The 56,134-nt window shown below is 70.8% G+C and carries 54 protein-coding genes (1 of these 54 cut by a window edge); 18 read left to right on the top strand and 36 right to left on the bottom strand.

The genetic code is table 11. The annotated features are described in order from the left end of the window. A protein-coding gene (locus XM48_RS17040) for a cell wall-binding repeat-containing protein (RefSeq protein WP_052961464.1) crosses the window boundary here: on the bottom strand, positions 1-1,991 show its 5' portion. 1,630 nt of this gene lie to the left of the window's left edge; the window shows 1,991 of its 3,621 coding nt (coding positions 1-1,991); its start codon is at positions 1,989-1,991; the stop codon falls past the left edge of the window. A 5-nt stretch (positions 1,992-1,996) separates the two neighbouring features. Then, positions 1,997-4,540 carry a S8/S53 family peptidase gene (locus tag XM48_RS11145; protein ID WP_156175043.1) on the bottom strand — a complete coding sequence of 848 codons (2,544 nt, stop codon included), beginning with the start codon at positions 4,538-4,540 and terminating at the stop codon, positions 1,997-1,999. An 8-nt stretch (positions 4,541-4,548) separates the two neighbouring features. Between XM48_RS11145 and XM48_RS11140 the strand changes: the two genes are divergently transcribed. The 6 genes from XM48_RS11140 to XM48_RS11115 are packed head-to-tail and all read left to right on the top strand — an operon-like array spanning position 4,549 to position 10,707. Further along, a complete protein-coding gene (locus XM48_RS11140; RefSeq protein ID WP_052961463.1) occupies positions 4,549-5,667 on the top strand; it encodes a PLP-dependent cysteine synthase family protein in 1,119 nt (372 codons plus the stop codon). Between the two features lie 41 nt (positions 5,668-5,708). Then, on the top strand, positions 5,709-7,124 hold the full coding sequence (locus XM48_RS11135) for an NtaA/DmoA family FMN-dependent monooxygenase (protein WP_052961462.1): 1,416 nt from the start codon (positions 5,709-5,711) through the stop codon (positions 7,122-7,124). Then, positions 7,121-8,011, top strand: a complete 891-nt coding sequence (locus tag XM48_RS11130; protein WP_046455886.1) for an alpha/beta hydrolase — start codon at positions 7,121-7,123, stop codon at positions 8,009-8,011. The genes XM48_RS11135 and XM48_RS11130 overlap by 4 nt, the downstream gene beginning before the upstream one ends. Before the next feature lie 59 nt (positions 8,012-8,070). Beyond that, positions 8,071-9,111 carry an ABC transporter substrate-binding protein gene (locus tag XM48_RS11125; protein WP_052961461.1) on the top strand — a complete coding sequence of 347 codons (1,041 nt, stop codon included), beginning with the start codon at positions 8,071-8,073 and terminating at the stop codon, positions 9,109-9,111. Then, positions 9,086-9,982: an ABC transporter permease gene (locus XM48_RS11120; RefSeq protein WP_084821132.1), complete on the top strand. Its 897-nt coding sequence runs from the start codon at positions 9,086-9,088 to the stop codon at positions 9,980-9,982. Before XM48_RS11125 ends, XM48_RS11120 begins: the two co-directional genes overlap by 26 nt. After that, positions 9,979-10,707 (top strand): ABC transporter ATP-binding protein, encoded by a 729-nt coding sequence (locus XM48_RS11115; RefSeq protein ID WP_046455920.1) that lies wholly within the window; start codon positions 9,979-9,981, stop codon positions 10,705-10,707. Before XM48_RS11120 ends, XM48_RS11115 begins: the two co-directional genes overlap by 4 nt. A 70-nt stretch (positions 10,708-10,777) precedes the next feature. Here the strand turns inward: XM48_RS11115 and XM48_RS11110 are convergent, their stop codons facing one another. From XM48_RS11110 to infC, 4 genes are all read right to left on the bottom strand, one after another. Next, the gene (locus tag XM48_RS11110) at positions 10,778-11,620 is read right to left on the bottom strand and encodes an RNA methyltransferase (RefSeq protein ID WP_046455919.1); all 843 of its coding nucleotides are present in this window, start codon (positions 11,618-11,620) and stop codon (positions 10,778-10,780) included. 212 nt (positions 11,621-11,832) lie between these two features. Continuing rightward, positions 11,833-12,216, bottom strand: a complete 384-nt coding sequence (gene rplT / locus XM48_RS11105) for a 50S ribosomal protein L20 (protein WP_046455885.1) — start codon at positions 12,214-12,216, stop codon at positions 11,833-11,835. Between the two features lie 42 nt (positions 12,217-12,258). Further along, positions 12,259-12,453 (bottom strand): 50S ribosomal protein L35, encoded by a 195-nt coding sequence (gene rpmI / locus XM48_RS11100; protein WP_024356294.1) that lies wholly within the window; start codon positions 12,451-12,453, stop codon positions 12,259-12,261. 90 nt (positions 12,454-12,543) lie between these two features. After that, a complete protein-coding gene (infC, locus tag XM48_RS11095; RefSeq protein ID WP_084821131.1) occupies positions 12,544-13,149 on the bottom strand; it encodes a translation initiation factor IF-3 in 606 nt (201 codons plus the stop codon). Between the two features lie 259 nt (positions 13,150-13,408). Between infC and XM48_RS11090 the strand changes: the two genes are divergently transcribed. Further along, entirely contained in the window at positions 13,409-13,804 is a 396-nt protein-coding gene (locus tag XM48_RS11090) for a DUF1844 domain-containing protein (RefSeq protein WP_046455884.1), read from the top strand. Between the two features lie 157 nt (positions 13,805-13,961). On the opposite strand, the gene XM48_RS11085 is transcribed toward XM48_RS11090, so the two are convergent. Beyond that, positions 13,962-15,029: an aldo/keto reductase gene (locus XM48_RS11085; protein WP_046455883.1), complete on the bottom strand. Its 1,068-nt coding sequence runs from the start codon at positions 15,027-15,029 to the stop codon at positions 13,962-13,964. A 25-nt stretch (positions 15,030-15,054) separates the two neighbouring features. Continuing rightward, positions 15,055-15,492, bottom strand: coding sequence for an Lrp/AsnC family transcriptional regulator (locus tag XM48_RS11080; protein WP_046455882.1), 438 nt, complete (start codon positions 15,490-15,492; stop codon positions 15,055-15,057). Between the two features lie 79 nt (positions 15,493-15,571). Here XM48_RS11080 and XM48_RS11075 point away from each other — a divergent pair, with 79 nt between their 5' ends. Both XM48_RS11075 and XM48_RS11070 read left to right on the top strand, forming a co-directional pair. After that, positions 15,572-16,354 (top strand): AzlC family ABC transporter permease, encoded by a 783-nt coding sequence (locus XM48_RS11075; protein ID WP_046455881.1) that lies wholly within the window; start codon positions 15,572-15,574, stop codon positions 16,352-16,354. After that, a complete protein-coding gene (locus tag XM48_RS11070) occupies positions 16,351-16,680 on the top strand; it encodes a branched-chain amino acid transporter permease (protein WP_046455880.1) in 330 nt (109 codons plus the stop codon). The genes XM48_RS11075 and XM48_RS11070 overlap by 4 nt, the downstream gene beginning before the upstream one ends. Here XM48_RS11070 and XM48_RS11065 read toward each other — a convergent pair. Beyond that, positions 16,677-17,732 carry a lipase family protein gene (locus tag XM48_RS11065; protein ID WP_197074196.1) on the bottom strand — a complete coding sequence of 352 codons (1,056 nt, stop codon included), beginning with the start codon at positions 17,730-17,732 and terminating at the stop codon, positions 16,677-16,679. The two genes, XM48_RS11070 and XM48_RS11065, sit on opposite strands and share 4 nt — an antisense overlap. Then, positions 17,729-19,183: a M28 family peptidase gene (locus XM48_RS11060; protein ID WP_052961459.1), complete on the bottom strand. Its 1,455-nt coding sequence runs from the start codon at positions 19,181-19,183 to the stop codon at positions 17,729-17,731. The genes XM48_RS11065 and XM48_RS11060 overlap by 4 nt, the downstream gene beginning before the upstream one ends. An 87-nt stretch (positions 19,184-19,270) precedes the next feature. On the opposite strand from XM48_RS11060, the gene XM48_RS11055 reads away from it, so the two are divergent. Further along, positions 19,271-20,293, top strand: coding sequence for an AsnC family transcriptional regulator (locus XM48_RS11055; protein WP_046455878.1), 1,023 nt, complete (start codon positions 19,271-19,273; stop codon positions 20,291-20,293). A gap of 24 nt (positions 20,294-20,317) precedes the next feature. Here the strand turns inward: XM48_RS11055 and XM48_RS11050 are convergent, their stop codons facing one another. From XM48_RS11050 to XM48_RS11045, 3 genes are all read right to left on the bottom strand, one after another. Then, a complete protein-coding gene (locus tag XM48_RS11050) occupies positions 20,318-21,658 on the bottom strand; it encodes an MFS transporter (protein ID WP_046455877.1) in 1,341 nt (446 codons plus the stop codon). A 165-nt stretch (positions 21,659-21,823) separates the two neighbouring features. Further along, entirely contained in the window at positions 21,824-21,973 is a 150-nt protein-coding gene (locus tag XM48_RS17970) for a methionine/alanine import family NSS transporter small subunit (RefSeq protein WP_156175042.1), read from the bottom strand. Next, positions 21,970-23,601, bottom strand: a complete 1,632-nt coding sequence (locus XM48_RS11045; RefSeq protein ID WP_084821129.1) for a sodium-dependent transporter — start codon at positions 23,599-23,601, stop codon at positions 21,970-21,972. Before XM48_RS11045 ends, XM48_RS17970 begins: the two co-directional genes overlap by 4 nt. Before the next feature lie 132 nt (positions 23,602-23,733). Between XM48_RS11045 and XM48_RS11040 the strand changes: the two genes are divergently transcribed. Beyond that, a complete protein-coding gene (locus XM48_RS11040; protein WP_046455876.1) occupies positions 23,734-24,588 on the top strand; it encodes an alpha/beta fold hydrolase in 855 nt (284 codons plus the stop codon). A 27-nt stretch (positions 24,589-24,615) separates the two neighbouring features. On the opposite strand, the gene XM48_RS11035 is transcribed toward XM48_RS11040, so the two are convergent. Genes XM48_RS11035 through XM48_RS11010 form a run of 6 tightly spaced genes read right to left on the bottom strand, consistent with a single transcriptional unit; the run spans position 24,616 to position 29,211 of the window. After that, positions 24,616-25,518: an SseB family protein gene (locus XM48_RS11035; protein ID WP_046455875.1), complete on the bottom strand. Its 903-nt coding sequence runs from the start codon at positions 25,516-25,518 to the stop codon at positions 24,616-24,618. An 11-nt stretch (positions 25,519-25,529) separates the two neighbouring features. Then, positions 25,530-26,282 carry a bifunctional 1-(5-phosphoribosyl)-5-((5-phosphoribosylamino)methylideneamino)imidazole-4-carboxamide isomerase/phosphoribosylanthranilate isomerase PriA gene (priA, locus tag XM48_RS11030; protein WP_046455874.1) on the bottom strand — a complete coding sequence of 251 codons (753 nt, stop codon included), beginning with the start codon at positions 26,280-26,282 and terminating at the stop codon, positions 25,530-25,532. A gap of 26 nt (positions 26,283-26,308) precedes the next feature. Beyond that, entirely contained in the window at positions 26,309-26,941 is a 633-nt protein-coding gene (hisH, locus tag XM48_RS11025) for an imidazole glycerol phosphate synthase subunit HisH (protein ID WP_046455873.1), read from the bottom strand. Next, on the bottom strand, positions 26,938-27,546 hold the full coding sequence (gene hisB / locus XM48_RS11020) for an imidazoleglycerol-phosphate dehydratase HisB (RefSeq protein WP_046455872.1): 609 nt from the start codon (positions 27,544-27,546) through the stop codon (positions 26,938-26,940). The genes hisH and hisB overlap by 4 nt, the downstream gene beginning before the upstream one ends. Positions 27,547-27,556: 10 nt before the next feature. Further along, on the bottom strand, positions 27,557-28,708 hold the full coding sequence (locus XM48_RS11015; RefSeq protein ID WP_231580870.1) for a histidinol-phosphate transaminase: 1,152 nt from the start codon (positions 28,706-28,708) through the stop codon (positions 27,557-27,559). Positions 28,709-28,767: 59 nt separating this feature from the next. Continuing rightward, on the bottom strand, positions 28,768-29,211 hold the full coding sequence (locus tag XM48_RS11010) for a LysM peptidoglycan-binding domain-containing protein (RefSeq protein ID WP_052961458.1): 444 nt from the start codon (positions 29,209-29,211) through the stop codon (positions 28,768-28,770). 266 nt (positions 29,212-29,477) lie between these two features. Here XM48_RS11010 and lexA point away from each other — a divergent pair, with 266 nt between their 5' ends. The 3 genes from lexA to lipA all read left to right on the top strand — a co-directional run bounded on the left by lexA (position 29,478) and on the right by lipA (position 32,007). Continuing rightward, a complete protein-coding gene (lexA, locus tag XM48_RS11005; protein WP_046455871.1) occupies positions 29,478-30,143 on the top strand; it encodes a transcriptional repressor LexA in 666 nt (221 codons plus the stop codon). 101 nt (positions 30,144-30,244) lie between these two features. Then, complete coding sequence (gene lipB / locus XM48_RS11000) at positions 30,245-30,907, top strand: lipoyl(octanoyl) transferase LipB (protein WP_046455870.1); 663 nt, start codon at positions 30,245-30,247, stop codon at positions 30,905-30,907. Positions 30,908-31,044: 137 nt separating this feature from the next. Beyond that, positions 31,045-32,007: a lipoyl synthase gene (gene lipA / locus XM48_RS10995; RefSeq protein WP_046455913.1), complete on the top strand. Its 963-nt coding sequence runs from the start codon at positions 31,045-31,047 to the stop codon at positions 32,005-32,007. Between the two features lie 7 nt (positions 32,008-32,014). Here the strand turns inward: lipA and XM48_RS10990 are convergent, their stop codons facing one another. The 4 genes from XM48_RS10990 to hflX all read right to left on the bottom strand — a co-directional run bounded on the left by XM48_RS10990 (position 32,015) and on the right by hflX (position 38,135). Then, entirely contained in the window at positions 32,015-32,914 is a 900-nt protein-coding gene (locus XM48_RS10990) for a methylenetetrahydrofolate reductase (RefSeq protein ID WP_046455869.1), read from the bottom strand. Then, positions 32,911-34,092: a hypothetical protein gene (locus XM48_RS10985; RefSeq protein ID WP_084821128.1), complete on the bottom strand. Its 1,182-nt coding sequence runs from the start codon at positions 34,090-34,092 to the stop codon at positions 32,911-32,913. The genes XM48_RS10990 and XM48_RS10985 overlap by 4 nt, the downstream gene beginning before the upstream one ends. Beyond that, the gene (metE, locus tag XM48_RS10980; RefSeq protein WP_046455868.1) at positions 34,089-36,443 is read right to left on the bottom strand and encodes a 5-methyltetrahydropteroyltriglutamate--homocysteine S-methyltransferase; all 2,355 of its coding nucleotides are present in this window, start codon (positions 36,441-36,443) and stop codon (positions 34,089-34,091) included. Before metE ends, XM48_RS10985 begins: the two co-directional genes overlap by 4 nt. 135 nt (positions 36,444-36,578) lie before the next feature. Further along, on the bottom strand, positions 36,579-38,135 hold the full coding sequence (gene hflX / locus XM48_RS10975; RefSeq protein ID WP_046455867.1) for a GTPase HflX: 1,557 nt from the start codon (positions 38,133-38,135) through the stop codon (positions 36,579-36,581). Between the two features lie 131 nt (positions 38,136-38,266). Between hflX and XM48_RS10970 the strand changes: the two genes are divergently transcribed. The 3 genes from XM48_RS10970 to XM48_RS17965 all read left to right on the top strand — a co-directional run bounded on the left by XM48_RS10970 (position 38,267) and on the right by XM48_RS17965 (position 40,847). Further along, entirely contained in the window at positions 38,267-38,881 is a 615-nt protein-coding gene (locus tag XM48_RS10970; RefSeq protein WP_046455866.1) for a class I SAM-dependent methyltransferase, read from the top strand. A 108-nt stretch (positions 38,882-38,989) separates the two neighbouring features. Next, positions 38,990-39,691, top strand: coding sequence for a DUF4190 domain-containing protein (locus tag XM48_RS10965; protein ID WP_046455865.1), 702 nt, complete (start codon positions 38,990-38,992; stop codon positions 39,689-39,691). A 238-nt stretch (positions 39,692-39,929) separates the two neighbouring features. After that, a complete protein-coding gene (locus tag XM48_RS17965) occupies positions 39,930-40,847 on the top strand; it encodes a DUF4190 domain-containing protein (RefSeq protein ID WP_052961457.1) in 918 nt (305 codons plus the stop codon). Between the two features lie 107 nt (positions 40,848-40,954). Here the strand turns inward: XM48_RS17965 and dapF are convergent, their stop codons facing one another. Further along, positions 40,955-41,836, bottom strand: coding sequence for a diaminopimelate epimerase (gene dapF, locus XM48_RS10955; RefSeq protein ID WP_046455864.1), 882 nt, complete (start codon positions 41,834-41,836; stop codon positions 40,955-40,957). 62 nt (positions 41,837-41,898) lie between these two features. Here dapF and XM48_RS10950 point away from each other — a divergent pair, with 62 nt between their 5' ends. Further along, on the top strand, positions 41,899-42,402 hold the full coding sequence (locus tag XM48_RS10950) for a nucleoside deaminase (protein WP_046455863.1): 504 nt from the start codon (positions 41,899-41,901) through the stop codon (positions 42,400-42,402). 56 nt (positions 42,403-42,458) lie between these two features. Here the strand turns inward: XM48_RS10950 and XM48_RS10945 are convergent, their stop codons facing one another. The 12 genes from XM48_RS10945 to XM48_RS10890 all read right to left on the bottom strand — a co-directional run. Further along, positions 42,459-42,890, bottom strand: coding sequence for a GNAT family acetyltransferase (locus XM48_RS10945; RefSeq protein WP_046455862.1), 432 nt, complete (start codon positions 42,888-42,890; stop codon positions 42,459-42,461). A gap of 92 nt (positions 42,891-42,982) precedes the next feature. Beyond that, a complete protein-coding gene (gene miaA / locus XM48_RS10940) occupies positions 42,983-43,924 on the bottom strand; it encodes a tRNA (adenosine(37)-N6)-dimethylallyltransferase MiaA (RefSeq protein ID WP_046455861.1) in 942 nt (313 codons plus the stop codon). Further along, positions 43,921-45,459 carry a tRNA (N6-isopentenyl adenosine(37)-C2)-methylthiotransferase MiaB gene (miaB, locus tag XM48_RS10935; protein ID WP_046455860.1) on the bottom strand — a complete coding sequence of 513 codons (1,539 nt, stop codon included), beginning with the start codon at positions 45,457-45,459 and terminating at the stop codon, positions 43,921-43,923. The genes miaA and miaB overlap by 4 nt, the downstream gene beginning before the upstream one ends. A gap of 71 nt (positions 45,460-45,530) precedes the next feature. After that, entirely contained in the window at positions 45,531-46,397 is an 867-nt protein-coding gene (locus XM48_RS17030) for a regulatory protein RecX (protein WP_052961456.1), read from the bottom strand. 5 nt (positions 46,398-46,402) lie between these two features. Next, a complete protein-coding gene (gene recA, locus XM48_RS10925; protein ID WP_046455859.1) occupies positions 46,403-47,464 on the bottom strand; it encodes a recombinase RecA in 1,062 nt (353 codons plus the stop codon). Between the two features lie 258 nt (positions 47,465-47,722). Then, positions 47,723-47,944, bottom strand: a complete 222-nt coding sequence (locus XM48_RS10920) for a DUF3046 domain-containing protein (RefSeq protein WP_046455858.1) — start codon at positions 47,942-47,944, stop codon at positions 47,723-47,725. Between the two features lie 69 nt (positions 47,945-48,013). Then, on the bottom strand, positions 48,014-48,337 hold the full coding sequence (locus XM48_RS10915; protein WP_046455857.1) for a helix-turn-helix domain-containing protein: 324 nt from the start codon (positions 48,335-48,337) through the stop codon (positions 48,014-48,016). A 174-nt stretch (positions 48,338-48,511) separates the two neighbouring features. Next, positions 48,512-49,030 carry a CinA family protein gene (locus XM48_RS10910; protein WP_046455856.1) on the bottom strand — a complete coding sequence of 173 codons (519 nt, stop codon included), beginning with the start codon at positions 49,028-49,030 and terminating at the stop codon, positions 48,512-48,514. After that, positions 49,027-49,635, bottom strand: coding sequence for a CDP-diacylglycerol--glycerol-3-phosphate 3-phosphatidyltransferase (pgsA, locus tag XM48_RS10905; protein WP_046455855.1), 609 nt, complete (start codon positions 49,633-49,635; stop codon positions 49,027-49,029). Before pgsA ends, XM48_RS10910 begins: the two co-directional genes overlap by 4 nt. A gap of 37 nt (positions 49,636-49,672) precedes the next feature. Further along, positions 49,673-51,055, bottom strand: a complete 1,383-nt coding sequence (locus XM48_RS18650; RefSeq protein WP_046455854.1) for a hypothetical protein — start codon at positions 51,053-51,055, stop codon at positions 49,673-49,675. Positions 51,056-51,205: 150 nt separating this feature from the next. Further along, a complete protein-coding gene (locus tag XM48_RS10895) occupies positions 51,206-54,013 on the bottom strand; it encodes a DNA translocase FtsK (RefSeq protein ID WP_046455853.1) in 2,808 nt (935 codons plus the stop codon). 100 nt (positions 54,014-54,113) lie between these two features. After that, positions 54,114-56,134 (bottom strand): ATP-binding protein (locus tag XM48_RS10890; RefSeq protein WP_046455852.1); only part of this gene is annotated, 2,021 nt, incomplete at its 5' end.

Genomic DNA, 56,134 nt, shown 5'->3' with positions numbered 1-56,134 from the left:
GCCCATTCGGTCGTCGCGGAGAATTCGCCGCTGCGAGGAACGAGCGCCCGCACGGTGACGGGCACCGGCGGCTCACCGCGGCCATCGGGGTACGTATTCACTTCGATTTGCGCCCACAGGAGTTCGTCGGTTCCGAGCTCAGGAAGGTCGCTCCCCTGCACGTCTGATTCGTCCCAGGCGTTCACACGCATGGTTCGCGCATCCGTGATCGCGTTCGGCAGGTATGCGTCGGTGGCGAGCTGGTTCAGGAGTCGTGAGTCGCCTTCCATGAGCCAGTGGAAGCCCTGACCTCCCCGCCAGACTCGCATCGATCCGTCGTCTCCGGTTTCGCCGCGCCACCCGGGCGCATCGCTTCCGTCGCGTGCGACATGCGGCCACCGGACGACGCGTGTTTCCTGCTCGGAATCGGCGGCCTCGATCGTGATGAAGTACCGCGATTTCACGCTCCCATAACCGACAGCCAGATCTACTTCTCCCGGCTGCTGATCGTCCGGGACCGTGCAGGTCACTGTGAAGCTCGTCGTGGCTTCAACGGGCACGGTCTCCCGACACAATCCAGCGATCAGCACTTCACCGCCATTGTCGAATCCGGTTCCGGTGATGGTGATGGTCTCGCCGGGTTTCACCGTCGTTGCCGACAGCTTGACGCTCCAGTTGACAATCCAAGGCATGGAACTCTGCACGAATCTGGTGGTTGTTCCGTTGAACACGATCTGCCCGAGATACGCGTAGTCGCCCGTGTCGAGGAACACGCCGTAGCCGGTCACGTCGTGCTCGCCCAGCGCCGCCCGGATCTCATCGAACGAGACCGGGGTATCAGCAGGAACTCCGCCGACGGGGGCGGACAGCATCCACTCGCTCGCCTGCGAGAGGTCGCCATTCTTCGGCACCGCCGCCCGCACGATGACGTCCACCGGCACGTCGCGCACCCCGTCGGGATAGGCACGCACCAGCACCTGCGCCCACAGCGGAGCCGCGGGGTCTTCGTCTTCCGATTGCTCCCAGGGCGACTTCGGCGTCGCCGCGACCCGCATCGACTGCGCTCGATCGATGCCGTTCGTCAGGTACGCGCTCTCTTCGAGACCTTTGATGAGTTGGACTTTGCCAAGCATGTTCAGCCCGCCGGGAACCCACTGCCCGGTCATGTCCTCGTAGCTGAGGTCTCCACCGGCATCTGCAGCGTCATGCCACCCCGGGAAAGTATCGCCGTTCGGCCGAATCTCCGGAGCACTTTCCCGCTTCTCTTCACCCGTAGGAGTGGCCTCGGGGGCCGGACGGAACTTCGTCACACCCGAAGCATCGGTGAACGAGGAGACCAGCACCGGTTCGGCAGGCTTCCACGCAAGGAACCCCGTCGAGATCGCGTACGCACGATCCCCCAGTGCGGCGAGCATCTCGCCAGCGGGAGCGGCCGCGCCCGCGGCCAGCCCGCCGACGGCCTGACTCGTCGTCCACACGCTCGGATCGCCGGCCGGAGCGCGAAGCGTAGTCCAGAGGTCTCCGTCGTCCCACGTACCGGACGCATTCACGTCGACGCGTACACCCACCTGGTAGCTCAGGTCCGCCGTGTCGGACGCAACGAGTTCGAGCCCGTCGAGGACGTCCTCGATCGGTGTCGAGTCAGTGCCCTGATCGACGTCGTTCCCGTTCCCGCGGATCACCTGCGTGGGAACACCCGCCTCGAGCAGCACACCGTTGCGCTGCTGGACCGCTCGCTGCGCGTACCCGTCGCCCGGACCGAAGTGCCAGGTGTTATAGTGCTCCGATTCGGTATCGGCCTTCGTCGGCTGGATGCTCGCGCCCGGCACGTACGTCGGGGACTGCGCCTCACGCTTCCCGGCATCACCCGCCGGGGCCGCATGCGCGGTCCCGGCGAAGCCGAGCCAGTTCGCGCCGAGCAGTACGGCGGTCGCGCCCGCGGTCAGGCGCCGCGACCACCGGGTGGGCTGCCCGGCGCGTCCGGCGGAGTGCGTATGGTTCAGGTTCTGCATTGTGCTCATTTCTCCGGCGCCAGCCGGAAGTTCGCGGTGTCGTCCCAGTTGCCGCCCTGTCGGTAGTCGGGGCTGACACGCCAGGAGGTGCCGGATCGTTCGAACGGGAAGTGGAGGAGCGCGCCCGTGGTCGGTGCCCGATACCCGAGATGCGCCGGAGTCGTACTGGTTGCGGGGAACACGAACATCTGCTCCTTGTCGCCCCAGTAGGTCTCCTCGCTCAGCGCCTGGGTCTTCGTCTGGAACGGAGTCACCGGGTTTCCGGTGCCCCAACGCACCATCGGCGCACCGGTGCCGGGCTCGCGCGTGACGAGGTCGGGATTCCCGTCGCCGTTCACGTCGGTGACCGCGACCAGGCGAGACGCTCCGGCGAGCGACTTCTCGACGCGAGTGCCAGGGCCGGAACCGTCGGCGCCGCTGTCGGCGGTTCCGCTCCCGACGTCCTTCGACGCCGAGCGCGCTCCCGCGGAGCGCTGCCCGGTACCGTCCGCGGACGTGTTCGAACTCGCGGGCTCCGCAGGCTTCGTACCGCTGCGCGTCCCGACAGGGTCCATCGAGGTCAGCAGGACGCGCTCCGCGCCGAGCCCGACGCCGTACGCGTCCTTCGCACGCGCCACCAGGCTGCCATCGGCCTTCACCATCACGACCGCACGCCCGCTCCCCGTCGTGGGATGCGGCAGCTGACTCGCGAAGGTGAGCCCGCGCAGGCCCAACGCTCCCGTGGCGAGGATCGTCTGCGGTGCGACGAACGCGTTCGTGGCCCGGTTGTAACGGTGGTACAGCAGCCGGTCGCCGGTGACCGTGATCACACCGTTCGTGTTCGGTGCATCGTAGTCGTGCACGGGCACGATCCGGCTGTGCGCCTTCCAGTCCCACGCGGAGAGGAAGTGCTCAGTGTGCCCGCCGACCCAATCCGCTGCGAGATCGATCTCGGTGAACCGAAGCGGCACCGAGGTCACCGTGCCCGTGTAGGAGAAGTCGGTCTTCCCGTTCCCCGTGAAGTCGTAGACGGGCGTCTCCCGTTTGCCGATGGCATCCGCGAGCCACAGGCGCGGGGTCACGACCCCGGTGTTGCCTGGACGCTGATCGGCAACGGGCACCCCCGTCTCGCGCATCAGCGCAACGAGCTCGTCGACCGTCTTCGAGTACCCGAACTTCTCGCGCAGCACCGCGAACGCGCCCGCGACCTGCGGCGCCGCGAACGATGTCCCTACCATCGAGCCATAGCCATAGTCCCAGATAGGTTCAGCCGGACTCGAGTTGTTCCACGCCAGGTTGTTCTTATCGTCGCCCTCCGCGCTCCCGACCGGTGCCAGCAGGTGGGTGCTGGTCGACACATTCGTCGCTGACCCGGGTTTGCTTGTGAGCGTGTTCAGATCTTTGATCCCGGTCGCCCCGACACGAATGAGCCCTTCAGCGCACGACCAAGTGCCGACTTCTGAGGAGTGTCCCGTGTTGCCCGAGGTGACGGTGACCGCGACTTTCTTCTGCTTCAATTTCGTAGCGGTCTCGCCGTAGAAATTTGTGTTGCACGGCCCGGATCCCGCTTTCCCTCCGCTTGCCGAGAGGTTCACGGCCGCGATCCGCCCCGGGTACTTCGGCACGAGCACCTCGTCCACATACCGGAGCGCGGCACGCACCGCGGGATTGTTCCACCCCACCTGATCGCCGATCTTCAGCACGATCAGCTCCGCACCTGTCGCGACTCCCGCGTACCGTTCACCCGTCCCTGGGCGCGTATAGGGATTCCCTGCTACGGCACTCGCCGTAGCAGTCCCGTGGGCATTGTGGCAGAAGTACTCCCACGTTTCACCCGTAGCCTTGTCTTCTCCGACGCACACCGCGTTCTCGAGGTCCTTCGACACCGCGCTGCTGCCCGGTCCGGTCAGGATCTGCACGCCCGGGTCGAGGTTCCACGGACGGCTCGTCGCCCCGCAGAGGTTCTTCGCCGGAACCTTCTCTCCCGTTTCCAACGTCCAGATGGTGTCTTTGAAGAAGCACGCCTCGTCGATGACCTTGCCCTGCAGCATCGAATGCTGCGGGTTGAAGGCGCCGTCGATCACCACGACGATCTGCCCCTTGCCGGTGAACGAACGACCCTCCGCGTCGGTGAAGCCGCGGGTGTAGTCGCCGCCGAGCAACTCCGGCATCGACTCCTTCGCAATCGCATTCACCGCGCTCCGCGATACACCAAAGCCCTCGGGAAGCCCCTGGCTCGTCACCGCCCCGGGCGTCACGTCTTCCGCCTCGACCGCCACCGCGGCCTGCGGCCCGGCGACCAGGCCGGACCCCAGGAGCATCGCCCCGAGGCCCAGGCTCAGTATTCGTCTTCCACGCATCCCAGCTCCGTCACTCAGATTCGCCGAATCTCGGCTACCGGTAACATACCAACGAACGAAAACGACGATCCCGTTTTCCACAGCGGCGTCACCCGGCCATTCACCCCACTCAGACCCATAACGTCTCATTACTTCACACATCACACGAACTAGTGGATCTGGCATAGCTTGTGCGGAAGAACCCGACCGATCCGGTCCCCTCTCGCACAAGGAACCCCATGCCGCACTCCGCTCAGGCCCTGCCGATCTCCTTCCCCGATCCGAGCCGCAGCCGCACCTACGACAGCGTGCTCGAACTCATCGGCAACACCCCGCTCGTGCGGCTCAACCGGCTCACCGAGGGGCTGCCCGCCACCGTCTACGTGAAGCTCGACGGCTTCAACCTCGGCGGCTCCTCCAAGGACCGCATCGGCCTCAACATCGTGCGCGAGGCCATCGCCGGCGGCGAGTTGCGCCCCGGCGGCCGGATCACCGACACGGGCGCCGGCAACACCGCGATCGGGATCGCCCTCGCGGGCAACGCGACCGGCCACCCCTCGAGCTCGGTCCCGCTCCCGACGCTCTCCCCCGAGAAGGCTCGGCTGCTCGAGTTCCTCGGCGTCGAGCTGCTCCCCGGCCGCCCCGACGTGCCGCGGGAGGATCCCGAGAACTGGGCCAACGTCGCCCAGCGCCGCGCGGAGGCCGAGACCGACGGCTGGTGGTCGCACCAGGAGTCGAACGGCGACAACCCCGCCGCCCACATCGCCTCGACCGGGCCCGAGATCTGGCACCAGACCGGCGGACGCGTCACGCACTTCCTCGCGCAGATCGCCACGGGCGGCACGGTCAGCGGCACGGGTTCCTACCTGCACGAGCAGAACCCGGAGGTCTCGGTCATCGCCACCGACTTCCACGGCTCGATGCACTCTCAGAGCAACCTCTACCGCGTCGCGTCGGGCGAACCGGATGCTGAGCAGCTCGAGCGCGACTGGCCCGAGAACATCGACCTCGATGTGATCGACCGCATCGAGCGCCGCGACCGGGAAGCGGCCATCTCGATCGGCTGGCGGGCGGCGCGCGAGGAGGGGCTCCTCATCGGGCTCTCCTCGGCGCTCTCGCTCGGCGTGGCCCTCGATCTCGCCGCGGACGCCGACGAGGACGATGTCTTCGTGGTGTTCTCGGCCGACAGCGCCCGCGACTACGTCTCCCGCGAGTACAACCTGGCCTGGCTGCGCGAGAACGACTACCCCGAGCTGGCCGAGCGGCTCGCCCGCGGCGACTACTCCGCGCCGACGCACGGATCCACCGACCCCGACACCGTGCTCGTGGCCCGCGCCGACGACCGCGTCCTCGCCTGACCCCGGCCCGCCGGCTCGTTCCGACCACTGACAGGACTCCCATGCCCCAGCATCCCCGCACCGATCGCGATCACCTGATCCTCGCGCTCAGCTACTGGCCCACCGGTGCCACCAACAGCGGCTGGCGCTCGCGCTCGTCGTCGCTCGACGGCATCTTCGACCCCGGCTTGCTCGCCGAGACCGCCCGCACCGCCGAGCGCGGCGTCTTCGACTACTTCTTCTGGGGCAACACGGAGGACAGCTCGAACGCGAACCCCGGCGGCGTGATCCGCAACGCGTTCCAGTTCAACGGCTTCGCCGCCGCGTCCTATCTCGCAGCGGTCACCTCGCGGATCGGCCTCATCGCGAGCGTCAACACGACCTACAGCGACCCGTACCTCACCGCCCAGCTCGCGAGCAACGTCGATCACCTCTCGCGCGGACGCTTCGGCATCAACTTCGTCGCGGGTGCGCCCGGCGGCGCCGCGCACCGCAACTTCGGCCACGGCGAGCGACCCGATCACGCCGACGCCTATGTACGCGCCGGAGAGTTCCTCGAGGTCTTCACCCGCTTGCAGGACTCCTGGTCGGACGACTGGTTCGTCGGTGACAAGGAGGGCGGGCGGCTGTTCGCGCCGGAGGCCGCCGAACCGATCGACTTCGTCGGGACGCACTTCCAGGTCGCCGGCCCGCTGAACGCGCCGCGGTCGCCGCAGGGCCGCGTGCCGATCCTGCACGCCGGCACCTCCGACGAGTCGTTCGCGCTGGGCGCCCGCTACGCCGACGTGCGGTTCAGCCCCTACGCGTCGATCGAGTGGAACCGCGCCTACGCGCAGCGCAACCGAGAGCTCGCGGTCGCCGCGGGACGCGCGCCCGAGGACTACGCCTTCGTCGTCGGGGCCAACATCTACGTCGGCGAGACCCGCGCCCGCGCCCGCGAGCTGTTCAACGAGGTGCAGCGGAACCTGGTCGAGCGGTTCTCGCCCGTCGTCGTCGGCCGGCACCTCGGCCTCGACCTCGGTGACGTCCGCCCGACCGAACGGGTCATCGACGTCGTGGATCCGACCGCGCTCCCCGTAGCCGGCACGGGCCGCGCCCTGCTCGACGAGTTCGCCGGCATCGTCGGCGACCACGACTTCACCTTCGACGAGCTCTTCCGCTTCGCCGCGAACAAGAAGAACTTCCCGGTCGTCGTCGGCGATCCGCGCGAGATCGCCGACTGGATCGAGGCCGGCTACGTCTCGGGCGCGTTCGACGGTGTGAAGGTGTTCCCACCCTTCATGCGCACGGCGTTCACCGACTTCGTCGACTTCGTCGTGCCCGAGCTCCAGCGTCGCGGCGTCGCCCGGACCTCGTACACCACCGAGACGCTGCGCGAGCACTTCGGCCTCGCCCGGCCCGGGGTGCTGCGCCGCTCCCCCGAGTCGAGCGCACGACCCACCGTCGCCGCGGCCGAGCTGCAGGGGGTCAACGCGTGAGCGGCGGCTTCGCGGTGCTCCGCGACGTCGAGTACCGGCCCGCCGCGGACGGGCTGCGCCCTGCGGCATTCGACCTGTTCGTCCCCGAGCAGCGTGCCCTTCCCGGAACGTTCGTGTTCCTGCACGGGGGCGGGTGGCGCTTCGGTGACAAGTCCGCGAGCGAGCGGATCCCTGCGGCGCTCGCCCGAGCCGGCGTCGCAGTGGTCAACGCCAACTACGCGCTCACCACCGAGCGTCCGTACCCGCAGAACGTCGACGACGTGCTCGCGCTCATCGAGCACCTCGAAGCGCACGCCGAGGAGCTCGATCTGGACGGCCCCGCACCGATCCTCGGCATCGGCGGCGCGTCCGCAGGCGGGCATCTCGCGTCGCTCGCGGTCACGAAGGGGCTGGCCGAGGACCGGCTCGCCACCCGTCCGGCGGCGGTCGTGTCCTGGTACGCGCCGCTGGATCCGGCATCGCGGTTCCTCGCGCACCGCTACCCGCCCGCCCAGCAACCCGGCGGGTTCTGGGACCGCGGCGGCGCCGAGCCGCCCAGCCCCCGCGATCCCTTCGTCCCGTTCATCGGCACCGAGGACTTCGGCTCGGTCACCCTCGAGGAGGCGCTCGACGGCGATCCGCGTCGGCACCTCGCCCGGCTCGATCCGAGCGGCCTCCCGCCGTTCCTGCTGCTCACCGGCTCCGACGACTCCGCCGAGATCCGGTACGCGCAGCGCACCTGGCACGGCGCGCTGCGCTCGGTCGGCGCCGAATCGACGCTGATCGAGATCGCCGATGCCGACCACGAGGATCCGCAGTTCTCCTCCCCCGCGCTCATCGGAGCGGTGATCGGCCACCTGCGGGACGCTCTCGCCACCGCCCCGGTCCCGGCCCTCTCCGGACTCTGACCTCCCTCCAGCCCCACCCCAGCCACGCACGCGGCACGCTCGAAAGGACCCCGCTGCACATGAAGACCACATCACGAACCCTGCTCCGCGCCGGAGCCGCCGCCCTGATCATCGCGACGACCGCGATGCTCGCGGCATGCTCCTCCTCGGCATCGGCGCTCGAGAGCGGCGCGAAGTCCGACGGCGGATCGACGTCGAAGGGTTCGAGCGAGAGCTATACCCTGCGGGTCACCGACCCGGGCAACAGCGGCTGGCTCGCCGTCGCGAAGCACGACGGCACCCTGGAGCAGGCGCTGGGGCCGCTCGGCGCGACTGTGGACTGGGTCCCCGCGAAGGGCGCGGTCTCGGCGAACCTCCCGCTGTTCAGCACCGGAGAGCTGCAGGTCAGCGAGGGCGCGTTCACGCCCGTCGTCGGCGCGGCGGCCAAGGAAGCACCCATCCGCATCGGCGCCGTGCTCGACACCGAGACCGCGGGCGACGACTCCGGGATCATCGCGACGAAGGCGAGCGGCGCGCGAGCGGTCGCCGACCTCCGCGGCAAGACGGTCGCCGTGAACCCGGCGGGCAAGGGCGAGTACATCGTGCTCCAGGCGCTCGCCCAGGCAGGGATCGCGCCGTCCGAGGTGACGCTCAAGTACCTGCAGCCGGCCGACGCCCTCGCCGCGTTCGCCTCGGGCAAGGTCGACGCGATCTCGACGTTCGGCGACTTCTTCCGGCAGGCGAAGGCGACCGGGACCATCGTGGCGACCGAGCACGACATCGACTCGCAGGATCGCGAGATCATCCTGTTCACCACCGACCTGCTGAAGGAGCGGCCCGACATCGCGAAGGCCGTCGTGCAGGCCGCGACGCCCCTCGTCGCCGATCGCGCGAAGCACCCCGAGCGCTTCGTCAACGTCTTCGAGACAACCGGCCCTCGGGCGCTGACCGGCGACGCGCTCGCCTGGCAGCTCGAAGTCAACCGTTCACGTCCGGCGGTCCTGCGCCTGCCGACCGCGCAGGACCGCACCCGCGTGCAGTCCATCGCCGATCTCTTCGCGAAGAACGGCGTGATCCCGAAGGGCGTACAGGCGAATGGCCTCATCGCAGACCTGGGTTGAGGCGCCCGCGGCGGGGCCGATCCCGGGATCGACCCCGCCGCCCGCCCGCCCGGTCGAAGCGCCGAGCGCGCTCCGATCCCCCGACTACCCGCGCGAGCGGGTCGCCCACCGCGGCGCCGTCCTGCTGCGTCGCATCGCGCTGCCCGGATCGGTGCTGCTCGCCTGGTGGATCGTCTCGGCCCTCGAGCTCGTCCCAGCCGCGGTGCTGCCGAAGATCCCCGACGTGCTGGCCGCCGGCTGGGACCTGCTCACCAGTGGGCAGCTCGCGGTCTCGCTCGGGGCCTCGCTGACCCGCGTGCTCATCGGCGTCGTGCTCGGCGCCGGCCTCGGCCTCGCGCTCGGGCTCGTCGCCGGGCTCTCGAAAGCGGGCGAGGACCTCGTCGACGGATCCCTGCAGGTGGTGCGCGCGATCCCCTTCCTCGCGGTGATCCCGCTGTTCATCGCGTGGTTCGGCATCGACGAAGAGTTCAAGGTGCTCGTGATCGCCTTCGCGACGATCGCCCCCATGTACGCGTATGTCTACCTGGCCGTCCGCGGCATCGACCGGCGGCTCGTCGAGGCGGCCCGCGGCTACGGCCTCGGCGGAGCCGGACTCATCCGCGAGGTCGTGCTGCCGCTCGCACTGCCGGGGATCCTGATGGCGTTGCGCATCAGCCTGAGCATCAGCATCGGCGCGCTCATCGCCGCCGAGAACGTCGGCACCCGGGTCGGACTCGGCTACCTCGTCTCGCTCGCGCAGCAGGTCAACCGGGTCGACTACCTCTTCCTCTGCGTCGTCGTCTACGCGCTGCTCGGACTGCTGTTCGACGCGGTCGTGCGCCTGCTCGAGCGGGTCCTCCTGCCGTGGCGCGCGGGGGTGGCACTGCGATGAGCATCGATACCGCCCCCATCGGAACCGACGAGGATCTCCGCGTCCGCGTCCGCGGCGCCTCGCTGTCGTTCGGCGGGCACCCCGTGCTCGATCGCATCGACCTCGACGTGCGCAGCGGCGAGTTCGTCGTGCTGCTCGGGCCCAGCGGCACCGGCAAGACCTCGCTGCTGCGCGTGCTGGCCGGCCTGCAGCGCCCCGATGCCGGAGAGGTCCTGGTGCCCGAGCGCAGCACGTTCGTCTACCAGGAGCCGCGGCTGATCCCGTCGAAGCGGGTCCTCGCGAACGTCGCGATCGGGCTGCCCCGGACGGAGGCGACACGCGCCGCGGCCGCGCACGCGCTGGAGGAGGTCGGCCTGGCCGGACGGGAGCGCAGCTGGCCCGCGACGCTCTCGGGCGGCGAGGCGCAGCGCGTCGCTCTCGCCCGGGCGCTCGTGCGCGAGCCGCAGCTCCTCCTGCTCGACGAGCCCTTCGCGGCGCTCGACGCGATCAAGCGGATCGAGATGCAGACGCTCGTGGCGGAGCTCGTGGATCGGCACGGCCCGGCCGTCGTGCTCGTCACGCACGACATCGATGAGGCGATCCGCCTCGCCGACCGGATCCTCGTGCTCAACGCGGGCGGGATCGCCTACCAGCACGTTCCCGACAGCGCGCGTCCGCGGGATCCTGCCGACGCCTCGCTCGTGCCGCTCCGGCAGCGCCTGCTCGAGGAGCTGCACATCCGGTAGCGGTCGGCGCGGCGGCCGCGGGCCGGGGTCGCCCCGGCTCGCGGCCGCAGACGCCTGTGTCGTCGTCCGCTCAGGCGCGCTGCGCGAACGCCGTCGTGTACATGCAGACCGATGCGGCGGTTGCCAGGTTCAGGGACTCGGCCGCACCGTAGATCGGCAGTCGGCGGGCCGCATCGGCGAGCTCGCGCTCGTCCTCGGTGAGCCCGCGCGCCTCGTTGCCGAATACCCAGGCGACGGATCCGGTCAGGGCCGGATCGCCGGGGGCGAGCTCGGCGCCGTTCACGTCGGCGGCGAGCACGGCCAGGCCGGCGGCTCGGGCGGCGTCGATCGCCGCGGCGAGGTCGGGGGCGGTCACCACCGGCAGGTGGAACAGCGAGCCGGTCGTCGAGCGTACGACCTTCGGGTGGAAAGGGTCGATGCTCGCGCCGGCGAACACCACGGCGTCGGCACCCGCGGCATCGGCCGCGCGCAGCACCGTGCCCGCGTTGCCGGGATCCCGCACCTCGTGCATGATCGCCACGAGCCGTGCCCCGCTCAGCGCCTTCGCGAGCGCGTTCGCCTGCTGCTCGGGGTCGACGGCCTCCCAACTGCGGGCGACCGCGATCACGCCCTGCGGCGTGACGGTCTCGGCCATCGCCGCGAGCACCGGTGCGGTGACGCGCACGAGCGGGAGTTCGCGGCCGTCGCGCCGGGGGCTCGCCTCGGCCTCGTCGACCAGGCGATCCACCTCGATGAGGCGCTGATCCCCGTCGAGCGAGACGTACACCGTCTCGGCGAGCTCCGGACGGTGCACGAGCAGCTCGCGCACGGCCTGCAGGCCCTCGACCAGGAACCGGCCCTGCTCCTGCCGGATCTTCTTGCGGGAGAGCGCTGCGGCCGCGCGCACGCGTCCGGCCTTCGGGTTGTCGAGGATCTCGTTCACCAGTCCAGGGTAGTCCCCGTCGCTCAGACCCTCTTCCGTTCCGTCGTTCCGAAGGAGATTCGGCGTCGGAAGGAGGATTCCGGCCCGAACGTCCTTCTGACGCCGAATCTCCTTCCCGACCCGGCGCCCGACCGCGGGAAGCACGGTCGAGAAACGCAAGAACCCCGCCGCGAATGCGACGGGGTTCTCGGAAAGCGAGATGCTTAGGCAGCCTTGGGCGCGTTGACGTCCTCGGGGAGAGCGTTCTTCGCGACCTCGACGAGCGCGGCGAAGGCCGCGGGCTCGTTGGTGGCCAGCTCGGAGAGCATGCGACGGTCGACCTCGACGCCGGCCAGAGCGAGGCCCTGGATGAAGCGGTTGTAGGTCAGGCCGTTGGCACGGGCGCCAGCGTTGATGCGCTGGATCCACAGGCGACGGAAGTCGCCCTTCTTCTTGCGGCGGTCGTTGTACGAGTAGACGAGCGAGTGGGTGACCTGCTCCTTGGCCTTGCGGTACAGGCGCGAACGCTGTCCGCGGTAGCCCTCGGCACGCTCGAGGATGACGCGACGCTTCTTGTGGGCGTTTACGGCCCGCTTGACTCTAGCCATTTCTGTTCTTCCTTACGAAAAGTCTCGGGTGGAGGCGGCCGATTAGTGGCCGAGGAGCTTCATCGCCTGCTTGGCGTCGCCCTTGGCGAGCACCTGCTCGGCGTTCAGACGGCGCTTGCGCTTCGAGGACTTGACCTCGAGGTTGTGGCGCATGCCGGCCTGCTGCTTCATCAGCTTGCCGGAACCGGTGAGCTTGAAGCGCTTCTTGGCCCCCGAGTGGGTCTTCTGCTTGGGCATCTCGATTTCTCCTTGTTGTGTGCGCGCCGCCCGAAGGCGGCTGCGTCGTGAGCGGCGCGGCCCGGTCAGCGGGCGGCCGCAGATCTGTGATTACGCGTCCGCGGAATCCGATCCGTCGACCTTCTCGGCACGACGGGTGGCCTTCTCTTCGGCGCGACGGGCGTTCTGCTCGGCCTTCGCCTCGGACTTGTTCTTCAGCGGGGCGATGACCATCACCATGTTGCGGCCGTCGATGCGCGGGGTGCTCTCGACGGTGCCGAACTCGGCGATTTCCTCGGCGAAGCGCTGCAGCAGGCGGACGCCCATCTCGGGGCGGGACTGCTCGCGGCCGCGGAACAGGATCATGGCCTTCACCTTGTCGCCCTGCGACAGGAAGCCGATGGCACGCTTCGTCTTGGTCTCGTAGTCGTGCTTGTCGATCTTCAGGCGGAAGCGGACCTCCTTGAGGACCGTGTTGGCCTGATTGCGTCGCGCTTCCTTGGCCTTCTGCGCGGCCTCGTACTTGAACTTGCCGTAGTCCATGATCTTGGCCACGGGCGGCTTCGAGTTCGGGGCCACCTCGACGAGATCGAGATCGGCGTCAGCTGCGAGACGCAGCGCGGTTTCAATCGGCACCACGCCGACCTGTTCGCCACTGGGACCAACCAGTCGCACCTCGGGGACGCGGATTCGCTCATTCGTACGGGGATCGCTGATCGCCGGCTCCTCTGTTCAGGGAATTCGTTCGCTTCACCGGAGGCTTCCGGTGGAGCAAATCGGAGGCAGAGGATCGGGCACGCATGCGCGTTCCCACACCCTTTTCAGCTGCTGCGACTGCTGTCGCGGCGGGGTGTCAACTACCCGGTAACCTTGTTGAGCGGTGCCGGGTGGGAGGATATCCACTTCCGAAGCCTCGGCAGAGTGCCGAGAACCTTCGATAGCTTAGCACACGAACGCAGCACAGAGACAGGACAGCATGAGCGACACGCAGGCCACCCCCGATCACACCCACGCCGACGCATCGAGCGCAGAGGCCGATTTCGCCGATCAGGCGGTTCGCGACATCGCCGACGTCGCCGCGGTCGAGGTGATCACCACCGCCGCCGTGCACCTGCTGAGCGCCGCCGCGGTCAAGGTCGGCCTCGCCGACGAGCCGAACGCGGACGAGATGGTCGACCTCGACGAGGCGCGCAAGCTCATCAACGCGCTCGCCGGCCTCATCACGGCCGCCGCTCCCGAGGTCAGCGACATGCACGCCCGCAGCCTGCGCGACGGACTGCGCTCGGTCCAGCTGGCGTTCCGCGAGGCGTCCTCGATCCCGGACGCCCCCGGCGCCGGCCCCGGCGAGAAGTACACCGGCCCCGTCATCTGACGCGCGGCCGCGCTTCCCCATCGTCATCCTGCGCGAGCTTGCGAGTCGCAGGATCCTGCGACTCCTTCGTCGCGCAGGATGATCTGAGGTCGCACCGAGCGGGCCCGGGATCGAACTCGATCCCGGGCCCGCTCGCGCGTCTAGCGCCTCGGCGCGCTCACCAGGAGCCGAACAGGGGCACCTCCCCGCCGAGACGGGCGTCGCGCCAGAGGTCGACGGCCCCCTCGGGGGTCGCGCCGTCGAGCAGCGCGTCGATCTCGGCGAGCTCGGCGGCGTCGAAGTCCAGGTTCTCGAGCGCACGCCAGTTCTCGTCGAGCTGCTCCAGCCGACTCGCGCCGACGACGAGGCTCGTGACGCGCGGATCCCGCAGCGCCCACGCCAGCGCGAGCTGCGCGAGCGACTGCCCGCGGCGCTCGGCGACGGCGGCGAGACCGCGCAGGCGCTCGCGCAGCTCGTCGGTCAGCAGCTCGGTGTTCAGCGACCCGGCCCCGGCACCGCGCGATCCCTCCGGGATCTCACCGAGGTACTTGCCGGTGAGCAGGCCCTGCGCGAGCGCGGTGAAACCGATCACGCCGAAGCCGGCCTCCTCGGCGACGTCGAGCAGCCCCTCGGTCTCGATCCAGCGGTTCAGCATGCTGTACGACGGCTGGTGGATGATGACCGGCGTCCCGAGCTCGCGCATGAGTCCGGCGAGCTCGCGCGCGGCCTCCGCCGAGTAGGACGACATGCCGACGTAGTGCGCGCGCCCCGAACGCACGATGTGGTCGAGCGCCGCGGCGGTCTCCTCCAGCGGCGTGCGCGGATCCGGCCGGTGCGTGTAGAACAGGTCCACCCGGTCGGTGCCGAGGCGCTCGAGCGAGCGGTCGAGGCTGGTGACGAGGTGCTTCCGGCCGGCGCCCGCGCCGTGATACCCGGGCCACATATCCCACCCGGCCTTGGTCGAGATGACCACCTCGTCGCGATGCGCGGCGAGATCCCGCCCGAGGATCCGCCCGAAGTTCTGCTCAGCCGAGCCGTAGGGCGGCCCGTAGTTGTTGGCGAGGTCGAAGTGGAAGATCCCCCGGTCGAACGCGCCGAGCACCAGCTCGCGCTGCACCTCGTGGGGCCGGTCGTCGCCGAAGTTCTGCCAAAGGCCGAGCGACAGCAGCGGCAGGTGGAGGCCGCTGCGGCCGACGCGGCGCACGGGGGTTCGATCGTAACGGGAGGTCGCATCCGGAAGGCTCATGCCCCGATGCTAGCCCCTGGCAGGGTCACTCCCCCTTGAGGTTCTTCATGGCGAAGTGCGAGCTGACCTTGCCGACACCGGGCACCGACATGATCCGCTGCGTGAGGAACGCCTCGTACGCGACGAGATCCGCGGCCTGCACCCGCAGGAAGTAGTCGGGGGTACCGAAGAGCCGCTTGAACTCGGCGACCTCGGGGTGTGCGGCGACCTCGCGCTCGAAGGCGCTGACGATTCCGGCCTCCTGCGTGGCGAGGTCGACGTGCAGGATCACCTCGAACGCGCGTCCAATGGCCTCCGGCTCCACGACCGCGCGGTAGCCACGGATCACGCCGCTCTGCTCGAGGCGCTGCACCCGGCGCAGACAGGGCCCTGGCGTGAGCCCGATCCGGGCGGCGAGCTCGACGTTGCTCACCCGGCCGTCCCGTTCGAGTTCCGCGATGATTGCGCGATCCAGAGCATCCACGCAACCATCTTGCACGATCAGGCGCAGATGCGCCCGGATCGGCATGCACATTGCGCGGCGAATGCGACAGGATGGTCGCATGCCCGGCGCGACGACCCCTCAGACACCCGCCGCGCCGAGCGGCCGCGCCGCGCAGATCCGCGCGGGGCTCTCCGATTCGTTCGGCGTCGGACTCGGCATCTTCCCGCTCGGCATCGCCCTCGGCGTGCTCGTGATCCAGGCCGGCCTGCCCTGGTGGCTGGCGCCCGCGCTCTCGATCGGCATCTTCGCGGGGTCCGTCGAACTGCTGCTGGTGACCATGCTCGCCGCCGCGATGCCGCTGGTCACGATCGCGGTCACGGTGCTCGCGGTCAACTTCCGCCACGTGTTCTACCCGCTCTCCTTCCCGCTGGGCCGGGTCTCGCCCGGTCTCCCCCGCGCGTACTCCGTCTACGCGATGATCGACGAGGCGTACGCGACGTACGTGCTCATGCCGCCCGAGCGGCTCTCCTCCGCGCGCATCGTCACGATGCAGCTCGCCTCGCAGGCGTACTGGGTCGGCGGCGGCCTCGTGGGCGTCGTCTTCGCGCAGCTGCTGCCGCATCCGATCGAGGGCTTCGAGTTCGCGCTCTGCGCGCTCTTCATCGTCATGTCGCTCGACGCCGCCCGGTCGAAGCGCGAGCTCCCCTCGATCCTGCTCGCGGGTGTCGCCGTCGCTGCGGCGCTGATCGCGTTCCCAACGCAACCGCTGCTCCCGGCGCTCGTGCTCTACGCGGCCCTGCTCACGCTGCGGTTCTTCTGGAACCGACGCCGCGAGGCCGGCACTGCTCCCGGCACCGAGCCGGGCGCCGGAACCGCCCCCGAACCGGAGGCGGCAGCATGACCCCGGGCACCGGCTACCTCATCGCGGCGGTCGCGATCTCGGGCGTCATCACCCTCGCGCTGCGCGCGCTCCCCTTCGCGATCCTGAAGCCCCTGCGCAAGTCCCGCTTCGTGCAGGCGCTCGGCCGCTGGATGCCCGCGGGGATCCTCCTGATCCTCGCCGTCGTGGTGCTGCACGAGCAGGGCACCGCGCACCCGGGCCGCATCGTCGCGCTCGGCATCGCTTCCGCGGTGACCGTCGCCGTGCACCTGCTGTTCCGCCGCCGCGCGCTCCTGAGCATCGCGGCGGGCACCGCCTGCTACGTCGCACTGATCAACCTGCTCTAGGCGGCGAAACGCTCGGCGATCCACCCGGCGGCCTCGGAGGGCGCGTTGCCCTCGCGCATCACGCCCGAGTGGTGCGTCGGCCACCAGCGGCTCGTCAGCTCGAACCCGGCGCGGCGGTATCCGCGTAGGAGGGCGGCGGTCAGCGGGGCCGGCGCGACCTCGTCGAGCAGCGCGGCATCGATGCGCAGCGGCGGCTGGTGCTCGGCAGGACGCAGCAGACCGACCTCGTTGCGGGTGAATGAGGCGAAGAGCCGCTCCCACAGCTCCGCCTGACGCGGCCCGCCGATCCGCGCGGGAGCGATCCCGCCCCAGGAGTCCGGCGCGATGAGCTCAACGAGCGTCTTCGTGCCCAGATCGCCCCATGCCCCGCGAGCCCGGTCGCTCAGCCCGCCCTGTTCGATCAGCTCCCGCAGGCCCGGATCCTCCTCGGCGGCGCCGCTCAGCATGAGCCCGATGAGCGCCGAGACCGTCCCGCTCCCCGGCACGGCCGCGCCGAAGCGGCGCGCGAGGGCGATGCTGCGATCCATGCGCGTGACCGGTGCGAACACCGCGGTGCCGAGCAGCCGGGCCTCGGGATCCGGTGCGGGCGCGACGGAGGCGAACAGCGCCGCCACCGCTCCTTCCGAGTGACCGGCCAGCACCCACCGGTCGCCGAGGCGCTCGTCGACGCTGCGGCGAGCGCGCATCGCGGCGAGCATCGATTCCCCGAGGGAGGCGCCGATCAGGTAGGGGTGCGCGCCGTTCGACCCGATCCCTTCGTAGTCGGGGCGCAGCACCGCGATCCCCCGGCGCAGCAGGCGGGCGCAGAGGGCGTCGCCCTGTGAGATGCGCCGCCATTCGACGTGGCCCGGGTGCGCACGGCTGGGCGCGGCCGCCTCGGAGCCGCCGGTGGTCATGTGGCCGAACACCACGACGGGGTATCCGCCGTCGGGCGGTGCGGTGTCGGGCAGGTGCAGCAGTCCGGTCTGCTCGTGGGTTCCGCCGTGCAGGGCCCTGGCGGGGAACACGATCGCGCGGCCCGGCAGCTCCCGCTGCGCGGGATCGGGGGTCACCATCGCCCCCGCGGCAGGCGCCGCCGGATCCGCGTCGGCACGAGGCCCAGGGTGGACCCGCGCCGGGCTTCGGCGTCGTCGATGACGTCGGCGAAGAAGCGGGCGACGGGGACGAGCTGGTCGGTATCGATGCGATCGATCGTATCGGCGTCGTCGTAGAGGTACAGCGGGCCCGAGACGAGGCTCACCGTCGGCACTCCCGCGACGAAGGTGAAGGATGCGTCGGTGGGGATCCCGTTCGCGGACGCTTCGAGCGCGGCGGCGCCGAGCAGGCTCGTGGAGACGAGCCGGTGCCGGCGCACGAGCTGCGCGATGCGGCGGGTGAATGCGGGGTTGACGTTGAGGAAGATGCCGCGCGGCTCGGTCTCGGGCACCGATTCGAAGCCGCCGTCGGATCCGCGGACGGCACGGAGCCCGACGTGCTCGATGGTGGTGTTGAGCACGATGTTCCAGGGCGCGTCGGGGGCGAGCACGTTGCGCCGCGCGAAGTCCATGTGGGCGTGGTAGCCGGTGAAGTGGGTGTCGAAGGTGATGAAGAGCAGAGTCTTGTCGCGCTGCTCCCCCGCTCGTGCGCGCGCTCCGAAGTGCTCGGCGAGCGCGATGACCTCCGCCGTGCCGGAGGCGTCCTCGACCGCTCCGGGGCTCACCGAGTCGTGGTGGGACTGCACCATGACGGCGTCGCGGGTGCGGCCGGGCAGGACGCCGAGCACGGTGCGGGAGACGACCCGCTCGCGCCGGATGTCGAGCACGAGCCGGCCCGTCGCGGGTCCGGCGCTCCCGGCGGCGCGAGCGGGTCGGGCTCCGGCGAGGCTGCGGCGCAGCTCCTCGCCGGTTGCTCGCGTGATCCACACGCCGGGCAGCGCGAAGAGCGTCCGCCGGTAGTACTCGTTGTGGTACCGGTGGGACTCGGGGTAGTCGCGGAGCACGCCGATGAGCCCGACGGCTCCCGCCCGCATGGCCTCCCGCATGACGCGCGCGAGCGTGGTCACGTAGGGGTTCCTGCTGCCGAGGACCTCGCGTCGGCGCACCAGGCGGTCCGGATCGTAGAGGTAGCGCGTGAGCGGGAGGGTGTGCGCGGTGGTCATGGTGAAGGCGAGGTCGAAGAGCACGATCCTGCCGCGGACGTCGTGCTTGCGGACGGGATCCGCGCCGATGTCGACGATCGGGGCGTCGAGCCGATGCTCCGCGGCGCCGGTCCAGTCGTGGCTCGCCAGACCCGAGTGCAGGATCGGCGAGCACTCGAAGCGCTGACCGCCGACCGCCAGCTCGTGCGCCGTGCTCCGCCACGCATAGGAGTCGACTTCGAGGGTCTCGGTGTCGAGGCCGGCCGCGGTGAAGCGCTCGGCGACGTACTCGGCGGCGCGGACTCCCCCGGGGGTTCCCGTCGCCCGCGGCGCCATCGCCACGAGGTCCTCGATCGTTCGGAAGATCTCGGGTGTTTGCAGATTCATACGCAGAGCGTAAGACTATGGGCAGTTCTGAATCAGAAGCACGCATGATCCGTCATGGATCACCGAGAGACAGGTCGATTCCTGCAGATGAACGCGACCCTTTCCGCCCCCGCCGCAGCACCGCCGCGGCTGCTCGACGAGCTCGATCTCGCCATCGTGCACGCGCTGCAGATCGATGCGCGGGCTCCGTGGACCCGGGTCGCCGCCGCCGTCGGCGCGGACAGCGCGACGGTCTCGCGCCGGTGGGAGCAGATGCAGGAGGAATCGCTCGCCTGGCTGACCTGCTGGCCGCAGTCGGCGCAGTGGGAATCGAGCACCGACCTGGCGATGGTGCTGCTCGGCGCCGATTCCGACCTCGATGCGGTCTGCGCGCAGCCCTGGGCCTTCTCGGTCGACGAGACCTCCGCGGGCGTCGTCGCGCTCGTGGCCGCCCAGTCCGGTCTCCGCGGGCTCGGCGGACGGGTGCAGGAGCTCGCCGAGATCGCAGCCGGCCCGGGCGGCGCCCACGACGGGCGGGCCCCGCGCATGCACGTCGTGTCCGCCGTGCTCGCCGAGGACTCCTCCTGGCGCACGCGAGCGCTCGACGCGCGCGGGCAGCGGATCATGGCGGGCGAGCCGGGCGGCGCGGGCGGATCCGCCGCGCGCACGCCGAAGCCGGAGGTCGTCGCCGAGCTGCTAGAGGCGCTGAGCGAGGATCCGCGCATGAGCGCGGCGAAGCTCGCCGGGCACCTCGGCGTCTCGGAGGCGACGGCCCGACGCACGGTGGAGCGCTCCGCGGAACGCCTCGGGCTCGGCTGCGACCTCTCCTCGTGGGCGGCCGGCCTGCGGCGCGGCGCGATGCTCTGGGCCCGCTCCCCGCAGCTGCACGCCGCGGGCGCACAGGCGCGCTGGCTCCCCCAGTCATACCGGGCCCTGCAGGTCGTCGGCCCCGCGCCGCTCTGCATCAGCGTGCGGGCGACGACGCTGACGGCCCTGCCCGAGCTCGAGCACGCGCTCGGCGACGGGATCGAGATCGTCGACCGCTGGACCGTGCTGGGCGCGCGCAAGCGCAACGGCCGCCTGCTCGACGAGTGGGGCCGCGCGCTCGGCCGCGTCGACGTGCGCTGGTGACCGCGGGCCGGTGACCGCGTGCGCTCAGCCCGCGTGCTCGGCCGCGCCCCGGGCCGCGCGCTCCCGAAGTTCCGCGTCGAGCCGGTACCGCGACAACGGCACCAGGCTCAACGCGCACAGCACCGCGGGAACCGCGGACACCCCGATCACGATGGCCCAGCGCGCCGATTCGGACTGCACGACGGCGCTCCCCACGCCCTCCGCGTAACCGCCGATCCCGAGCAGCAGGCCGAGCAGCGCCGGGCCCAGCGCGAGCCCGAGCAGCTCGAAGCCGGACCACAGACCGGAGATCATGCCGATCCGGTTCACTCCCGAGCGGCGCGCGTCCTCGGCGGCCACGTCGGGCAGCATCGCCAGCGGGAAGATCTGCGCACCCGCGTACCCGATGCCCACGACCGCGGAGGCCGCGTAGAGCGCGACGAGCGAGCCCCCGCTCGTCCCGATGAGTCCCAGCAGGCCGACCGACATGATCACCGTGGCGACGGCGAAGCCGCGCTGCTTGCCGATCCGCACGCCGAGCCGCGACCAGAGCGGCGCGAAGAGCACCGCGGGTCCGACGAAGCAGACGAACGCGAAGGTCGCGGCGCCAGGGTCGCGCACCACGTGGCGTGCGACGTAGACGACCCCGCTGAGCACCATGCCGATCGCGACGGCCTGCAGCACGAACGCGGCCACCAGCCGCCGGGTGTCGCGGTCGCGGAGCACGACGCCGAGCTGCTCGACCAGGCGTCCGCCCGCCTGCTCCTCGCGGGTGAGCCGCACGCCGCGGGTGCCGAACCACAGCCCGAGCGCGCCGCAGAGGATCAGCACCGCCATCACGACCGCCATGATCCGGTAGCCCGTGACGCCCTCGCCGATGTCGACCAGCATGGGCGCCACCGCGCCCGAGACGAGGATCGCGAGACTGAACACCGCCACCCGCCAGGTCGTGAGCCGGGTCCGCTCGGCGTAGTCGTCGGTGATCTCGGCGGCCATCGACAGGAACGGCACCTGGAAGAACGCGTACACGGTCGCGCAGACGAGCGAGATCAGCAGCACCCAGAGGCCCGCCAGCAGCGGAGGAGCGACCGGCCCCACGAAGATCAGGACGAAGACGACGGCGAGCGCCGCCCCGGCCCGGATCACGAACGGCCGTCGGCGGTCGGTCGGGTGCGTCGAGCGGTCGCTCACCCGACCCGCGATGGGGTTCAGGAGGAAGTCCCAGGCCTTGGGGGCGAACACGATGAGTCCGGCGAGCGACGCCGCGACGCCGAGGTGGTCGGTGAGGAACGGCATCAGGATCAGTCCGGGCACGGTGCCGTAGGTGCCCGAGGTGATCCCGCCGAGCGCGTAGCCGACGCGAACGCGAGGAGACAGCTGTGTCATGCCCCGATGCTAGGGGGCCGCTCAGATCGCGGGCGAAGCCTGGTGGGATCGAGCATTCGGCCGCTCCTCATGCGCGGAATCCTTCAGGTCGCACGGACCGGGTGGTCGATGCGCTTGCGCCCGAGCGAGGCCGAGCGGACCGGCCGGGCCCGCCGGGTCGGCGTCCTACTCGAGGCGCTCGCCCGCCCGGTCCTCGCCGCCGGCGGGGTACGCATCGACCTCGCTCTTGCGCGACAGCGCGATGGTGCTGCCGACGAGGCCGCCCCAGATGATCACGGTCGCGAGGACCAGGAACACGATCGCGATGGGGGTCATCGCGCACCTCCCTCGTTCGTGGCGGCCACGGCGGGCTCCGCCTCGACCCCGGTCAGACGAAGCGTCGACCGCTGCCCCGGCACCTCGGGCCACGGAGTGAAGCGGTCGGGGTCGTAGCGCCAGCGGCTCGACGTGAGCAGCACCGATCCCAGGATCATGGCCGCGACGACGCCCCAGCCGAAGATCGCGACGTACTCCGGCGCATAGTTGCCGTAGGGCTTGGCGATGAGTCCGTCGGGGCCGAACACGGTGACGAGCAGCATGTAGCCGAGCACGATGGGCCCGAGGAGCGAGACGAAGAACCGCCAGGTGCGGCCGACCCTGAAGGTCGAGAGCGCGCTCAGGTGCCCGGAGAGCTCGCGGCCGGAGCGACGGATCCAGAGCACCGTGATGGTCATGGCGACCGCCGAGCCGACGATACCGATGTTGTTGGCGAAGTTGTCGATCGTGTCGAGCGCGATGAGGCCGGTGCTCGTGCCGAAGAGCACGACGGAGACGACCGCGAGCACGCCGCCGATGCCGTACACCGCCTTCTTGCGGCTCAGGCCGAACTTGTCCATGATCCCCGCGAGGATCACCTCCATGATCGAGATCAGCGAGGTGAGGCCCGCGAGCGTCAGCGCACCGAAGAAGAGGGCTCCGAAGAGCTGACCGCCCGGCATCTCGGCGGCGATCGCCGGGAAGGTGACGAACGCCAGCATGGGGCCCGAGAGGTTCTGCAGCTCTCCGACCGCGACGCCCTGCTGGTGCGCGAAGAACCCGAGGGTGGCGAACACGCCGACGCCCGCGAGGATCTCGAACGACGAGTTGCCGAAGGCGACCACGAGGCCGGGCGTCGTGAGGTTCGACTTGCGCCTGCGGTACGACGAGTAGGTGAGCATGATGCCGAAGGCGACCGAGAGCGAGAAGAAGATCTGACTGTAGGCCGCGACCCAGACGCTCGGGTTCGCGAGCGCCGCGAAGTCGGGCGTGAAGAGCGCGTTGAGGCCCTCGGCGGCTCCCGGCAGGAACAGCGCCCGCACCACGAGGATCAGGAAGCCGACGACGAGCAGCGGGATCGCGATCACGTTGAGGCGCTGCACGCCCTTGACCACGCCCGCACCGAGCACGACGAGGGTGACGATCCACATGAGCACGAGCGGGATCAGCACCGAGGGCACGAAGGCGAGACTGAACAGCGAACCGTCGGTGGGCATCTGCAGGTAGTCGCCGGTGAAGAACCCTGCCGCGTCCTTGCCCCACTTGAGGTCGAACGAGAACACGAAGTAGCTGCCGGCCCAGGCCAGCACCGCCGTGTAGTAGATCGCGATGAACACGCAGATCATCACCTGGAACCAGCCGATGCCCTCGCCGAACTTGCCGGCGATGCGACGCAGCGCGAGCGGGGCGGACCCGCGGAAGCGGTGTCCGATGGCGTAGTCGAGGAACAGGATCGGGATGCCAGCGGTCAGCAGCGCGACGAGGTACGGGATGAGGAACGCGCCCCCGCCGTTCTCGTAGGCGACACCGGGGAACCGCCAGATATTGCCGAGGCCCACGGCGGAGCCGATCGCCGAGAGGATGAAACCGATCTGGCCCGTCCACTCGGCCCGGGCCGGGGCGGCCTGGTTCGTGGTCGTCTGCGTCACGTTCGCTGGCTCCTGAGCTGTTCGGGCCTCGGACGGCCGCTCCTCGCCCGAGGGCTCCCGGGCATGCGGAGAGCGTAGCAGGACCGCGGGCCCGTTTCGGTCTCGGGTGACGCGGTTCCCTAGGCTGGTGGGATGACTGTCCCGACACTCCTTTCCGTTCGCACTCCCGATGGCCGCGTGCTCGCCGGGGCGAGCTTCGGCCCCGCCGATGGCGAACCCGTCCTCTTCATCGCGGGCGCCGCGACCGGCAGGAGCATGGCGTTCGGCGAGGATCTGCTCGAGGCGCTCGGGGTGCGGCTGCTCACCATGGATCGTCCCGGCATGGGCGCCTCGGACGCGGACACCGGCCGCACGCTCGCCTCGACCGTCGACGACTACCGGGAGTTCGTCTCGGCAGCGCTCGGGAACGCGGATGCGCGAGTGCCCGTGGTCGCGAACTCCCAGGGCGGAGTGTTCGGGCTGGGTGCGGCGGCGGCCGGCTGGGCCACGAGACTCGTGCTCGTCTCCCCCGCCGATGAGCTCGCGCACCCCGCGATCCGCGCGATACTGCCAGCGGAGGCGACCGGGCTCGCCGATCTCGCCCAGCAGGATCCGGCTGCCGCGGCCGAGGTGCTCGCCGGGTTCGATGCGGAGGCGATGGAGCAGATGGTGCTGAGCGGCTCGGGTCCCGAGGACCGCGCGTTCTATGCCGCCCCTGCGTTCCTCGAGCGGTATCGCTCCGCGCTGGCCGAGGGCTTCGCGAACGAGGGCGCCGGCTACATCCGCGACACGCTCATCGCGATGCGCGCCTGGAACCTGCCGTTCGATCGGATCGGGGTGCCCGTGTCCGTGCTGTTCGGTGCGAAGGATCTCACGCACTCGCCCGATCACGGCGAGGTGCTCGCGTCGCGCATCCCCGGAGCCCGGCGCATCGTCTTCGCGGACGCGGGCGGCGCGCTCCTGTGGACTCACGCACGGGCGGCGCTCGAGGCCGTGCTCGACCGCTGAGCAGCAGAGCTCAGCGGTCGGCGGCGATCAGCCGCTGATCGGGCGGACGCGCAGCGAGTCGACCCGCTCGGCGATGATGGCGGACGCCGTCCATCGCTGCTGCAGACGCTGCAGCAGCTCGGCGAGCGCGGCGCGGTCGACGCCGTCCTCGGCGTGCGCGAGCCGGATCCGCACGTCGACCTCGGCCTCCAACAGGCGCCCCTCGAGGTCGCCCGGCGCGAGCCAGATCGCCTCGACCATCGGTTCGCCCGCGGCCGACTCGGCGAACGCCCGTGCGACGTCGGGATCCGCCCAGGCGGGCAGCACGCGCTCACGCAGCGCGAACGCCTCGAGCGCCGTGCGGCGCACGCCGAACTCGCGCTCGGGGGTTCCCGGGTCGATCATGAGCAGGTCGGTGCCCTCCTGGGCCGCCGCGACCGCCGCCTGCACTCCCGGGACCGGGATCGGGCGGGCCTGCGGGTTCCAGGCCGAGAGCGTCTCGGTGGAGCTGAAGATCGGCAGCACGGTGCGCCCGTCGGGGGCCGCGACCGTGACGATCGAGAGTTCCTGGGTCTTCTCGACGGTGCGCCCCTCGGGGGTCACGCCGAGGTCGCCGGCCTCGGCCAGCATCGGCACGAGGAAGCGCTGGCCGCCGAGGGCGGCGATCGCGTCGGCGTGGGCGTCGGCCAGCACGGCGAGCGCGTCCCAGTAGTCCCCCGCGGTCGCGACGCCGTTCGTGCGGCGCGCGGCCTCGCGGACCGCGTCGATCGCGGCAGCGGTCTCGGCGGGCGTCGTGCCGTCGTCGTCGGCGAACGCGGTCTCGTGGTGGTCGAAGGTGCGTCCGGCCCACGGGAAGCCCGCGGAATCGCCCGCACCTCCGGGCACCAGGCTCTCGGGGACGCCGGTGGATCTCGGGGCGTCGCCCGTCGAGGGGAGCTTCTTGATCGCCATGCCCGCGCCGCTCAGGCCGAGCGGCCGGCCACGTCGAGCGCCGCGCCGAGCGTGAACGCTCCGTCGTAGAGCGCCTTGCCGATGATCGCGCCCTCGATGCCGCTCGGCACCAGCTCGCGCAGCGCCGAGAGGTCGTCGAGGTTCGAGATGCCGCCCGAGGCGACGACGGGGCGGTCGGTCCGTTCGCAGACCTGACGCAGCAGGTCGACGTTGGGGCCGCGCATGGTGCCGTCCTTGGTCACGTCGGTCACGACGTAGCGCGGGCAGCCGGCGTCCTCGAGGCGCTCGAGCACCTCCCAGAGGTTGCCGCCCTCCTCGGTCCAGCCTCGTGCAGCGAGGGTCTCGCCGCGCACGTCGAGCCCGACGGCGATGCGGTCGCCGTGGCGGGCGATCGCGTTGCGCGTCCACTCGGGGTTCTCGAGCGCCGCGGTGCCGAGGTTCACGCGGCGCGCGCCCATCTCGAGCGCGGCCTCCAGGCTCGCGTCGTCGCGGATGCCGCCCGAGAACTCGATGTTGACCGTGCCCGCGCGCTTCATGATCTTGCGCGCGACCGCGACGTTGCTACCGCGTCCGAAGGCCGCGTCGAGGTCGACCAGGTGGATCCACTCGGCGCCCTGCTCGATCCAGTCGAGCGCGGCGTCGACCGGGCTGCCGTAGTTGGTCTCGGTGCCGGCCTCGCCCTGGGTGAGGCGCACGGCCTTGCCGTCGACCATGTCGATGGCGGGAAGCAGCTGCAGCTGGGGGCCCTCGGCGAGCTCCGTCATGTGGGGGTTCCTCTTCTCGGGAGTGGTCAAAGCGTTTCGAGCCAGTTGCGCAGCAGCCGGATCCCGGCCTCGCCCGACTTCTCGGGGTGGAACTGCGTGGCGCTCAGCGGACCGTTCTCGACGGCGGCGACGAAGCGCTCGCCGTGCTCGGCCCAGGTCACCTTCGGCGCGGTCGCGGGGCCGCGACCCTCGAGCGTCCACTCGGTCGCCGCGTAGCTGTGCACGAAGTAGAACCGCTCGCCCTCGAGGCCGCGGAACAGCACTGAGTCGGCGGGCGCTTCGACCGTGTTCCAACCCATGTGCGGCAGGCGCGGTGCGTCGAGCTCGCGCACGGTGCCGGGCCACTGGCCGAGCCCCTCGGTCTCGATGCCGCGCTCGACGCCGCGATCGAACATGATCTGCTGTCCGACGCAGATGCCGAGCACCGGTCGGCCGCCCGCCAGGCGGCGGTCGATCAGCTCGTCCCCGCGCACCTCGCGCAGCTGCTGCATCACCGCGTCGAACGCGCCGACACCGGGCACGAGCAGCCCGTCGGCCGCCGCGACGCGCGCCGCGTCCCGGGTCAGCTCGACCTCGGCCCCGGCGTGCTCGAGCGCCTTGACGGCCGAGTGCACGTTGCCCGAGCCGTAGTCGAGCACCGCGACGGTCGGACGGCTCACAGCGCGCCCTTGGTCGACGGGATGCCCGCGACGAACGGGTCGATGGTCTTGGCCTGGCGGAAGGCGCGCGCGAAGGCCTTGAACTCGGCCTCGGCGATGTGGTGCGGGTCGCGCCCCTCGATCAGCTTGAGGTGCACGGTGAGGCGCGCGTTCAGCGTCAGCGCCTCGAAGAAGTGGCGCACCATGCTGCCGGTGAAGTGCCCGCCGATGAGGTGGAACTCGAACCCGGCCGGCTCGCCGGAGTGCACGAGGTACGGCCGACCCGAGATGTCGACGACGGCCTGCGCGAGCGACTCGTCGAGCGGCACGAGCGCGTCGCCGTAGCGCGAGATGCCGCGCTTGTCGCCGAGCGCCTCGAGGATCGCCTGTCCGAGCAGGATCCCCGTGTCCTCGACGGTGTGGTGCACGTCGATGTGGGTGTCGCCCGTGGCGCGCACCGTGAGATCGGTGAGCGAGTGGCGCGCGAACGCGGTCAGCATGTGGTCGAAGAACGGCACGCCGGTCGACACGTCGGCGTCGCCTGAACCGTCGAGGTTGACGTTCAGGGCGATCTGGGACTCACTCGTGGCGCGCTCGAACTGCGCGGTACGCGGGGCTGCGGTCATGATCTCGATCCTACTTGGCGGGGTCCGCGCCGGCGCCGCCCGGGCCGAGCGCGGCGATGGCCTCGATGACGGCCGTGGTCTCGGCGTGCGTGCCGGCGGTGATGCGCAGGTGCCCCTCGATGCCGAGGTTGCGGATCAGGATCCCGTCGGCGCGGAGCGCTTCGAAGGTCGCCGCGGGATCGGTGAACCCGCCGACGAGGAGGAAGTTCGCCCCGGAGGGGTGCACGGTGTAGCCGAGCTCGACGAGCGCGGCCTCCAGGCGATCCCGCTCTGCACGGATGTCGGCGACGGTGGCGAGCATCTCGTCGGCGTGCCAGACCGCAGCGGTCGCGGCCGCCTGGGTCAGGGCGGACAGGTGGTAGGGCAGCCGGACGAGTCGCAGCGCGTCGACCACCGCGGCATCGGCGGCGAGGTAGCCGAGCCGCACGCCCGCGAAGGCGAAGGCCTTGCTCATGGTGCGGGAGACCACGAGCAGGGGGCGGCCGGGCAGCAGGGCGACGGCGGTCTCGTGCTCGGCGTCGAACTCCTGGTACGCCTCGTCGACCACGAGGATCCCGCCGTACTCGGCGATCGCGTCGTACGCGGCGACGATCACCTCGCGTTCGAGCGGGGTGCCCGTCGGGTTGTTGGGGCCGCACAGGATCGTGACGGTGGGCCGGTGCTCGCGGATCGCCGCGACGACGAGGTCCGGGGTCAGCGCGTAGTCAGCGGGGCGCTGGACCGGGATCCAGCGGGTGTCGGTGCCGTCCGCCAGCAGCGGGTACATGGAGTAGGTCGGAGTGAAGCTCAGCAGGCTGCGCCCCGGACCGCCGAAGGCCTGGAGCAGCTGCTGCAGCACCTCGTTGGAGCCGTTCGCCGCCCACACCTGCTCGGCGCGAAGGCCGTGCCCCAGGTAGCCGGCGAGCGCGGTGCGCAGGCTCATGAACTCGCGATCGGGATAGCGGTTGACGCCGCGAACCGCCCGCTCCAATTCGGTGATGATGTCGGCGATGACGGCCTCGGGCAGCGGGTGCGTGTTCTCGTTGACGTTGAGGCTGACCGGCACGGGGTCCTGCGGAGCACCGTACGGATGCTTGCCGACCAGGTTGTCGCGGAGCGGCAGATCGCCGAGCTCGATTGCGGACGGCGAGGTCGTGGGCACGGTTGCGGGCTCAGAAGTCACTGATCCAGTCTACGGGGAGGCCCTGCACTCGCGCCCCTGAGTTACGCCGCACTCGCGGGCTATGCCCCGGCGGCGAGCTCGGCGTTGGTGCCGATGCCGACCTCGGAGGCGGGCACGACGCCGGTGGCGTGCGAGTAGCGCAGCGGAACCGCGACCGGCTGCCCGGCCTGCACGCCCGACCCGTCGAGCTGGTTGAGCTGCACGATCTCCGCGATCAGGTCGCGGGGATCCGCTTTGGCGTCGAGACGGGTGGCCACGGCCCAGAGGGATTCGCCGGGCTGCACCACGACGTAGCCGAAGTCGGCGGGACGCCCGTCGACGTTCGCCTGCGCCTGCGCGGAACCGAACACGGCAACACCGGCGAGGAGCGCCGACACCGCCAGCGTCGCGAGAGCGCCGAACACGCGGCGGCCGCGGCGCGTCAGACGCAGGCGGCTCTTCGCGGCAGGGACCTGCGCGTCGGTGTGGTGATCGATCGTTGCACCCAGTTCTCGTGCGCCCATGATCGGCTCCTCTCGTACTTCGACGCCGACCCGCGGTCGAACATCTGTATCGAATATACGTTCGATACTCGAAACCCGCAACCCTCGATTCGAATCTGTGACCGATATTTTTCGGCGACACTCGAACGTATGTTTGCCGCGGAACCGGACCGCGAACTAGGGTTTCGAACACCGGTAGTCACTGAACCACCGACTACCGACATTCATGATCGGCACCGGGGCGCACCGCCCCGATCACCCGAGCACCACCCGGAGAGAAGGCCCAGATGAGCGAGACGACCCCGAGCCGCCCTCCGAAGCCGCTCACCGAGAAGCAGCAGGCGATCCTCGAGTGCATCGCCCGCTCCGTCGAGTCCCGCGGGTACCCGCCGAGCATGCGCGAGATCGGCGACGCCGTCGGACTCTCCTCACTGTCGAGCGTCACCCACCAGCTCACCCGGCTCGAACTCGGCGGCTACATCCGCCGCGACCCGAACCGCCCCCGGGCCCTCGAGATCCTGGTCGAACTCGCGCAGACCTCGCAGTCCCTCGGCGACGCACCGCAGCAGCAGGTCGAGGAGGCCGCGTACGTGCCCCTCGTCGGGCGCATCGCGGCGGGTGTTCCGATCACCGCCGACCAGCAGGTCGACGAGATCGTCCCGCTCCCCCGGCAGCTCGTCGGCGACGGGCAGCTCTTCATGCTCAAGGTCGTGGGCGATTCGATGATCGACGCGGCCATCTGCGATGGCGACTTCGTCGTGATCCGCCAGCAGCGCGACGCCGAGAACGGCGATATCGTCGCCGCCATGCTCGACGGCGAGGCCACGGTCAAGGTGTTCCGCCGCCGCGACGGTCACACCTGGCTGCTCCCGCGCAACAGCGCGTTCGAACCGATCCTCGGCGACCATGCCGAGGTGCTCGGCAAGGTCGTGGCGGTCTTCCGCTCGGTCTGACGACGGAGCGGCACCGCCGAAGGACGCGTCGGGGCGATGGGCTCCGGCGCTTCTTTCGTCGATTTTGATTATTTACACTCAGTCCATCTATTCTGTGAGGCATGTCCGAGACGATCGCGCTCCCCCGCATCCGCACGCACGAAGCGGGCCTCTCCGCACCGATCCCCTACGAAACCGGCCTCGCACTGCAGCGGGAGGCCGTCGCCCGCATCGTCGACGACGGCGACCGCGGCACCCTGCTCCTGCTGGAGCACGAACCGGTCTACACCGCGGGACGACGAGCGCTCCCGGAGGAGTTCCCGAACGACGGCACCCCCGTGGTCCCCGTCGACCGCGGCGGCAAGGTGACCTGGCACGGCCCCGGCCAGCTCGTCGCGTATCCGGTGATCCGGCTCCGCGAACGCCTCGGCGTGGTCGACTTCGTCCGCGAGCTCGAACAGGCGATCATCGACGTCGCCGCGGAGTTCGGTGCGCGAGGATTCCGCGTCGAGGGCCGCTCCGGGGTCTGGGCGGATACCGGGGCCGTCGCCCCGGCCAAGTTCGCGCAGATCGGTCTGCACACGAGCGGCGGGATCGTCACCCACGGCCTCGCGATCAACTGCAGCAACTCGCTGGATCCCTTCGCCGCGTTCATCCCGTGCGGCATCACCGACGCCGGCGTCACCACGCTCAGCCGGCTCGTCGGCGCAGAGGTCCTGCCCGCTCGGGTCGCCCCGTCGCTCGCGACCCGGCTCGCCGCGGTCTTCGCGGAGGTCGCCGAGTGAGCGCCCGCAACATCGGCACCCCGCTCTCGGAGGTGCTGGCCGCCGAGCAGCCGAGTCGACCCGCCGCCGGCGGGTGCGGCGGCGGGCACGCGGCGAGTCCGGCCGCCGCGACCGGGCCCGCCGTCGAGGGACGCCGCCTGCTCCGCGTCGAGGCGCGCAACGCCGAGACGCCGATCGAACGCAAGCCCGAGTGGATCAAGACGCGTGCCCGCCAGGGACCGGAGTTCCGCGACGTCCACTCGCTGGTGAAACGCGAGGGACTGCACACCGTCTGCCAGGAGGCCGGCTGCCCGAACATCTACGAGTGCTGGGAGGACCGCGAGGCGACCTTCCTCATCGGCGGCTCCATCTGCACCCGCCGCTGCGACTTCTGCATGATCACCTCCGGCAAGCCGCTGCCGCTCGATCTCGACGAGCCGAGACGCGTCGCCGAGTCCGTGCGCACCATGGGGCTGCGCTACGCGACCATCACGGGCGTCACCCGCGACGATCTCCCCGACACCGGCGCCTGGCTCTACGCCGAGACGATCCGGCAGATCCACGAGCTCAACCCCGGTTCGGGCGTGGAGGTGCTCGCCGACGACCTGGGCGGTCGTCCCGAGGACCTGGAGCAGGTGTTCGAGGCGGCGCCGGAGGTGTTCGCGCACAATCTGGAGACTGTGCCCCGCATCTTCAAGCGGATCCGCCCGGGCTTCCGCTACGACCGATCGCTCGGCGTGATCGCGCAGGCGCGCGACGCGGGCATGATCACGAAGTCGAACCTGATCCTCGGCATGGGCGAGGAGCGGCACGAGATCACCTCGGCGATGCACGAGCTGTTCGACGCCGGCTGCGACATCCTCACGCTCACCCAGTACCTGCGTCCGTCGAAGCTGCACCACCCCATCGACCGCTGGGTGCGCCCCGAGGAGTTCGTCGAGCTCAAGGCGGAGGCCGAGTCCATCGGCTTCGCCGGGGTGCTCGCCGGCCCGCTCGTGCGCTCCTCGTACCGGGCCGGGCGCTTGTGGGCGCAGACCATGGCCGCGAAGGGCCGCGAGGTGCCCGAGCACCTGCGGCACCTCGCGGAGCGCGCGGCCGAGAGCTACCCGCAGGCGGTGTGACGGAGCCTCAGCCGACCGGCGCGAGCAGGTTCAGCTCGCGCAGCACGGCGAGCACCTGCTCGTGCCGGTTGAAGGTGTACAGGTGCACCGATGGCGCACCGCCGGCCAGCAGCTCGCCGGCCAGGCGGATAGTGTGCTCGACGCCGAGCTCCGGCGCGTAGCCGCCGGCCTCCTCGAGCGCGCGTTCGAGGAGCACCGGTGCCGGCCGTCCCGCGAGGGAGGCGACCTTGCGCAGCTGGGCGCTCGTCGACACGGGCATGAGACCGGGCAGCACGGGGATCCGCAGGCCGGCGTCGCGGGCGTCGGAGACGAACGACAGGTACTCCTCCGCCTCGAAGAACAGCTGCGTGATGGCGAACTGCGCCCCCGCCTCCTGCTTCGCGACGAGCCAGTCGAGGTCCTCCGAGCGCGAGCGCGACATGGGGTGCCCGTTCGGGTACGCCGCGACGGCGGTCCGGCCGACGCTCGTGAGCGCCGGGCGCTCGGCGCGCGCCTCGGCGATCAGCTCGGTGAGCTCGAGCGCCGACAGCGATCCCGAGACCAGCGGGTCCGCTTCGGTCGACCCGCGCGGCGGGTCGCCGCGCAGCGCGAGGAAGTCGTGCACGCCGGCGTCCATGATCCCGTGGATCGTGGCGCGCACGGCCTCCCGCGTCTCGCCGACCGTGGTCAGGTGCGCGAGCGGCAGCGCGTCGGTGTGATCCCGCAGGTACCGCAGCAGGTCGAGCGAGGCGTCGCGGTTCGAGCCGTTCGCGCCGTAGGTCACCGAGATGAAGTCCGGCCCGGCGGCCGAGAGGTGCTGCACGGCGTGGCCGAGCGCCAGCGCCGCGGCCCCGCTGCGCGCGGGGAACACCTCGAACGAGAACCGGGCGCGCGTGGGCGCGCTCCCCGTCAGCAGGGTCGCGTTCATGCGGCGGCTCCGCTCAGCTCGGCGGCCGCGAGGGCCGTGCCGCGCACGCGCGCGGCGATCTTCGCGAAGGCGACATCGCGGGCGAAATCCGGCGATCCGTGCCGCGGCTTCTCGTCGATCAGATAGGGCGAGAACCCGCAGTCGTCGGTCGAGCCCAGCAGCTCGGGCGGGATGAACCGCGCAGCGCGCACCAGCTGATCGCGCACCTGCTCGGCGGTCTCGAGCTTCGGACTCGTCGGGTTCGTCACGCCGACGAGCACGCGGGGCGCGGGTGCTGCGGAGGCGGCGCGTCGGCGGAGCTGCGCTCCGACGAGCCGCGCGACACGATCCGGTTCCGGTTCGCTCGCGGCCTGCACGAGGAAGTACCCCGCCTCGATCTGCAGCAGCTCGGGGGTCAGCTCCGCGTAGTCGACGTCGGCGGAGTGCACCGAGTCGTTGTCGTTGCCCGGACAGGTGTGCACCCCCACCGCGGCACGCTCCTCGGGGGCGAGCTCGGCCAGCACCCGGTTGAAGAGTTCGATGAAACCCCCCAGCGCGTCCGGCCCGGCCCACGGGGCGCGGAGGTCCCGCCGCAGCGCGAGCCGCCCCTCGGTGAAGTCGATCGAGACGCGCGCGGCGCCCGCCGCGAAGCAGCGGCGGATGTCTTCCGCGCAACCGGCCACCACGTCGTCCAGGAACTCGGCTCGCGAATAGTCGCCGAGGCCCGCCTCGGGCACCATGAGCGACAGCATCGAGGGCGAGATCACGGCCTGCTTGAGCGGCAGCGCGGTGAGCTCCCGCGCCGCCGTCACGTCGTCCGCGGCCCAGGCGCGGTACCGGAACGGTCCGCGCGCGAGGCTCGGGATCACCCGGTGGTGCCCGTCGGCGAACACCGCGAACACCGGCCCCTCGCGCACATCGCCCTCGGCGCCGCCGGCGCCGAGCGGGTAGCTCGCGAAGCTCTGCCGGCGCTGCTCGCCGTCGCTGATGATCGGCGAGCCGGTCGCCTCGAACCGCGCCAGGGTGTCGCGCACTGCGCGATCCTGCTCGGCGCGGAGCTCCGCGGCCGGGAGCTGACCGATCTCGGCGTCGAGCACCGCCCGCTGCAGGCCGGCCGGCCGCGGCAGCGAGCCGACCGGCTCGGTCGGTAGCACGCCGCCGACCGGCCAGCTCGCGGGACCGGAGGGTTCCCCGCTCACGCCGTTCCCGTGGCGCCGGCCTGCTCGGCGCGGACCGCGCGGGCGGCCTGCACGAGGTTCGTCAGGCTCGCCACGGTCTCCTCGTAGCCGCGGGTCTTGAGGCCGCAGTCGGGGTTGACCCAGAGCTGCTCGCCCGGGATGCGGGCGGCGGCGATGCGGATCAGCTCGGTCTGCTCCTCGACGCTCGGCACGCGGGGCGAGTGGATGTCGTAGACGCCCGGCCCGATGCCGCGCGAGTAGCCGTGGTCGCCCAGCGGCTCGACGACGTCCATGCGGCTGCGGGCCGCCTCGATCGAGGTGACGTCGGCGTCGAGGCCGTCGACCGCGTCGATGATCTCGCCGAACTCGGAGTAGCAGAGGTGCGTGTGGATCTGCACGTCGGCGGCGGCACCGCTCGTCGCGAGGCGGAACGCTCCCACCGACCAGTCGAGGTAGGCCGCCTGGCGGTCGGCGTCGAGCGGCAGGAGCTCGCGCAGCGCGGGCTCGTCGACCTGCACGATCCTGATGCCGGCCTCGACGAGGTCGTCGATCTCGTCACGCAGCGCGAGCGCGACCTGCGACGCGGTGTCGGCGAGCGGCTGGTCGTCGCGCACGAACGACCAGGCGAGGATCGTGACGGGCCCCGTCAGCATGCCCTTGACGAGGTGGTCGGTGAGCGACTGCGCGTAGGCCGACCAGGCGACGGTCATGGGCGCCGGACGCGACACGTCGCCCCACAGGATCGAAGGCCGGGTGGCGCGGGTGCCGTAGGACTGCACCCAGCCGTTCTCGGTCACCGCGAAGCCGTCGAGCAGCTCGGCGAAGTACTGCACCATGTCGTTGCGCTCCGCTTCGCCGTGCACGAGCACGTCGAGGCCGATCTCCTCCTGCAGACGGATCACGCGCTCGATCTCGGCTCGCAGGAAGCCGTCGTAGGCGTCCTGGTCGATCTCGCCGCGGGTGAACGCGGCGCGCGCCTTGCGGATCTCGGTGGTCTGCGGGAACGAGCCGATGGTGGTCGTCGCGAACGCCGGGATGTCGAGCGCGCGCTGCGCGTCGCGGCGGGCCTGCTCGGCGTCGCGGGTGCGGTCGGCGTCGGTCACGGTGTCGACGCGATCGCGGATCGCGTCGATGCGCACGCCCGGTGCTGCTGCGCGGTCGGCGAGGATCGCCGAGGTCTCGGCGAGCTCCGCCTCGATCGAGTCGGCGCCGTGGCGCAGGCCGCGGGCCAGCACGGCGACCTGCTCGACCTTCTGGTCGGCGAAGGCGAGCCACGAGCGGAGGCGCGCTTCGAGCTTCGTCTCGTCGTTCACGTCGTGCGGCACGTGCTGCAGGTTGTTCGAGGTGCCGACGACCACGTCGATCCCCGCGAGCTGCAGATCCTGCACCACGCCCGACGCGATGCGCAGGTCGGTGCGCCAGATGTTACGGCCGTCGATGACGCCGGCGACGAACTGCTTCTTGTAGAAGGCGCTCTCGAACTCGCCCGAGCTGAATGCGCCGTGCGGCAGCGTGCCGCGCACGAGGTCGGCGTGCACCGCCTCGACCGGCAGCGCCGCGATGCGCAGCAGCGAGGCCGAGGAATCGCCGTAGGGCGTGGTCAGGAGGATCTGGGGGCGGTTCTCGAGGCCGCCGAGCACGCCGTAGGCGCGCTCCACGAGCGCCGTCGCCTCGTCGCGGGAGACGGAGAGCGAGTCCGACACGAGCGCGGGCTCGTCGAGCTGCGCCCAGGTGGCGCCGGCTGCGGCGAGCGCGCCGAGCAGCTCGGCGTAGACCGCGACGACGTCGTCGAGCCGGTCGATCGGGGCGAAGCCCTCGCCCGCGGCGTCGGACGCCTTCGCGAGCAGCAGGTAGGTGACAGGCCCGACGAGCACGGGGCGGGTCTCGATGCCCTGCTCGCTCGCCTCGGCGAACTGCGCGACGAGCGCAGTGGCGTTCGCTTCGAAGGGGGTCTTCTCGTCGATCTCGGGGACGCTGTAGTGGTAGTTCGTGTCGAACCACTTGGTCATCTCGAGCGGCTGGTGATCCTTGTCGCCGCGGGCGAGCGCGAAGTACGTCGCGAGGTCCGTCGCGTCGTCCGCGAAGGCGACGTCGGCGAAGCGGGACGGGACGGCGCCGAGCGCGAGGGTCGCGTCGAGCACCTGGTCGTAGAAGCTGAAGCTCTCGGGGATCGCGCCGCCCGTCGCGGGCAGGCCGAGCTCGACGAGGCGCGCGCGGGTCGCGGCGCGCAGCTCGCCCGCGGTCTCGAGAAGCTGGGCCTCGGTGAGGTCGCCCTTCCAGTAGGCCTCGACGGCGCGCTTGAGTTCGCGCCGGCGGCCGATGCGGGGGTACCCGAGGATGGTGGCGTTCGGGAGGGGCTGCGTCGCGGGCATTGGAGTGTCCTTCGCGTGAGATGACTGGATCAACTTCACGCTAGCCAGCGGCGTCTGCGAGCGGCAGGTTCGTGTCGCAGTATTACCCGGTTTCCCAGTGTTACCGCAGGGTCGGCGGCGGACCCCTCCGATCCGCTATCCGGCGCGCAGGAACGGCTCCAGTTTCGCCACCGTCTCGCCGGTCACGAAGGCGCGCACCCGGGTGCCGGTCTCGACGTACTCGGTCTCGAGCACGCGGTTGCGCTCGTGCAGTTCCGCGACCAGGTCGCCCCGGTCGTAGGGGATCACGACGTCGACCTCGCGGTCCGGGACCGGCAGGGCCACGTCGATGCGCGCGCGCAGCTCCTCGAGGCCCTCGCCCGTCCGCGCGGACGCGAACACCGCGTCGGGCGCGAGGCCGTGCAGCACGAGCCGCTGGGCGTCGTCGATGAGGTCGGACTTGTTGAACACGACGATCTCGGGGATGCCCTGGGCGTCGACCTCGGCGATCACGTCGCGCACGGTGCGCAGCTGCGACTCGGGATCGGGGTGCGAGCCGTCGACGATGTGCAGCACGACGTCCGCGTCGCCGACCTCCTCGAAGGTGGACCGGAAGGCTTCGACGAGCTGGTGCGGCAGGTTGCGCACGAAGCCGACGGTGTCGCTGTAGGTGAACGTGCGCCCGTCGGCGGTCTCGGCGTGCCGGACGGTCGTGTCGAGCGTGGCGAACAGCTGGTTCTGCACGAGCGCGGCGCTGCCCGTCAGACGGTTGAGCAGGCTCGACTTGCCGGCGTTCGTGTACCCGGCGATCGCGACCGACGGCACTTCGCCGCGCTTGCGGTTGGCCCGCTTGGCCTCGCGCGCGGGTGCGAAGCCCGCGATCTGCTTGCGCAGCTTCGCCATGCGCGTGTGGATCTTGCGCCGGTCGAGCTCCATCTTGGTCTCGCCGGGGCCGCGCGATCCCATGCCCGCACCGCCGGAGCCAACCTGGCCGCCGGCCTGGCGGGACATCGATTCGCCCCAGCCGCGCAGGCGCGGCAGCAGGTACTCGAGCTGCGCGAGCTCTACCTGCGCCTTGCCCTCGCGGCTCTTCGCGTGCTGGCTGAAGATGTCGAGGATCACCGCGGTGCGGTCGATCACCTTGACCTTCACCACGTCCTCGAGCGCGCGCCGCTGGCTGGGCGCGAGCTCGGTGTCGGCCACGACCGTGTCGGCGCCGACGCTCGCGACGAGCTCGGCGAGCTCGTGCGCCTTTCCCTTGCCGAGGTAGGTGCTCTTGTCCGGGTGCGGGCGCCGCTGCAGCAGGCCGTCGAGCACCTGCGCTCCCGCCGTCTCGGCGAGCGCGGCGAGCTCGCGCAGCGAGTTCTCGGCGTCGTCGAGGCTGCCCTGGGGGTAGACCCCGATGAGCACCACGTTCTCGAGCCGCAGCTGGCGGTACTCGACCTCGGTGACGTCCTCGAGCTCGGTCGAGAGCCCCGGAACGCGGCGCAGCGAGGCGCGCTGCTCGCGCTCCAGGCGGATCGCGTCGATGTCGGCGGAGAGCTGATCGTGCGCCTCGTCGCCGAGCGCCTGCGCGCCGCCCGTCAGGTTCTCGACACCGCCGTCGCGGATGACCGTCGCTCCGGTGGAGCCGGAGCCGCTCGCGCGAGCCAGGATTCGTTCGATGGGATCGGTGACGTCGGTGCCCGGATCCTCTGAAATGCGTTTCGTCATGCGGGCACCAGTCTACGGCGCGCCCGGCCGCCCGACCAGGCCCGTTCGCCGAGAGCGTCCGCGGCCGGGGCGTGCGGGCATGCCGGTAGGCTCTCGGCCATGGCACTTCCCCTTCTGCGAGCGTCCCGGGCATGAGCGGCCACTACTTCAGCGAGTCCCCCGACAGCGACCTGCGCCCCCGCGAGATCCGGGCGATGCTCGGCGGTGCGGAGCGCACGGTGCGGACCGCCGGCGGCGTGTTCAGCCCCGAGCATCTGGATCGCGGCACCGAGGTGCTGCTGCGCACCCTCGCCGCCGCCCCGCCCGCCGGGCGCGTGCTCGACATCGGATGCGGTTGGGGGCCCATCGCGCTCGATGCGGCGCTCGCCTCCGCAGCGGCGGGCGTCGACGCGGAGGTCTGGGGCATCGACGTCAACGAGCGGGCGCGGACGCTCGCGGCGGAGAACGCGCGCGCGCTCGACCTCGGCACCGTGCGCATCGCCTCCCCCGACGCGGTGCCGGGCGATCTCCGCTTCGACGAGATCCGCTCGAACCCGCCCATCCGCGTCGGCAAGGCGGCGCTGCACGAGATCCTCGGCACCTGGCTCCCGCGCCTCGCGCCGGGCGGCACCGCCTACCTGGTCGTCGCGAAGCACCTCGGGGCCGACTCCCTGCAGCGCTGGATCGGCGAGACCTTCCCCGAGCTCGCGGTGGATCGCATGGCCCGCGACAAGGGATTCCACGTGCTCCGCGCGCAGCGCGACTGACCCGCGGAATCCCCACTCCGCGTTCCCTGAGAGCGCCGCACCGCCCGCACTCCTAGACTGATCCCGAGCGCCCGGAAGTCGCCGGGGCCGCAACTCGAAGGACAGACGATGTCGAACCTGTTCCCGCCGCAGGACCCCAGCCAGACCGGGCTCCCGGATGCGACGACGAGCGCTCCCTTCTCCGAGCAGCAGCCCCCGTACCCCGGGCCCGCGCAGCCCCCGTTCCAGCCGCAGCCCGAGGCGCCTCTCAACGCGCTCTCGCTCGTCTCGTTCATCGGCTCGTTCTTCATCGGCCTCGTCGGCATCATCTGCGGCCACATCGCGCTGAAGCAGATCAAGCGCAGCGGCGAACGCGGGCACGGATTCGCGCTGGCGGGCACCATCATCGGCTACGTGACGCTCGCGTTCGAGCTGATCGCGGTCGGGTTCCTGATCCTCTTCGGCGTCTTCGCGGTCGGTGCGATCGGCGTCGCTGCGGGCAACGCCGAATCCCACCTCCGAGACGAGGGCGGCTCCGTCCCGTACAGCGAGGAATCGGTGACCCCGACCCCCGCGGACCAGCCCCTGTGCGACGCGCTCAGCACCTACTGGGACGAAGTCGACGCGTACGTGATCGGCGAGCCGGCTCCGCAGACGCTGATCGACTCGGTCAAGAAGGTCGCCGAGATCGCGCCCGAGACCCATCAGAAGCTCTACACCGACTACATCGCGATGCTGTCCGGGACCTCGAAGCTCACCGCGGCCGAGAAGCAGCAGCTCCAGGCGGACGCCGACAACGCGCTCACGGAGGACGGCGCCGACTGCTGGTGATCCACCGCTCCGCGCTTTCCGCGGAGTGACTTTCCTTGCCCATTCAATTGAATGAGCAACTTACTTCGCGACGCATTTCACGCACGATATTCGATTTGCTTTGCTCCCGGCTGCGCGAAGTGGAATTCTCCGCATACACTCATTGCGGGGACAGGGCCGAACCGGTGTGTTCTCTTTCTCCCCGCCAACGAAATCCGCGCCCGTCGGGCGCCCCCTCAGACCCGGAAGAGATCGCATCGTGACGACCCCCGAGCAGCCCGAGAACCAGGCTCCGAACCAGCCGCCCGTCCAGCCCCAGGCGCCCCAGACCCCCGTGCCGCCCGCTCCGGCGGCGCCGAGCGCACCCGCCGTTCCCCCGGTGCCGCCGGTTCCCCCGGTCGCCTCGGAGCAGCCGACCGTGCAGTTCCCGCAGACCGCTCCCGTCGCGGGCGCACCGGTGCCGCCGGCGGCTCCCGCCCCGCAGCCCGCTCCGGTCGCCGGCGCTCCGGTTCCGCCGCAGGGCCCCGGCGCCCCGGTGCCCCCGTACCAGCAGCAGCCCGGCGCCCAGGTTCCCGCGCCCCAGACGCCCATGAACCCGCTCGCGCTGGTCTCGTTCATCGGTTCGTTCTTCGTCGGTCTCGTCGGCGTGATCTGCGGCCACATCGCGCTGAAGCAGATCAAGCGCGACGGCAGCCGCGGACGCGGTTTCGCGCTCGCCGGCACGATCATCGGCTACGTCAGCGTCGCCAGCGGCATCATCGCGACGATCATCCTCATCGTGACCCTCGTCACCGGTGCGGCCATCGTCGGTACCGCGGCGTCCGAGGCGCAGAAGCAGTACGAGGACAGCCAGACCAGCATCGCCCCCACCGAGACCACCGAGTCGACCCCCAGCGAGTCCGCGTCGAGCGGTTCGCAGTCCGCCGAGTTCTGCGCGGCCCTCGACAAGGTGCAGGCCGGCACCCCGACCATCGACCCGTCGACGGGCAAGGCCGACCAGACCACCATCGACGACTACAAGGCGCTCGCGAACGCCGCGACCGGCGCGCACAAGGATCTCTACCAGAAGATCGCGAACCTGTTCGAGAACCCCTCGGCGGACTCGCTCAAGGACTACAGCAGCGTGTCGAGCGATCTCGCTTCGGCGCTGATGGAGGACTACCTGGCCTGCCAGTAGTCGCACTCCGCTGAACGCCGAAGGGCGGTCCGCCCCTCGGGGTGGACCGCCCTTCGGCGTTCCGGGGTCCGGGAGTCGCCCGGTGCGCCGGAGACCCGCCCGGGTTATCAGAGCGTCGAGAGGTCGATCTCGCCGCGATAGACCAGTTCGGCCGGCCCGCTGAGCGAGACGTGCTCGCCCTCCTCGGTCGGGAACATGCGCACGCCGAGCCGTCCGCCCGGTACCTCCACGCTCCAGTGGTTCGGCATCCCATCGCCGCCCCAGTGGCGGAACGCGAGCGCCGCGGCCGCGGTCCCGGTCCCGCAGGACAGCGTCTCGCCGACACCGCGCTCGTGCACGCGCATGCGGATGTGCGCGACACCGTTCTTGAGCAGCGGATCCTCGGGGACGACGAATTCGACGTTGGCCCCGGATTCGGGCAGCGGATCGAGCGCGGGGATCTTGGCGAGGTCGAGCCCGTCGAGCTCTCCGCCGTTTGCGAGGGCGACCACGACGTGCGGGTTCCCGAGATCGATGCCGAGGCCGGGCCGTGCGACGTCGAGCCCGCTCGCCGCGACGAGCCGCTCGGGCGCGAGCCGCCAACGGCCGAGATCCACCGTGTAGCCCGAGACCCCGGCGAGCACGTCCTTCACGCCCGCGCGTGTGCCGATCGGCAGCGTATCGCGCCGCTCGGGGGCGACGAGCCCCTCGGTGATGAGGTAGTGGGCGTAGACCCGGATGCCGTTGCCGCACATCTCCGCGGGGGTTCCGTCGGCGTTCCAGTAGTCCATGAACCACTCGGCCTCGGGCTCCTCGGCGAGGATCGCGGCCCCCTCGGGGAGCGCCCGGGATCGGACCGCCCGGATCACGCCGTCGGCACCGATGCCGAAGCGCCGGTCGCAGATCGCGGCGATCTGCTCGGGGGTGAGCGGCGACTCCCCCTCGGGGTCGGTGAAGAGCACGAAGTCGTTGCCCGTGCCGTGGCCCTTGGTGAACGCGAGGGTCGTCATGATCCCAGTCTAGGGCTGGCTCCTGCGTGCCGGATCGATGCGCGCGATGCTAGCGTGACGGCATGACCGACTCCGTCCCGGACGCGCTGACGCCCGAAGATCTCGTGCACCTGCGACGCTGCGTGGAACTCGCCCGCGAGGCGCTCGAGGACGGCGACGAGCCCTTCGGCTCGCTGCTCGTCGATCCCGCGGGAACCGTGCGATTCGAGGATCGGAACCGGGTGAAGCACGGCGACGCCACCCGGCACCCCGAGTTCGAGATCGCCCGGTGGGCCGCCGAGCACCTCACCCCCGAGGAGCGTTCCGCGAGCGTGACCTACACCTCGGGCGAGCACTGCGCCATGTGCTCGGCCGCGCACGCCTGGGTCGGGCTGGGCAAGATCGTCTACGCGACGAGCACCGAGCAGTACGCCGCCTGGTCGGCCGAGTGGCGGATCCCGCAGGCCCCCATCGCGCTGCTGCCGATCCGATCCGTCGCTCCCGGTGTGCCCGTCGCCGGCCCCGCTCCCGAGCTCGCCGACGAGGTGCGCGCGCTGCATGCACGCAGGTTCGGGATCGACCTCTGATCGGTCCCTGATCGGGCCTTGATCCGCGCGCCGGGCTTCGGCTCTGGAATCCGCGATCAGGAATCCGCGATCAGCCTCCGACTGCGCACAAGGACGTCGTCGGTCCCGTAGCCGAGCGCGTCGTAGAGCCCGTGCACCCGGTCGTTCCCGACGCGCACCATGAGCTGCACCTTCGGGCATCCCATGGCCTCGAGCCGCCGTTCGGCCTCCGCCACCAGGGCGCGGGCGATCCCCTGCCCGCGGTGAGCCGGATCCGTCGCCAGGGAGTAGAGCCAGCCGCGGTGCCCGTCATAGCCCGCCATGACCGACCCAATGATGCCGCCCGATGCGTGCGGCTCGGCGACGAGGAACAGCTCGGGCTGCACCGTGGCCTTGCGGGCGATGTCGGCGCGCGGGTCGTTCCACGGACGGGTCAGTTCGCAGGTCTCCCAGAGCGCGACGACCGCTTCGGTATCGGGTTCGGCGAAGGTTCGAATGCGCGCGTCCATGCGGGAACGATAGCAGCGGGTCCGGCCGCGCTGCGACGCCCGCTGCGTCGCTGCGTCGCCGCGACGCCGCGACGCCGCGGCGGATGCCGGGATCAGCCCGCCTGCCCCGCGATCCGGTCGACCTCGGGCCGGTCGAACCACTCGATCCCCGGATACCGCTTGAACCAGCTGACCTGGCGCCGCGCGTAGCGGCGGGTCAGCGCCTGGGTCTCCGCGATCGCCTCGGCTTCGCTCGTGCGTCCCGCGATCTGCGCGAGCGCCTGGGCGTACCCGATCGCTCGGCCGGCGGTCCTGCCCTGCTCGATCCCTCTCGGGATCAGCGCGCGGACCTCGTCGAGCAGGCCGTCCGCCCACATCCGCTCCACGCGACGGTCGAGCCGCTCGACGAGCTCCGCGCGTTCGCAGTGCACGCCGATGATCCGGGTGCCGTCGCCCGCCTCGGGTCGCCAGAGCTCCGGGGCGTCCGGCAGCACGACCTGGGCGTCGCCGCCGAGCCGTGCGACCTCGAGCGCGCGGACGACCCGTCTCGGGTTCCTGGCGTCGACGGCGTCGGCCACTTCGGGGGCGATCCCGCGCAGTTCGTCGAGCAGCGGACCGACTCCGTCGCGGTCGAGCCGTGCTTCGAGCTCGGCCCGCAGCGCATCGTCCCTCGGCGGGAAGCGGAAGTCGAAGATCGCGCTCGAGACGTAGAGCCCGGATCCGCCGACGAGGATCGCGTGATGGCCGCGCCCGAGCACCTGTTCGATCGTCCGCCGGACCGTCGGCTGGTACCAGGCGACGGTCGCCTCCTCGCGGGGGTCGACGGCGTCGAACAGGTGATGCGGGATCCCCCGGCGTTCGGCCTCGGGGAGCTTCGCCGTGCCGATGTCCATGCCGCGGTAGAGCTGCATGGCGTCGGCGTTCACGATCTCGGCGGACGTGCCGGCGGCGGCGAGCCGTTCGGCGAGATCGAGCGAGAGGGCGGTCTTGCCGGTGCCGGTCGCGCCGACGACGGCCCAGATCCGCGGACGCTCCGGGGCGGGCGAGTCGGTCACGCGGTCCGGATGGTCGGGATGCCGAGGCCGACCTGCCGGGCGGCGCCGGCGGAGCTCGGAGCGGGAACGCCGCAGCTCTCGGCCTGGCGACGGTCCCAGGCGTCACCGGCGCGGGTGCGTCGCACCGAGTAGCCCGAGGTGTCGTCGGCGATGAGGAAGTGGGGTGCGGCGGCGGTCACGCCCACGGTGACGACGTCGCCCGGGCGGGGTTCCTCGGCGCCCTCCGGGAGAGCGAAGTGCACGAGGCGGTTGTCTTCGCCGCGGCCCGACAGGCGCCGCGTGGCGGTGTCCTTCTTGCCCTCGCCCACGGAGACGAGCACGTCGATGCGACGTCCGATCTGAGCTTCGTTCTCCTCGAGGGAGAGACGCTCCTGCAGCGCGACGAGGCGTTCGTAGCGCTCCTGCACGACGGCCTTGGGGATCTGGTCCTCCATGGTGGCGGCGGGGGTCCCGGGGCGGATCGAGTACTGGAAGGTGAAGGCGCTGGAGAATCGCGAGGCTTCGACGACGCGCAGGGTCTCGGCGAAGTCCTCTTCGGTCTCGCCGGGGAAGCCGACGATGATGTCGGTGGTGATCGCCGCGTCGGGGATCTGTTCGCGCACGCGGTCGAGGATCCCGAGGAACTTGGTGCTGCGGTAGGAGCGGCGCATCGCTTTCAGCACGCGGTCGCTGCCCGACTGGAGCGGCATGTGCAGCGACGGCATCACGTTCGGGGTCTCGGCCATGGCCGCGATGACGTCGTCGGTGAACGCGGCGGGGTGCGGGCTCGTGAAGCGCACCCGTTCGAGCCCGTCGATCTCGCCCATGGCGCGGAGCAGTTTGCCGAACGCCTGCCGGTCGCCGAACTCGACGCCGTAGGTGTTGACGTTCTGGCCGAGCAGGGTGACCTCGATGGCGCCGTCGTCGACGAGCGCCTGCACCTCGGCGAGGATGTCGCCGGGCCGCCGGTCCTTCTCTTTGCCGCGGAGGGCCGGCACGATGCAGAAGGTGCAGGTGTTGTTGCAGCCGACGGAGATGGAGACCCAGCCGCTCGATGCGGAGTCGCGCTTGGTCGGCAGCGTGGAGGGGAAGGTCTCGAGCGCTTCGAGGATCTCGATCTGCGCTTCGTCGTTGTGGCGGGCGCGTTCAAGCAGTGCGGGCAGGGATCCCATGTTGTGGGTGCCGAACACGACGTCGACCCAGGGGGCCTTCTCGACGATGGTGTGCTGGTCCTTCTGCGCGAGGCAGCCGCCGACGGCGATCTGCATGCCGCCGTCGCGTTCGCGTTTGACCCCGGCGAGGGCGCCGAGCGTGCCGTAGAGCTTCTTGTCGGCGTTCTCGCGCACGGCGCAGGTGTTGATGACGATCACGTCGGCGTCATCGCTGTCGCTGCGCACGTAGCCCGCGGACTCGAGCGAGCCGGAGAGGCGCTCGGAATCGTGCACGTTCATCTGGCATCCGAAGGTGCGCACCGCGTAGCTGCGCGGGGTGCCGTCGGCCCGGACTGCGGCGGGCGACGGTGCGATCTCAGTGGGTTCGGAGACGACGGTTGACATGCTCAGAGTCTACCGAGGACGTCGCGCGCGCAAGGACCGCCCGTGCCCGCCTCGTCGAAGCGAACGCTCGATTATTCGAAGCGAACGCTCGATCCGCGGCCGCCCGAGGGGCGGGATCCCGCGGAGCGGGCGCCGGTGCCGTCGAGCGCATCGCGCACCGCACGAACGGCGGGCTCGCCCGACCACCCGCGCCGTGCGAGGAAGCCGAGCAGTCGACGCTCGGCGGTCTGCCGGTCGACGCCGCCGAGACGCCGCGCGCGCTCGAGCGCGGTACGACGCAGCAGCGCGAACTCCTCGTCGTCGTCGAGCTCGCCCAGCGCGGTCTCGATCGCCTCGTCCTCGAACTTGCGCTCGCGCAGCTTCTGCCGGATCTGAGCCCGGCTCGCCCGCTTGCTCTCGCGCAGCTTCTCCGTGACGACCCGTGCCAGGCCCAGGTCGTCGAGGTAGAGGCTCCGCACGAACTCGTCGATCACGTCGTCGACCTCGTTCGGGTCGTGTCCGAGCGCGATGAGTTCGCCCCGCAGTTCGCCGCTGGACCGGGCCCGGCGAGCGAGGAGGCGCACCGCGTCCTCGTTCGCCGTGCGGCTCGGACCGTCGTCGGTCTCTTCGGAAGCCTCGCGCGCGTCGACGTCGGCCGTTTCGGAAGCGGTGCCGCGACCGGTTCCGCCGCCCCGCCGCGAGCCGGCGGTGTTGCGCCCGAACGCGGCCTCGACAACGTTGCTCCGAGGGCTCGGAGCCGCGGCCGCCGCTTCGCGCGACGCCTCAGGATCGACTTCGGCTTCGGCCTCTGCCTCGGCTTCGGTCGCCCCGCTCTGCCCGCCGGACGCGGAGGCGCTGCCGAGCCGCGAACGGAACTCGATCACCTCGGCGAGGTCGCCCCGGTCGGCGGCGGTTGCCGCCGACCGGTCCTCGGGAGGCGGCAGAAAGCGAACCGCCATGATGCTCAGGCCCCGATGCGTACGTCGTCCGCGGCTTCGCCGCCCTCGACCGCGGTCGCGTCGGCCTCGGTGCGCCCGTTGACGCCGAGCTTCACCAGGATCTTCTCTTCGATCTCGGCGGCGACGTCCGCGTGCTCGATCAGGAAGCGGCGCGCGTTCTCCATGCCCTGCCCGAGCTGATCGCCGTCGTAGGTGTACCAGGAGCCGCTCTTCTTGACGAGACCGTGCTCGACGCCGAAGTCGATGAGCGAGCCCTCGCGGGAGATGCCGACACCGTAGAGGATGTCGAACTCGGCCTGCTTGAAGGGGGGAGCCATCTTGTTCTTGACGACCTTGACTCGGGTGCGGTTGCCCACCGCGTCCTGGCCGTCTTTGAGGGTCTGGATGCGGCGGATGTCGAGACGGACCGACGCATAGAACTTGAGCGCCTTGCCGCCCGAGGTCGTCTCGGGGCTGCCGAAGAAGACGCCGACCTTCTCGCGGAGCTGGTTGATGAAGATCGCGGTGGTCTTGGTCTGGTTCAGGCCGCCCGTCATCTTGCGGAGCGCCTGCGACATGAGTCGGGCCTGCAGACCCACGTGGCTGTCGCCCATCTCGCCCTCGATCTCGGCCTTCGGCACGAGCGCCGCGACCGAGTCGATGACGATGAGGTCGACCGACCCCGAACGGATCAGCATGTCGGCGATCTCGAGCGCCTGCTCACCCGTGTCGGGCTGCGAGACGAGCAGCGAATCGATGTCGACGCCGAGCTTCTGCGCGTACTCGGGGTCGAGTGCGTGCTCGGCATCGATGAACGCGGCGATACCGCCGGCGCGCTGCGCATTCGCGATCGCGTGCAGCGTGAGCGTGGTCTTGCCCGAGGATTCCGGGCCGTAGATCTCGACGATGCGGCCGCGCGGGAGCCCGCCGATGCCGAGCGCGACGTCCAGTGCGATCGAACCGGTCGGGATCACCTCGACCGGAGCGCGCTCCTGGCTGCCCATGCGCATGATCGCGCCCTTGCCGAACTGACGATCGATCTGCGCGAGTGCCGCGTCGAGGGCCTTTTCGCGATCGTTTGCTGCCATGGTGTGCTCCTTCTGCTCGGGCGGAATCCGCCTGCTCTGCCGCCTATCGGCTGTCGTGCGAAACAACCTTCGGTTGCTCCTCGACAAGGCGTGATGGCTTCGTGTTCAGACACTAGAAGCAGCCACCGACATTCACGTCGGAGATCACAGCTCCCGGAGCCCGAAAGGCACCGAATCCATCTGGGGACGACGATAGCAATATTCGAACACACATTCGATAGTGCGGCGGCGTGTCGCCGACCGCGCGGGGCCGCACGCTCAGCGCTGCGGGTCTCGGAGACCCCTGCCGTAGCGGCGGGACGGAGGCACGTCGAGGTCCTCGCAGACCGCGGCCCAGACGTCTCGCGCGGGAACTCCGCGCTCGATCGCCGCGTCGGCGGTGCCGTCGAGCGCGACCAGCCAGTGGTCGCGCATGAGCACCCCCGCGTAGGCGTCGCCGAACTCCTCGCGCATCGCACGCTGGAACTCGCTCAGGCGCATCGCTCCCCCTCGGCATGAAGAGGGCGCCCGGCCGCGAACGGCCGGACGCCCTCGAACGATCAGATCGGACTAGCGAGCCATCAGCTCGGACGCGTAGCCCGAGACCAGGTCTGCGGGCACCGTGTCCGGTACGCGCGACGCGAGCGGCACGCTGAGGCCCTCGACCACCGCGAGGCGATCGCTCACCTCGCCGTAGATGACCGACAGCGGCGTATCGAGCGCGTCGGCGACCGCGGCGAGGATCTCGCTCGAGGCTTCCTTCTGCCCGCGCTCCACCTCGCTGAGATAGCCCAGCGCCACGCTCGCCTCACCGGCGACCTGTCGCAGGGTCCGGCCCTTCTGCAGGCGGAAGTCTCGCAGCACGTCACCGATCTCCTGACGAACCAGCACCATGGCGTCCTCCTTATTGCATCCGCGATCCGAGGATCACGTTTCCACACTACCTGCCCGGAATGGTCTTCTCCGAGCGGGTGACGCTTCAAGTCTGCCGAGCGTCACTGTGAACAACCGGCGCGACTCCCCGACTATTCCTGAATATCACCTGAATATGAGCCGAGTCGACTCAAGTCAGCGGGAATGCGTCGTTCCCGGGTCGAGCCCCTCGCCCAGCAACGCGCCGAGCGTCTCGATCCCGGCTCGCACCGCGGCTTCCCGGATCGCCCCGCGATCCCCATCGAGCCGCAGTCGCACGGCTTGCTCCCCCGCCGCTGAGCTCACACCCAGCCACACCGTGCCGGCGGGCTGCCCGGTCTGCGGGTCCGGATCGGGCCCGGCCACGCCGGTGGTCGCGATGCCGATCTCCGCGGGGCGGCCGTCGACCGCGCACGCCGAACGGACCCCGCGCGCCATCTGCTCCGCGACCTCGGAATCCACCGGCCCCCGCACCCGCAGGAGCTCGGGATCCACCCCGAGCAGCGCGGCCTTCAGCGGCGTCGCGTAGGCGACCACACCGCCGAGCACCACCGCCGATGCCCCGGGGACCGACACGAGTGCGGAGCACAACCAGCCGCCCGTGAGGGATTCGGCGACGGCGATCCGCTGCCCGGAACGCCGGGCGGCCGCGATCACCTCGCCCGCATCGGTCATCGTTCCGCGCGCCCCTCCGCGGCCGCGTCACGGCGCAGCCTGGCGAAGTTGACGACGTAGTCGATACCGCTCGCGACCGTCAGGATCACCGCGATCGACATCGCGATGATGTTCACCACGTGCATCCAGGAACCGAGCAGTTCGGGGAACGGGAAGATCGCGAGCGGGATCGCGACCGACTGCGCGATGGTCTTGAGCTTGCCCATCCACGCCGCCGCGACCACCACCTCGCGCGCCTCGAACAGGCGGTGCACGGTGATCCCCACCTCGCGGATCAGCACGAGCGCGGTGATCCACCACGGCAGTTCGCCGAGGATCGAGAGGCAGACGAAGGCTCCTCCGGTGAGGAACTTGTCGGCGATGGGGTCGAGCAGCTTGCCGAGATCGGTGACGAGCCCGCGGGAGCGGGCGAGATAGCCGTCCCAGGCGTCGGTCGCGATCGCGAGCACGAAGAAGGCGCCGGCGGCCCAGCGCCAGGGTCCCATCTGCCCGTGGTCGGCGAGCAGCATCCAGATGAAGAACGGCGTCGCGAGGATCCGCGCCCCGGTGATGATGTTGGGCGCGTTCCAGTTCGAAACGCGTTCGGGGGTGTCGCTTCCGCTCATTCCGTGGCTCCGCTCACTGCCTGGTCCGCTGCGCGTCTCAGTAGTAGGTGATGGACAGCTTGCCGTCCTCGAACACCGGCCGGAAGATCAGCCGCGAGAAGTCGACGTCGAGCGTCTCGGACCCTTCGCCGCCCCCGATCGCCTTGCCGGTGAAGGTGACCGATGCGGCCCCCTTCTCCTTCAGCTCGTAGGAGTACTGCTGGAGCTCGACCTTCGGGTAGGACTTCACCGATACCGTGGCCTTCTTCACGTCGTACACCTTCGACGGGTAGCCCGAGATGCCGCACTTGCGGACGGAGGACAGATCGGTCACCGACTTGAGGCACTCATCGATGTGCGTCTTCAGCTGCGCGTCGATCTCGTCCGCCATCGCCTGCGACGGCACGAGCTTGGGGGTGTTGAGCCCGGAGGCCCCTTCGCTGCCGATCTCGAAGACGAAGGGCTCGCTGAACTCGAAGTACTTGTTCGGCGGTTCCGCGGTGTAGACGCCGGGGTAGGCCTCCAGGCTGAGGTCGTTCGTGATGAGGCCGTCGTATCCGGGCAGCCGGTAGGCGTCGGCCCCGTTGGATCCGTAGACGCGCGGGAGCGGATCCGTCAGGCCGCGGGAGACGTACCAGCCCTTGTCGTCCTTGCGCAGTTCGAAAGTGCCCCGCACGGTCGATCCGTCGACCTTGTAGGTCGTCGAAGCGAGCGCCCGATCGTTGACCTGGCTGATCGAGGTGAGTTCGTAGTCGGTCGCATGCTTCGACTTGGCGTACGCGTCGGACTCGAGGACGGCGAGACGCTTGTCGCCGTCGACGCGGGCGATCTTGTTCGCCGCGGCGACCTTGCCGCTCGACAGCGAGGAGAGGTAGTCGCTCGCGGTCCCCTTCGGGCCGCCGGAGGAGACGACCACCACGAGCACGACGACGAGCGCGATGATCGCGAGGATCGCCGCGCTGCCGCCGATGATCAGCCAGAGGGCCCACTTCGGCAGCCCGCGCTTCACGGGAGGTGCGCCGGCTGCGGGATACGGCGCGCCGGGGGCCCCGGGAGCTCCGGGCGCACCCGGGGCCCCGGGCTGCGGGATCCACTGCTGGGCGGGGTCGGCACCCGGCATCGCGGGAACCTGCGCCGCGGGAACCGGCATCGCCGGGTCCTGGATCGCGGGGGTCTGCACGGCCGGCGGCGCCCACTGCGGAGCAGGGTCCACGACGGGGAGCGCCGGGGGCGCGGGATCGGCCTGAGCCGGCACCGCGGGGGCGGCCCACTGCCGGATCGGGTCCGATTCTTCCGGAGCGGGCGCGGCGGGCGGCTCAGGGGCGGCCACGGGCTCGGGCACGATCGGAGCGGCGGGCTGCGCCTCGGAGGGGTCCGGTGCGACCGGCTGCGGTTCGGGGACGGCGCCGTCGGGCGAACCCGGCTGATTCGTATCGCTCACGGTGGTCTCTCGCTCTCGGAGGGGGGGGTCGTCGTCTCGACGCTAGCAGGGCGCACGGGATTTCGGGCATCGCGCGCCATCCCCGTAGACGCGAACGCGATGCCGAGGCATTGCCCGCGGCATCGCGTTCGCGTCTGCGGGAGGACCCGCTCAGTCCCGGCCCGTCAAGCTCCAGGCGTCCTCGTCGTCGTCGGCCTCGACCTCTTCGAGTCCGGCCTGGTGGCGTCCGATCGGATCGTCGTAGGGGTCGGGCTCGGCGGCCTGCGGCGCCGCGGGCGGTGCCGCAGGAGGAACCGGGACCGCCCCCGCGGGAGGCGCGTCGCCGCGGAGCCGCGCGAGGACCTCGGGCAGCTGCTCGGGCGAAACGAGGACGTCGCGGGCCTTCGAACCCTCGGACGGGCCCACGATGTCGCGGGACTCCATCAGGTCCATGAGGCGGCCGGCCTTCGCGAAACCGACGCGGAGCTTGCGCTGCAGCATCGAGGTGGAGCCGAACTGCGAGGAGACCACGAGTTCGACCGCCGCGAGCAGCACCTCGAGGTCGTCGCCGATGTCCTCGTCGATCTCCTTCTTCTCGACCGTCTGCGCCACGTCGGCCCGGTACTCGGGCTGGGCCTGCGCCTTGACGTGCGCCACGACCTTCGCGATCTCGGATTCGTTGACCCAGGCGCCCTGCACGCGCATCGGCGTGGATTCGCCGTTGAGCAGCAGCAGGCCGTCGCCCTGGCCGATCAGTCGCTCGGCGCCGACCTCGTCGAGGATGACGCGGGAGTCGGTGCCGGAGGCCACAGCGAACGCGTACCGGCTGGGCACGTTCGACTTGATGACGCCGGTGACGACGTTGACCGACGGACGCTGGGTGGCGAGCACCAGGTGGATGCCCGCCGCACGGGCGAGCTGCGTGATGCGCTGGATCGAGTCCTCGACGTCGCGCGGGGCGATGAGCATGAGGTCGGCGAGCTCGTCGACCACGACCAGCAGGTACGGGTAGGGCTTGAGCACGCGCTGGCTGCCCTCGGGCAGGATGATCGATCCGGAGCGCACGGCGTCGTTGAAGTCGTCGATGTGGCGGAAGCCGAAGCTCGCCAGGTCGTCGTAGCGCATGTCCATCTCTTTCACGACCCACTGCAGCGCTTCGGCCGCCTTCTTGGGGTTCGTGATGATGGGGGTGATGAGGTGCGGCACGCCCTGGTAGACCGTGAGCTCCACGCGCTTGGGGTCGACGAGCACCATGCGCACCTCGGCCGGCGTCGCGCGCATGAGCACGCTCGTGATCATCGAGTTGATGAAGCTCGACTTGCCCGAACCGGTCGCACCGGCGACGAGCAGGTGCGGCATCTTGGCGAGGTTGGCGACGACGAAGCCGCCCTTGACGTCCTTGCCGACGCCGATGGTCATCGGGTGGGTGCTGCGCTGGGCCTTCGCCGAGCGGAGCACGTCGCCGAGCGCGACGTTCTCTCGGTCCTTGTTGGGGATCTCGATGCCGATCGCGCTCTTGCCGGGGATCGGCGAGAGGATCCGCACCTCGTTGGAGGCGACCGCATAGGAGAGGTTCTTGGAGAGCGCGGTGACCTTCTCGACCTTGACGCCGGGGCCGAGCTCGACCTCGTACTGCGTCACCGTCGGGCCGCGCGAGAAGCCCGAAACGCGGGCGTCGACCTTGAACTCCTCGAACACGCGGGCGATCGCAGCCATGATCTGGTCGTTGGCATCGGTGTGCGTACGGGGCGCGTCGCCCGCGCTCAGCGTGCCCTGGTCGGGCAGCAGGTAGCTGGGGGCCACGGCCGGCACGTGCGGGGGCGCCACCGCGAACGGCGTCGTGGGGGCCAGAGCCGGGGTCTCGTCAGCCTGCCAGTCGGCGACGAAATCGCTCGGCGAGTCGTCACCGAGCCCGGACGCCGCGGAGGCGCCCGATGCCGCGACCGCGGCCTCGGCCTGGTCGAGCTCGTCGAAGAGGCCGGTCGGGAACCCGTCGTTCGCCTCCGCCGCGGGAATCTCGGTCGTCTCGCCGCCCGCGAACGCCGTGTCGAAGGCGTGCGTGCGGTCGTCAGTGCTCGGGGCGCCGTCGAGCACCTCGTCGATGGCCTGGGCGTCGCTCGAGTAGTCGGGGTCCTCTTCGCGACCGGACGAGTTGCGCCGCCACCAGGGCAGCTCGCCGCCGGACGGGATCTCTTCTTCGATGTCGAAGAGCGTGTCGTCGTCGCGCGCCTTGCTCTTGCGCGAACGCTTGGGCGCGGACTCGATCGCTGCGTCTGCTGCGGGCTCCTTCTCGGGTGCGCCGAAGAGGTAGCGGTAGGCCTCCCCCATGCGGGCGCCGATGCGGGCCGGCGGCGTCTTCGTGATGATGAGCAGCGACAGCGCCGCGAGCAGCGACAGCACGGGCACGGCGACCCACAGCGTGAGGTACGAGAGCGGTGCGCCCAGCATCCAGCCGAGCAGCCCGCCGGCGCTCGCGAGCGCGACCATGCCGTTCTTCGGCTGCGGCTGCCCGCCGAGCACGTGACAGAGCGCGGCGATGCTGAGCACCGCCAGGCTGATGCCGATGGCGATGCGGCGGTTGTCGTGCACGCTCGACGGCTTGTTGAACAGCCAGAAGGCGAAGCCGATCATGACGATGGGCAGCCCGAAGGCGACCCGGCCGAAGAGGCCGCCGAAGCTCCAGGCGTCGAGCTGGACGGCGACGGGATTGCCGATGAGGAACCACTCGACCACGGCGCCGGCGATCGCGAGCAGCACGAGGAGCAGCGGAATGCCGTCGCGCCGGTCCTCCGGAGCGATGGGCTCGATGCGGAAGGCGCGCGCGGCACCGCCGACGACGTGCCCGAGGCCGCGCCAGGCGCGCGCGACGACGCCCTCGGTCTCGACGGGTTCCAGCACCGTGGTCTTCGCGGTTGCGCGCGAGCGGGATCCTGTGCTGGAGGACCCCGCTTTTCCGCGCGTCGAAGTCTTGCTGGCCATGCTTCGAGGGTACGTTCGACCACCGACTTTTCCGTGGTGACGCTCCGAAACCGCCGGAAATCACGGCCGTTCACGGCGCGTCGGCGCCCGTCGGACGCGGTCAGGCCCCGTGCGGCAGGCCCACCTTCGGCTTCGCCCAGGACCGGCCCTTCGTGTCCTTCAGGATGTCGTACTCGACGTCGACGTGGGGCTCGATCGCGCTGTACTTGTCGTTGGGCGCGCCGATCACCAGCTGGAAGCCGAGCCCGCGCCAGGCGCCGATCGCGCGGCGGGTGAAGTGGGCGTCGGCCTTGATCAGCGCCTCGTCGAGGAACACGGGCGCGTAGCGCGGGCGCTCCGATCCCGCGTCGCCGAGCTGGTACCGCAGCGCGGCACCGACGATGAACGCGATGAGCTCCTGCGATTCACCGCCAGATTTCTCGCCGATGTGGTCGTACAGCGCCGCGTGCTCGCCGGTGTCGGCGTGGATCTTCTCGGCGCTGATGCGCACGTGGTTGCGCACGTCGATCAGCTCGGCGAAGTCGGGAGCCGAGCGACGGATCCGGCCGATGAGCCGGGCCATGCGCTCGTAAGACTGCGCGCGCTCGGCATCGCTCGAAGCGGCGTCGATCAGGCCGCGCACCTCGCGCAGCTCCCGTCGGAACCGCCTGCGCGCCTCGGACTGGTTCTCGCGGGCGATGATCTGCAGGCGGTGCTCGTCGTCGTAGAACGGCAGATCCTGCATGATCCGGTTCACCGGCTCGATCCGATCGCGGATCTCGCGCAGTGCGCGGCCCAGCGCGGAGTCGAGGTTGGTGAGGTCGTTGCCGGAGAGATTCACGAGGCTGTCGCGCCACTCCGCCTCCAGCTCGTGCAGCCCGCTCGCCTCGAGTTCGGCCAGCAGATGCTCGAAGTCGCCGATCGAGGTGTCGGGATCCGCCCGGAGATTCGGGTTCGGCCAGCTCTCGAGGAACCCCTCGAGGGTGCGTCGCAGCGCGTCTCGCTGATCCACGAGCGTGTCCTGCGCGGCGCGCTGATCATCGATCAGGCGCTTGCCCGCGGCATCGAGCGCCGCGTCGAAGCGCAGCAGCGCGTCGGCGCGGCTGGCGCCCTCCTCGGACTCAGCCTCGGGACCGGCGAAACGCTCGTCGAGGTAGGCCGCTTCGGCCCCCGAGAGCTCGGAACCGGCGTCCTCGGCGCGCTCGACGGCGATCTGCGCGGCGTCGACCTCGTCGGTGATGTCGGCCCAGCGCTCGGCGATCCGCTCCTGCACTCCCTTCGCCCGCCCGGTCTCCTGCTGCAACCGCGCGACCTTCTTGCGGGCCTCCGCGATCTGCTTCTGCAGGCCCGCGATCTCGGGGCTGCCCTCGGCGACCTCTCCGATGATCCGAGTCCACCGCTCGTGCTCCCGTTCGACGGACACGAGATCGACCCGTGACCAGTCGGTGTCGCGAATCTTGCCGTAGGCCTCGTGCCGCGCATCGAGCGCGTCGAGCGCCGCGGCCGCGCGGGTCGCTTCGGCCTCCGCCGCACCGAGGTCGCTCGAGAGCTCAGCGATGCGCGCGTCCAGTTCGGAGAGCCGCCCCGCGCTCGAGAACCCGAGCACGTTCGCGGTGCCGTGCCCGCCGTGGGCGCCGCGGGATCCCTGCGACATCTGCCCCGAGACCGCGAGCGCGTCGGCGTGACGGGAGAGCTCCGCCGCCGAGTCGACGCACACGAAGTCGAAGCGCTGGGCGAGTCGGTCCTGCAGCCACCCGGTGAACGGAGAGTCACGGTGGTCGAGGCGGCCGGGCAGGCGGCGCGGATCCGCACCGGACGCGGTCGGCAGCCCGGTGTGCGCGCCCTCGTAGCGGACCCGGACGCGGGTGCGGACCGAGTCGATGGCGGTGCGGAAGCGTGCGAGGTGCTCGGTGTCGATCAGCAGCGTCGTCGCGAACCCGCCGAGGGCGAGGTTGAACGCCCCGCGCCACGGCTCGAACTCGGTACGGACCTCGATCAGCTCCCCGACGAACGGCAGCTCGTCGATGGTGAGCCCCGCCGCCTCTGCGAGCGCTCCGCGCGCCTCGTGCAGGGCCGCCGGGATGCTGTCGCTGCGCCCCCCGGCCGCGTCCCGCTCGGCCCGCGCGGCGAGCAGCTCGCGCT

Source organism: Leucobacter sp. Ag1, from assembly GCF_000980875.1.
In the GTDB taxonomy this organism is placed as follows: Bacteria; Actinomycetota; Actinomycetes; order Actinomycetales; family Microbacteriaceae; genus Leucobacter; species Leucobacter iarius.
This window is presented reverse-complemented; position numbering and strand designations above follow the sequence as displayed.

Bases quoted from the DNA above. Each gene is read 5' to 3' on its own strand.
- XM48_RS11140 (WP_052961463.1), top strand. From the start codon at position 4,549: ATGCCGCACTCCGCTCAGGCCCTGCCGATCTCCTTCCCCGATCCGAGC.
- XM48_RS11135 (WP_052961462.1), top strand. From the start codon at position 5,709: ATGCCCCAGCATCCCCGCACCGATCGCGATCACCTGATCCTCGCGCTC.
- XM48_RS11125 (WP_052961461.1), top strand. From the start codon at position 8,071: ATGAAGACCACATCACGAACCCTGCTCCGCGCCGGAGCCGCCGCCCTG.
- XM48_RS11120 (WP_084821132.1), top strand. From the start codon at position 9,086: ATGGCCTCATCGCAGACCTGGGTTGAGGCGCCCGCGGCGGGGCCGATC.
- XM48_RS11115 (WP_046455920.1), top strand. From the start codon at position 9,979: ATGAGCATCGATACCGCCCCCATCGGAACCGACGAGGATCTCCGCGTC.
- rplT (WP_046455885.1), bottom strand. From the start codon at position 12,216: ATGGCTAGAGTCAAGCGGGCCGTAAACGCCCACAAGAAGCGTCGCGTC.
- rpmI (WP_024356294.1), bottom strand. From the start codon at position 12,453: ATGCCCAAGCAGAAGACCCACTCGGGGGCCAAGAAGCGCTTCAAGCTC.
- XM48_RS11090 (WP_046455884.1), top strand. From the start codon at position 13,409: ATGAGCGACACGCAGGCCACCCCCGATCACACCCACGCCGACGCATCG.
- XM48_RS11085 (WP_046455883.1), bottom strand. From the start codon at position 15,029: ATGAGCCTTCCGGATGCGACCTCCCGTTACGATCGAACCCCCGTGCGC.
- XM48_RS11075 (WP_046455881.1), top strand. From the start codon at position 15,572: ATGCCCGGCGCGACGACCCCTCAGACACCCGCCGCGCCGAGCGGCCGC.
- XM48_RS11070 (WP_046455880.1), top strand. From the start codon at position 16,351: ATGACCCCGGGCACCGGCTACCTCATCGCGGCGGTCGCGATCTCGGGC.
- XM48_RS11060 (WP_052961459.1), bottom strand. From the start codon at position 19,183: ATGAATCTGCAAACACCCGAGATCTTCCGAACGATCGAGGACCTCGTG.
- XM48_RS11055 (WP_046455878.1), top strand. From the start codon at position 19,271: ATGAACGCGACCCTTTCCGCCCCCGCCGCAGCACCGCCGCGGCTGCTC.
- XM48_RS11050 (WP_046455877.1), bottom strand. From the start codon at position 21,658: ATGACACAGCTGTCTCCTCGCGTTCGCGTCGGCTACGCGCTCGGCGGG.
- XM48_RS17970 (WP_156175042.1), bottom strand. From the start codon at position 21,973: ATGACCCCCATCGCGATCGTGTTCCTGGTCCTCGCGACCGTGATCATC.
- XM48_RS11040 (WP_046455876.1), top strand. From the start codon at position 23,734: ATGACTGTCCCGACACTCCTTTCCGTTCGCACTCCCGATGGCCGCGTG.
- XM48_RS11035 (WP_046455875.1), bottom strand. From the start codon at position 25,518: ATGGCGATCAAGAAGCTCCCCTCGACGGGCGACGCCCCGAGATCCACC.
- priA (WP_046455874.1), bottom strand. From the start codon at position 26,282: ATGACGGAGCTCGCCGAGGGCCCCCAGCTGCAGCTGCTTCCCGCCATC.
- hisB (WP_046455872.1), bottom strand. From the start codon at position 27,546: ATGACCGCAGCCCCGCGTACCGCGCAGTTCGAGCGCGCCACGAGTGAG.
- XM48_RS11010 (WP_052961458.1), bottom strand. From the start codon at position 29,211: ATGGGCGCACGAGAACTGGGTGCAACGATCGATCACCACACCGACGCG.
- lexA (WP_046455871.1), top strand. From the start codon at position 29,478: ATGAGCGAGACGACCCCGAGCCGCCCTCCGAAGCCGCTCACCGAGAAG.
- lipB (WP_046455870.1), top strand. From the start codon at position 30,245: ATGTCCGAGACGATCGCGCTCCCCCGCATCCGCACGCACGAAGCGGGC.
- XM48_RS10990 (WP_046455869.1), bottom strand. From the start codon at position 32,914: ATGAACGCGACCCTGCTGACGGGGAGCGCGCCCACGCGCGCCCGGTTC.
- metE (WP_046455868.1), bottom strand. From the start codon at position 36,443: ATGCCCGCGACGCAGCCCCTCCCGAACGCCACCATCCTCGGGTACCCC.
- hflX (WP_046455867.1), bottom strand. From the start codon at position 38,135: ATGACGAAACGCATTTCAGAGGATCCGGGCACCGACGTCACCGATCCC.
- XM48_RS10970 (WP_046455866.1), top strand. From the start codon at position 38,267: ATGAGCGGCCACTACTTCAGCGAGTCCCCCGACAGCGACCTGCGCCCC.
- XM48_RS10965 (WP_046455865.1), top strand. From the start codon at position 38,990: ATGTCGAACCTGTTCCCGCCGCAGGACCCCAGCCAGACCGGGCTCCCG.
- dapF (WP_046455864.1), bottom strand. From the start codon at position 41,836: ATGACGACCCTCGCGTTCACCAAGGGCCACGGCACGGGCAACGACTTC.
- XM48_RS10950 (WP_046455863.1), top strand. From the start codon at position 41,899: ATGACCGACTCCGTCCCGGACGCGCTGACGCCCGAAGATCTCGTGCAC.
- XM48_RS10945 (WP_046455862.1), bottom strand. From the start codon at position 42,890: ATGGACGCGCGCATTCGAACCTTCGCCGAACCCGATACCGAAGCGGTC.
- miaB (WP_046455860.1), bottom strand. From the start codon at position 45,459: ATGTCAACCGTCGTCTCCGAACCCACTGAGATCGCACCGTCGCCCGCC.
- XM48_RS17030 (WP_052961456.1), bottom strand. From the start codon at position 46,397: ATGGCGGTTCGCTTTCTGCCGCCTCCCGAGGACCGGTCGGCGGCAACC.
- recA (WP_046455859.1), bottom strand. From the start codon at position 47,464: ATGGCAGCAAACGATCGCGAAAAGGCCCTCGACGCGGCACTCGCGCAG.
- XM48_RS10920 (WP_046455858.1), bottom strand. From the start codon at position 47,944: ATGCGCCTGAGCGAGTTCCAGCGTGCGATGCGCGAGGAGTTCGGCGAC.
- XM48_RS10915 (WP_046455857.1), bottom strand. From the start codon at position 48,337: ATGGTGCTGGTTCGTCAGGAGATCGGTGACGTGCTGCGAGACTTCCGC.
- XM48_RS10910 (WP_046455856.1), bottom strand. From the start codon at position 49,030: ATGACCGATGCGGGCGAGGTGATCGCGGCCGCCCGGCGTTCCGGGCAG.
- pgsA (WP_046455855.1), bottom strand. From the start codon at position 49,635: ATGAGCGGAAGCGACACCCCCGAACGCGTTTCGAACTGGAACGCGCCC.
- XM48_RS10895 (WP_046455853.1), bottom strand. From the start codon at position 54,013: ATGGCCAGCAAGACTTCGACGCGCGGAAAAGCGGGGTCCTCCAGCACA.